This is a genomic window from Microbacterium sp. bgisy207, assembly GCF_965345035.1.
Taxonomy (GTDB): Bacteria; Actinomycetota; Actinomycetes; order Actinomycetales; family Microbacteriaceae; genus Microbacterium.
Genome location: NZ_CBDRMG010000009.1, coordinates 1 through 55,237, shown reverse-complemented (window position 1 = coordinate 55,237; position 55,237 = coordinate 1). Strand labels below are relative to the sequence as shown.

Here is a 55,237-nt window from a genome sequence, read left to right as displayed (position 1 = left end):
TCCGCCGACGCGACTTTGGGAAGCGTTCGCCCTCTTTTGGGTGCGATCAGGCGCACCGCCGGGTTGGACGCGATCAGTCCCTCATCCAGCGCCCATGCGAAGAAGGTGCGCACCGCCGCGGCACGCCGGGCAAGCGTCGAGCGCGCGTCACCGCGTCGGCTCGCTCGCCAGATCCAGTCCCGCAGGGCGTCGAGATCCACGGATGCCACGGTGACAGGCCCGACAGCATCGGCGAGGTCGGCCAGATCCGAGCGATAGGCGCGGATCGTGGCAGGCGAAAGCCGACGCACATGGGCGAGGTGGCGCAGATACTGCTCGGCCGCCTCGCTGATCTCCATGGGGACAGGATGCCGCAGCTCATGCACGGCGGCGGCCGCCCGACGCGGCGTGGCGCAAGCCCGCACCCCGCTCACCCGTCAGGTGAGCCGCCATCCGCCGGCAATGGCAACCACGAGGCCCTCCACCTGCAGAAGTCCCAGGTGGGACTGCACGTCAGTGACGCTGAGCCCGCAGCGCTGCGCGATCTCCTCCGGCGTGCGGGCCGACCGCGAGCTCAGGGCATCGCGCACGCGGGTTCGGTCCGATGTGTGCGCAGAGGAGTCCGCGGATCCCCCCTCGTCGGGAAGCTCTCCCCATCCCAGCAGTTCTCGCACATCCGCCGCATTCGTCACGCACGTGGCCTCGAGTTCGCGCAACAGCCGGTGACAGCCCGCGGAGGCCGCACTGGTCACGGGGCCCGGAACCGCGCCGATCGGACGCCCGAGGGCGCTCGCGTGGTGGGCGGTGTTGAGGGAGCCGCTGCGCCACCCTGCTTCGACAACCACCGTGACCGCCGACAACGCCGCGATGAGTCGGTTCCGCTGCAGGAACCGCCACTTGGTCGGCGCGGAGCCGGGCGCAACCTCGCTCACAACCGCCCCCGTGTCGGCGATGCGTTCGATCAGCTCGGTATGAGCCTGCGGATAGGCACGTTCGAGACCGCCTGCCATGAGCGCGACCGTCGTTCCCCGTCCCGCGAGAGTCGCCCGGTGGGCAGCGGCGTCAATCCCGAACGCGGCTCCCGAGACAATGCTGATGCCGCACGCGGCGAGTTCTGCCGCCATCTCCCCTGCAACATGCTCGCCGTAGCTCGTCGCCGCGCGAGCACCGACGATCGCGACACCGTGCTGGGCGCTCTCGAGTACACGCGGATCCCCCCGGACCCACAGGACGAGCGGCCCGTGCTCGGCGAGGTCATCCACGGAATCCGGCCACGTCTCGTCGTGGGGTGTCAGCAGACGCAGCCGTGCCGCACGCGCCGTTCGCAGCGCCGCCGAGACTGCGCCGGACCGCAGTCTCGGCCGCCATCGCTCCACCGCCGCGCGCGCGTCGTCCGGGTCCAGGATGCCGTCGCCCAGGTCATCGCGCCGGACCCGCTCGAACGCCTCGGCGGGGCCCACGGCGCCGACCAGCTGGCCGGCCGCACGATCCCCGGGTTCGGTGAGGATGTTCCAGAGGACACGCGTGTAGCGGTCGAGGATCTCGTCATCGGGGAGTGCCCCGACAACGAGAGGTCCCAGCTCGTCACGGGCACGCGAGAGATCGATCACGAGACAGTTCCTCTCTTCAAGAACAGGGCCCGGCCGATGTGGTCGGGAGTCGGCATCGGCACGCCGTCGAGATCGGCGAGGGTCCACGCGATCCGAAGGACGCGGTCGTACCCGCGGAGGGTGAGTGTTCCGCGGGCAAGAGCACGATCCAGAGGGGCGCGCGCGGCGGGAGGCAGCGCGCCCGGTCCGGAGCGCAGCCACGTTCCCGGGACGTCGACGTTCCGACGCCACGGCGTGTCGGCCAGCCGTCGCATCGCCCGCTCGCGGGCTCCGCGCACGAGCGCCGCGCCTTCCTGCGAACTCATGCGGCCCCGCTCCTCGGGCACCCGCCCGACCCGCAGGAGGGTCAGCTCGATGTCGACGCGGTCCAGCAGCGGGCCCGACAGGCGGTTGCGGTACCGCCGGACCGCCTGCGGCGGGCACTCGCACACGGCATCCCGCAGCCCGCGGTTCCCGCACGGACACGGGTTCGTGGCCAGCACCAGCTGGAATCGCGCGGGGAAGGATGCCGTGTACCCGGCGCGGTGAACCGTGATGCTTCCTGACTCGAGCGGCTGGCGCAGCGCATCGAGCACGTTGGTGGCGAACTCGGCAGCCTCATCCAGAAAGAGCACGCCCTCGCTCGCGCGCACGATGGCGCCTGGGCGGGGCACCCTGCTTCCGCCGCCGACGAGCGCTGCCGCACTCGCGCTGTGGTGCGGCGCCTCGAACGGCGGAACACGCGAGAGGTCGGTGACGGCATGTCCGGAAAGCGAGCGAACGGATGCCGCCGCCAGCGCCGCCTCATCATCCAAGGGCGGCAGGATGCCGGGGAGCCGCCGCGCGAGCATCGTCTTGCCCGCTCCGGGCGGACCCGTCATGAGCAGATGGTGACCGCCCGCCGCCGCCACCAGGAGAGCCGCGACCGCGTCGTCTTGACCCACGACGTCGGCAAGATCGAGCGCCTCCGGCGCCAGAGCCTGATCAGCACGCGCGTGGACCGGTTCCGCATCCGGCAGCCGCGCATCGATGCCGTGCCGGGACAGCACATCCCCGAGGCTCGTCGCCCCGACCACGGCGATCCCCGGCACGAGGGCCGCCTCGTCCTCGTTTGCGCGCGGCACGACGACGGTGCGAAGCCCCGCTCGGGCGGCAGCGACGACGGCGGGAAGAATGCCGGGAACCGGCCGGAGTCGGCCGTCCAGCCCCAGTTCGCCGATGTGCGCCGTGCGCAGGAGGGCGTCTGCCGAGAGCGGCAACTGCGTTGCCAGCGCTGCCACGGCGATCGCCAGGTCGAACCCGGAGCCATGTTTGGGCAGGCTCGCCGGCGAGAGGTTGACGGTGAGGCGTCGACTCGGCAGCGGCACGTCGCTGTTGGCGCACGCGTTTCGCACTCGCTGTGATGCCTCGCCCAGCGCCTTGTCCGCGAGGCCGATGATTCGAAAGTCGGGGAGCTGATCGGAAAGGTCCGCCTCGACCTCCACCGCGACTCCCTCGATCCCGACCAGGGAGATCGCCCACGTACGGGCCAGGCTCATGCGAGGTCCCGCAGATGCTCGATCCGGAGCGGCGCCGCCGGATCGCCGGTGATCGCGAGTCCATCCACCCGAAGGGTCCGTCCGCCGACGAGCTCGCGGTGCGCGGCCCGCCACTCCCGGGCGAGCTGATGCAAGCGGTGGAGCTTCTGCGAGCCGATCGCCTCGAACGGATGCCCGAAGGCGGCAGTGCGGCGGGTCTTGACCTCGACGATGGCGATGGTCTCGGCATCCGCCACGACCAGATCGATCTCACCGCTGCGGCATCGCCAGTTACGGTCGAGGATCGCGAAGCCACGGCCGCGAAAGTACGCCTCCGCGGTGCGTTCACCCGCCCTGCCGAGGTCGTCCTTGCGTGCCATTCCCCCAGCGTGACGGCGCCGGCGCGCGCGGCGTCAGCGAACCGGCCATGAGGCCGACAAGCGCGCGACGATCCCTCTTGGGGAGGAACGGAGCTCAGCTGTCGAGGGTGAGCTCGTCGGGCAGCTGGAAGTCACCCCGCTGCAGTTCTTCGACGTTGACGTCCTTGAAGGTCAGGACGCGCACCGACTTCACGAAGCGGTCGGCGCGGTAGATGTCCCACACCCACACGTCGTTCATCGTGATCTCGAAATAGAAGTCGTGCTCCGTGTCACGGCGCACGACATTGACATCGTTGGCGAGGTAGAAGCGCCGCTCCGTCTCGATCACATACTGGAACTGGTGCACGACATCGCGATACTCGCGGTACAGCGCCAGCTCGAGCTCTCGGTCGTAGTCCTCGAAGACCTCGTCATCCATGGTGCTCTCATCCTAGTTCCCGGGGCACACGACCCAGCCACAGTCGACCGACGACCAAGCGCTCAAAAGAGCGTCGGAGCACCCGCGAAAGCCCACGACAGCCGGTGGTGGTCGCTCACGCCGTGCTCGAGAATGGCGGCCCGGTGTTCGGGACTTGCGTAGCCCTTGTTGCGCACCCACTGGTAGGCAGGCAGATCGTCGTGCAGACGCACCATGAGTTCGTCTCGGGCCACCTTGGCGATCACGGATGCGGCGGCTGCGCCTGCGCAGTCGCGGTCGGCCTTCACCACCGGCTGCACCCTGAGCCCGGGACCGGGGGCACGCGAGATGTAGTCGTGATTTCCATCGAGCACCACGACCGCCGCCGTCACGTCGACACCGTGGGCTGACAGCTCGGCCAGCGCGCGACGGGCGGCGAGCCCGAGCGCCGGCAGGATGCCGATCTCATCGATCTCCGCCGAGCTCGCCCACCCCACGGCGCTGCCGGCAACCCATCCGGCGGCGCGGCGCGCGAGGTCGGCGCGCCGCGCCTCGGGAACGAGCTTCGAATCGCGAAGTCCTTCGGGAACCCGCCGCCGCGACAGGGCCGCATCCACGACGGTGGCACCCACCGCGACCGGGCCTGCCAGCGCGCCGCGTCCGACCTCGTCGCACGAGATCACGAGGTCGTACTCGCGCAGCAGCTTCCGCTCCAGCGTGAGGCGCGGGACCGCTCGCGACCCGGTGCTCATCGCGCGTCGGCTCCCTCGCCGTCCGGAACACCCGCGAACACCTCGCTGTGCGGATCCAGGAAAGCCCAGCGGGAGATCGGCCAGGTGATGACGAAGGCGCGTCCGACGACGTTCTCGATCGGCACGAAACCGCCGCCGGGTTGCTCCTGATTGAACCGCGAATCCTTCGAATGGTCCCGGTTGTCCCCGAGGACCCACAGGCTCCCCTCCGGAACGACGACGTCGAACGGCACGAGGTTCGGTGAGCTCTGCCCCGGGTCGAGCTTCACGTATGCGGACTCGTCGATCGGCATGTCGTTGATCGTGATCTGCCCCAGCGCGTTGCAGCACACGACATGGTCGCCGGGCAGACCGATGACGCGCTTGATCAAGTGGTCCTCGGAGTCCGACACCGAGAGTCCCACGAGCGTGAGCAACCAGTCGACCCCCTCGACAAAGGGCGATTGCGGCGTCGAGGGATGCACGGGAAGCCACCCGCCCGGGTCCTGAAACACGACGATGTCGCCACGCTCGTACCCATTCCAGCGCGGCGTCAGCTCGTCCACGAGGATGCGGTCGTTGATCTGTAGCGTGTCCTCCATCGACCCCGACGGGATGTAGAACGAACGGACGAGGAACGTCTTCACGAGCGCGGAGACCACGACCGCGATCAGGATGATCACCAGAACGTCACGCAGGAATACCCACGCGCCCCGCCGACCTCCTCGTTGGCGCCGCTGCGACCGCGTCACGGGTTCAGCGGGTGCCTCGGCGTCGGAAGTCATGCAGCGATCCAATCCGTCCGACCAGATGCGGACGCTCAGACAAGGGTGTCACACGATGGGGCAGCACGAGTGTCGTGCAACGCCCGGAGAGACACGTGTGCCCCGGTACGAAGGGCACCGGGGCACACGGGGAAACGCGCGGAATCAGTTCTCGCGCTTCTCCTTGATCTTGGCCTTCTTACCGCGGAGCTCCCGCAGATAGTAGAGCTTCGCGCGACGCACGTCGCCGCGGGTGACCAACTCGATCTTGTCGATGATCGGGCTGTGCACGGGGAAGGTACGCTCGACGCCCACCTGGAAGCTGATCTTGCGGACGGTGAAGGTCTCGCGCACGCCGTCGCCGGAACGGCCGAGCACGACGCCCTGGAAGACCTGGACGCGCGAGCGGCTTCCTTCGACGATGTTCACGTGCACCTTGACGGTGTCACCGGGGCCGAACTCCGGGATGTCGGTACGCAGGGAGGCGGCGTCGACGATGTCGAGGGTCTGCATGATCGCTACTCTCTGCGGCCGCCGCAGGTCGGCCGCGGGTGATAAGGAAAGGATGAGGCGTGCCGCACCGCAGTCGAAACCAGTCGGTGGATTCCCCTGAGGCAGAATCCGTCAAGGCACAAACATCCATTCTGCCATGACGGATGAGCGGAACAAAACCGTCAGGAGCGCGGCTGCTGCTCCGTGATCACGATGACCTCGGGATCTTCTCGCCGCGGGGGCGTCGTGCCTGACGGTGGAATGTAGGGGATGCCCGACGCGCTGCGAAGCGTGACCAGGCCCGGCCGCGCCTCCCGCCACAGTTGCCACAGCATGAGCCAGAACAGCGAAATGCCCACCGCAACCGTCAGCAGGAACACCGGAAGCCACCACGCCGCCACGAAGAACCCCAGCGCGAACGTCAGCGCGTGCCACACGGCGAACCCCGCGACGTCCCACCACGACACCGCTCGGGCGGCGCGGGCGGTCGGCCGGGCGCGAACGAGGAGCGTCAGCACCAGCTGACCGATCAGCACCGACGGAATCGCGACCAGGAGAACCCAGAGCAGCGCCCATGCGCCCGCGTCGAAAGCGATCCATCCGACGAACAGCCACAGCGGCAGCACAAAGGCGGCCGGAATCATCCAGCCGTAAAATGCGCGTCGGAGCCACATGCTTCGATGCTACGCCGGGGCCGGGACGCCGGCGCCCGTGGCACGCGATGCGGGGCATCCTCACAGCCGGTCGAGGGTGCATCAGACAGAATGGACCGGTCGAGAGGAACCGGATGATCGAGTTACGCACCCCCGCCGAGATAGAGGCCATGAAGCCGGCGGGGCGTTTCGTCGCCGAGGTCCTCGCGACCCTTCGCGAGGAGACGCGGGTCGGCACGAACCTCCTCGAGATCGACCGGCGAGCCCACGAGATGATCCGTGCCGCAGGGGCGGAGTCGTGCTACATCGACTACCACCCGTCGTTCGGAGCCAGCCCGTTCGGAAAGGTCATCTGCACCTCGATCAATGACGCCGTGCTTCACGGCCTCCCCCACGACTACGCGCTGCGCGACGGCGACCTGGTCACCCTCGACTTCGCCGTGGCCGTGGACGGCTGGGTCGCCGACTCGGCTGTCTCGTTCGTCGTCGGCACGCCGCGGGATGAGGATCTTGCGCTCATCGACACGACCGAGCGAGCCCTGGATGCCGCGATCGCCGCCGCCGTCGTCGGCAACCGCATCGGCGACATCTCCGCGGCGATCGCGGCCGTCGCACACGGCGAGGGGCTCTCGATCAACACGGATTTCGGCGGCCACGGCGTCGGTCGCGAGATGCACGGGGATCCGCACGTCGCCAACAACGGGAAGCCCGGCCGCGGCTATCCGCTCCGCGCCGGCCTGGTCCTTGCGCTCGAACCCTGGTTCCTGCAGTCGACCGATCAGCTGCGCACGGATGCCGACGGGTGGACCCTGCGCAGCGCAGACGGCTCGCGGGGAGCGCACTCGGAGCATACGATCGCGATCACGCAGGACGGTCCGCTCATCCTCACTGACCGGAGCTTCCTCGGCGTCGACTGAGCTCGACCTCGAGGTTCAGGAGCCGTCGGAGGCGCCGACGGTGTGCACGCGCACGTTGTTGGTCGACCCGGCGATCCCGGGGGGTGCCCCCGCCGTCATGATCACGACATCACCGGGCTGAACACGCCCCGCGTCGATGAGCACGCGGTCAAGCAGTGCGATGAGCCCGTCGGTCGAGGCCGCGCGGGCGACGAGGAACGGCTCGACCCCCCACGTCAGCGCGAGCCGTGACCGGGTACTCGGAAGATCGGTGAACGCGAGGATCGGAACGCGGTGACGCAGACGCGCCATCCGGCGCGCCGAGTCGCCGGACTGGCTGAAGACGCACACGTACTTCGCGTCGACGAAGTCCGCGATCGTTGCCGCCGCAAGGGTCAGCGCACCACCCTGGGTCCGTGGTGTGGTGCCGAGCCGCGGAACCCGTTCGAGCCCGGTGTCCTCTGTCGATGCGACGATCCGCGCCATGGTTTCCACGACCGTGACCGGGTGGGCGCCGACGCTCGTCTCACCCGAGAGCATGACGGCGTCCGCGCCGTCGAGCACGGCGTTGGCGACATCCGAGGTCTCGGCCCGCGTCGGCACCGGGTTCTCGATCATCGACTCGAGCATCTGCGTGGCCACGATGACGGGCTTTGCCCATCGGCGAGCCAGTTCGATCGCGCGCTTCTGAACGATCGGCACCGTCTCCAGCGGCAACTCCACCCCGAGATCGCCCCGGGCGATCATGACCCCGTCGAACGCGTCGATGATCTCCTGCAGGTGGTCGACAGCCTCCGGCTTCTCGATCTTCGCGATGAGGGGAATCCGCCGGTTCTCCTCGGCCATGATGACTCGGGCTCGCTGCGCATCCTTCGGAGATCGCACGAACGAGAGCGCGATCATGTCCACGCCCAGCGCAAGTGCCCAGCGCAGATCGGCCTCGTCTTTCGCGCTCAGCGCCGGTGCGCTGACGGCGACGCCGGGGAGATTGATTCCCTTGTTGTTGGAGACCGCTCCCCCGACGACGACCTCGGTCCGCACCCGGATGCCGTCGGTCTGCAGCACCTTCAGCCGAACCTTACCGTCGTCGATCAGAAGCGTGTCGCCGGCGACGACATCGGCAGCCAGCTGCGGGAACGTGGTGCCGCAGATCTCGCGGGTGCCCTCGACATCCTCCGTCGTGATCGTGAACACATCGCCGGGCGCGAGGTGGTGAGGACCGTCGACGAACCGTCCGAGACGGATCTTCGGCCCCTGCAGGTCCACGAGAATGCCCACAGGCCTGCCGGTCGAGTCGGCGGCGCGACGCACATGAGCGTACGACTGCTCGTGGACGACCCGCTCGCCATGGCTCATGTTCAGCCGAGCGACATCCATACCCGCCCGGACGAGAGCCTCAACCTGGTCATAGGTCGCCGTCGCGGGACCGAGCGTGGCAACGATCTTTGCGCGGCGCATGGCAACGCTCCCTCCGGCGGGTGACGGGATACCAGTCTCGCGTGCCGGGCGGGCCGGTGGGTTTCCCGAATGTGACGAATCGGTGTCGGGACGCACGCGGCGAGCGGACGGCCGGCTCCGGGCCCTACTCCGGAAGCAGATCCGGGCGGCGCGTGCGCGTGCGTTCGAGCTGCTGGTCCGCGCGCCAGCGCGCGATGGCCGCGTGGTTGCCGCTGAGGAGGACCTCGGGGACCGCGCGACCACGCCATACGGCCGGCTTCGTATAGGACGGGTACTCCAGCAAGCCGTCCTCGTGGGATTCCTCGACGATGCTCGCCGGGTTCCCGACCATTCCCGGCATGAGACGCCCGATCGCCTCGATCATCGCCATCGCAGCCACCTCGCCGCCGTTGAGAACGTAGTCGCCGAGGCTGAGAAGCCGTACCGAGCCCCGCGCCGAGGCGTCCTCGAAGACACGCTCGTCGATGCCCTCATAGCGCCCGCAGCCGAAAACGAGGTGCTCTTCGAGGGCAAGCTCGCGGGCGGTCGCCTGCCGAAAGAGCTCCCCCGCCGGCGACGGGAAGATGATCGTGGGACGACGTTGCGCATCCGTGGGTGCGAGTGCGTCGAGAGCCTCACCCCAGGGCTCCGGCTTCATCACCATTCCCGCGCCCCCGCCGTACGGCGTGTCATCGACCGTTCGGTGACGGTCGTGGGTCCAGCTGCGGAGGTCATGCACCCTGACATCGAGCAGGCCGCGCTCTCGCGCTTTGCCGATCAGTGAGACCTCCAGGACGTCGAAGAACGCCGGAAAGATGGTGACGACGTCGATCCGCACGTCAGCTCCCGTCGGTTGCGGTCGCTGCATCCTCGGGTGAGCCGCCGGTGTCCGCGGAGGGGTCGGGGTCGTCATCCGGCAGGTCCTCGAACAGCCCCGCGGGAGGAGTGACAACGACGTGGCCGGCCACGGGATCGACCACCGGCACGATCGCCTTGACGAAGGGGACGAGCACTTCGCGGTCGTCGCGTGTCCGTACGATCAGGAGGTCCTGCGCGGGCAGGTGTTCAACCCGCACGACGCGCCCGATCGACTCCTCGCCGCGCCGCACGTCCAGTCCGACGAGCTGGTGATCGAACCAGGCGTCCTCTTCGTCGGATGCCGCATCCGCTGCCTCATCGACCCAGAGGATCGCGCGCACGAGGCTCTCTGCGGCAGTGCGGTCATCGACGCCCTCGAAGAAGGCGACCGGGTGGGAGTTCATCCAGCGGAACTCACGAACCGTCAGCGGTTTGCCGTGCCACGGAGAGGTGTCAGGGACCTGCAGCGTGAAGGTTGCCCCCGGGAAGAACCTGCCGTCGGGGTTGTCGGTGTAGAGCTCGAGCTTGAGAGCCCCCTTGAGCCCGTGTGCCTTGACCAGCCGTCCGACCCGGAGCTGGGTTCCTGCCGAAGGGGGCGGCGCGGGGCGCCCGTCCGAATCGACCACGTCAGTCGTCCGCGACATCAACCCGCACGCGGCGCCCGTCGGCCAGCGCCGAGATCAGGGTGCGGATGGCTTTGGCCGTGCGGCCGCCGCGCCCGATGACACGTCCCCGGTCGTCGGGGTGCACGTGCACCTCGAGTACCTCACCCCGTGAGGACTCCGACGAGAGGATGCGCACGTCGTCCGGGTTGTCGACGATCCCCTTGACGACGTGTTCGAGCGCAGCGGCGAGCACGGACTCAGGCTTCTGCGGTCTCGGCCGACTCGGCGGCCTCGGGCTCAGCAGCAGCGTCCGCGTCGACGGCCGGCGCCTCCTCGGTCTTCTTCTCAGCCTTGGGCTTGACGACCGACTTCTTGGCGGTCTCGACCTCGAACGCGGGCTTGGGCTCGGCGGTCTTGAGCGTCGACACGGCGTTCTTGTCGCCCTTGAAGGTGCCCCAGTCGCCGGTGATCTTGAGGATGGCGCGCACCTGCTCGGTGGGCTGGGCGCCCACGCTGAGCCAGTACTGCGCACGGGCCGAGTCGACCTCGATGAACGAGGGCTCCTCGGTCGGGTGGTACTTGCCGATCTCTTCGATCACACGACCATCACGCTTGGTGCGCGAGTCTGCGACGACGATGCGGTAGTAGGGCGCGCGGATCTTTCCGAGACGCTTGAGACGGATCTTGACAGCCACGATTCTCCTGTGTGGTGGAACTCGAACGAACTGATCGCCTGGAGCGTGGGGTGCACACCCGGCGGAAGCTCAGGGGGTTGGCGCGCTGGATAGAGGGTCGAGCGCGGTCCGACCCTCTATTCTGCCAGATCCCACCGGATGCCGAGAACCGCGCAGTCAGGACGTCAGGAGCCACCCCCCGGCGCCCGATAGCGTGTGAGCCGTGAGGCGACGGAAGACGGCCTGCCACGGAGGCGCACCATGACGAAATGGCTGTACCTGATCGGCGCGATCGTGCTGGAGGTCGGCGGAACGCTCTCGCTGCGCCTCTCGGTGGATTCGGCGGGGTGGTTCCTCGGGGTGGGCGTGGGCTATGTCGGGGCCTTCGCGTGCCTCACCCTGCTGCTGCGCGCAGGTGCCCCGATCGGTCTCACCTACGGTGTCTGGGCGGCATCCGGGGTGGCGCTCACAGCGGTGCTCGCAGCAGTGCTGTTCGGAGACCCGCTGACGTGGCTCATGAGCCTCGGGATACTGATCGTCATCGGAGGCGTTCTCCTGGTCGAGATCGGAGCCAGCGCGAGCCGTCGGGCAGCACCGCACGCCGCCGACAACACGGAGGCCGAACGATGATGTGGCTGTACCTGGTGGGCGCGATCGTCTTCGAGGTCACCGGGACCATGTCGCTGCGCGCGTCGGAGGGCTTCCGGCGCCGCGTGTGGATCGCGCCGGTGCTCGTTTCGTATGTGCTGGCCTTCACGCTTCTGTTCCTGTGCCTTGCAGAGGGGATGCCCGTGGGGGTCGCGTACGGAATCTGGTCGGCGACCGGGGTCGCGCTCACGGCAGTGCTCGCGAAGATCCTCTTCGATGAGCCGTTCACCTGGCTCATGGGTCTGGGAGTGGTCGCTATTGCGGGCGGGGTGCTGCTGATCGAACTCGGTGCGCACTGACCCGCGGCGTGGTGTGTCGCAATCGGCGGCAGACTCCGTGGAGCGTGCGAAACTGACGCCATGACGCTCGGATTCGCGACATCCGCTCGTTCGACCGTGGGGCTCGAGTGGGAGCTGATGCTCGCCGACCGCACGACGGGGGACCTCGCGGGCAAGGCGCCCGAGATCCTCGACGAGATCACACCATCGATTGAGCTCGAACGCTTCTCGCTCACGAGCGAGCTGCTCACGAACACTGTGGAGGTCACCAGCGGCATCGGTGCGACCGTGGCTGCCGCCGCGGAGGACATGGTGGACGGAATCCGCGCCCTGCGTTCCGCGACCGAGCCCCGCGAACTGGATCTGATGTGCGCCGGCTCGCATCCGTTCGCCCAGTGGTACGACCAGCAGGTGACCGACAAGACGCGCTATCAGGCCCTCATCGAGCGGACACAGTGGTGGGGTCGGAACATGATGATCTGGGGCATCCACATCCACGTGGGCGTCGAGGATGTGAACAAAGTCATGCCGCTCATCCGTGCGCTGTCGGCCTACCTCCCCCACCTGCAAGCACTGTCGGCGTCGAGCCCGTTCTGGGCCGGTGACCGCACCGGCTATGCATCCAACCGCGCGCTCGTGTTCCAGCAGCTGCCCACGGCGGGCCTGCCGTGGCTCCTCGAGGACTGGGAAGCGTTCGAGGCGTACCTGGATGACATGGTGCGCACCGGCGTCATGGTCGATGCCAGCGAAGTGCGCTGGGACATCCGCCCGGCTCCGCGATGGGGCACGATCGAGGTGCGTGCATGTGATGGGATGTCGACGCTCCCCGAGCTTGCAGCTGTCGCCGCCCTCGTGCAGGTGCTCGTCGAGCACTTCTCGCGCCGGCTTGATGACGGTGAACAGCTCACCGGCATCCAGCCGTGGTTCCTCCGCGAGAACAAGTGGCGTGCCGCACGCTACGGCCTGGACGCGGAGATCGTCGTCGACCGCGCGGGCACGCTCACGCCCGTGCGAGAGCACCTTCGCCAGGTGCTCGACGACCTCGCCGAGATCGCCGTCGAACTCAAGTGCGCGAAAGAGTTCGCCGGGGTGGAGACGATTCTCGCCACTGGCGCGAGCTATGAACGACAATTGCGGGTCGCGGACGAGAACGGGGGCGATCTGCGGGCGGTGGTGCGTCATCTGGTGACGGAGTTCCGGGACGGACCGACCCTGCGCGATCACCTCAACGCGCTTCGCTGAAGCCCATCGCGGGATGGCACCGCCGAGGACGCGAGCGGCTCGCCCTGGCAGACTGTCGCTGTGCGGCACCGTTCCGACTGGCTGGTCATCGCGCAGTTCGTGCTGCTTGCTCTGCTGCTCCTACCGGGGACGCCGACATGGGGTGCGGCGTGGCTCACCGTGCTGGCTGCCGCCGCCGGCATCCTCGGCCTCGGGCTGGCGATCACGGGCGTGGCGACACTCGGCCGTGACATCGTCCCGTGGGTCGCGCCCAAGCCCGGTGCCCCGCTGCGCACCCGGGGAGTCTTCCGTCTGACGCGCAACCCGGTCTATCTCGGCATCCTGATCGGATCCGCGGGCTGGGTGGCGTGGCGGGGGCGTGGCGAGCTGCTCGTCGTGTGGGTGCTGCTGGCGGCGGTGCTCATCGCGAAGGCGCACGTCGAGCAGCGGTACCTGCTCGACGCGTTCGGAGATGAGTACCGTGCCTACGCGGCGCGAACCTCGCTCATCCTCTGGCGCCGAGGAATCCGCTGAAGCCGGTCACCGCGACATCCACCAGCGCTCCGGCGGTCGCGCGCGGATCATCCGGGGGCAACCGCGCGATCACCCGTCCGGGAGGAACCGGCGGGTGCGACGGTCCCGGGCGTCGCCGTTCCGTCTTCGTGCAATTCGAAGGCCGACGTGCCGTGCTCGGTCTTCTGCCAGTAGTGCGGCTTGGTGATCAGCTGCCAGAGCGCCTTGTAGGAGGCGACCGAGTGCAGCAGCCAGTATGCCGGGTTGAGGATCGCCCACCCCACCAGGGAGAAGGCTCCCCGTTTGAACGGACCCATCATGTTGAGGTAGATCATCAGAGCGTTTCCGATGAGGAAGTTCAGCAGGCTCAGCCAGAGCACGATCGGGGGAAAGACCGGCGCGATGCTCCACCCGGCCAAGACAAGGGAGGCGACGAGCAGAATCGAGAAGGGAATGACGCCGAGAAATGTGAGCGGCGTCCCAGCGATGAGCAGTGCGAACGATCCGAAGCGGCGCAGTCCGATCTGACGGATCAGCGTACCCGGGCGACGGGCGTGCACGAGCGCTGTCTGCATGTACCCCTTGATCCATCGACTGCGCTGACCGATGAAGATCCCGATCGCGCTCGTCGCCTCCTCCATCGTGGTGGAGTCCACGACCCCGACTCGATACCCGAGCGCGCTCGCGCGGATGCCGAGGTCCGCGTCTTCGGTCACGTTGTACGGGTCCCATCCACCGAGCTCGCGCAACGCTCGGGTGCGGAAGTGGTTTGACGTGCCGCCCAGCGGAATCGGGAGGTCGCGAACGTCGAGTCCGGCGAGCATGTAGTCGAACCAGTAGCTGTACTCGAGTGTGAACAGCCGGGTCAGGACGTTCTCGCGAGCATTGAAGTAGTTCAGCGCTGCCTGCATCACGACCGTCTCGGGTGAGGCATGGGAGAAGGCGACGATGGTCTTCTTCAGCTGGTCGGGCTCGGGGGCGTCCTCCGCGTCATAGATGACGAGGAACTCGCCACGCGCGACCTCGAGACCGACATTGCAGGCGCGCGGCTTCGTCTGCGGCGATCCCTTGGGTACCGTCACGACAACGAAGTTCTCCGGCGGGTGCGAGGCCTCGATCGCCTCTCGCGTCTCGACGTCTTCCTCTTCGACGAGGACGATGATCTCGAGCTTGTGCGCTGGATAGTCCAAGCGCCCCAGGTTCGCCACAAGCCGCCCGACCACACCCGCCTCCCGGAAGACCGGCACCAGCACGCTGTAGATCGGTAGGTCCTCATCCCTGACCGTGCGGATCTCGTCGTCACTGACGCGTCGTACCAGATCGAACCGCGACCCGCGCAGCGCGACGGAGAACTTGAAGAGGGTACTGGCGAGGAAGATGACGCTGGCGACGGCGACGATCGAGACCACGGTCCCGATGGGCCACAGCACGACGAGCCCGACGAGCACGATCAGTCCGAGGAAGGCCCAGGCCTTTTGCCCGCGCGAGAGAACCTCGCGAGCAGACAGCCCCGGATCCTGCTGGTACAGACCATCTGCCGCCGACTCCACGAGCTCCTCCGAGAAGGACTCGACGATTGTCTCGACGATGTCGCGCTGCGACATCGATTCGATCCGGATCGGTGCATCGACCACTGCGCTGATGCGTGCGTCCCGCCGCGGTGACGACCGTCCGGAAGACCCGATGACGACGACCCCGTCCTCCCAGCGCAGCGGCACCCACCCCTCGCGGGCGTAGCGCAGGCGGAGGTCCGCGCGGGGAACCGAGGGGTCTGCCGGACTCATGCCAACACCCCCGCGAGCGCGTGAAGCCATCCGTTCACCGCCGAGCGATCCAGTGCGTCGAGAACGCCGACGATCCATAGCAACACGGCTGCGGCACAGACCAGGACCGACGGTACGGGGCCCCGGATGGCGGGCACCGCAGCCACCGCGAAGAGAAGCATCGCGATGAAGGTCGTTCCGGCGGTGCCAGGCGGGGTGAGTTCCAGCGTGTACGCAAGGATGATGCTCAGCGTGAGCGCGACGGGCAGCACGGCCATGGCCCGCGAGCCCAGCGCCAGCGTCGCAACGGAGACGATGACCATCGGCGCGAGGAACAGCAGGCCGGGAATCGTCGCGACGTTCTGAAGCACGCTTCCGAACCGCTCGCCGTTCCACGCAAAGTCACCACCGATCATCGCCCAGGGGTCGCCGACGAAGGCTGCGCCGAGCAACGCGAGCGATGCATAGACAGCGACGGTGGGGAACACGGCAACCACGGCGTTGGCCAGTCGTGCTCCCTGTCGCGACTGACGGAACAGAACGGCAGCAAGCGCCGCCACCACGGATGCGAAGATCAGCGTCGAGTCTGACAACGATGCGCACGCCAGCAGGATGCCGGCACGAAAGCCCGCTTGAGTGTTGGCCCACCCCACGAACCGTACGAGCGCGATCATTCCGAACCCGAAGAACATCAGTCCCACGATCGCTTCGAAGTTCGTCGTCGCGGTGAAGGCGAATAGCGGTGAGGTGGCCAGGACACCGACGAACAGGCTGCGCACCGGCAGTGTGAGTCCCCGGCGGTACAGCGCCTGGGCAACCGTCTGGACGATGTAGCCGGCAACGAACGACCCGGCGATCGCCAGTCCGAACGCGCCGCCCGGAATCACGAAGGCAAGGAAGTTCGTGATCGGCGGGTCAAGGAGTACGAGTGCCTGGATCGGGTCCGAGCCCGGGGCGAATCCCGATACGCGTTCAGAGAGGGCCTGGTTGGCTGTCCCTGCCCAGTCACCCGCGACGGCGACCTGGTATCCGAGTGCGAACACGGCATAGACGGCACCGAGGGCCACACGCAGAAGCGCACGACGCGCGGTGCTCCTCGGATAGCGCGGCACGCGTCCCGTGTCGCTTTCGAGGACGAGCGGCTCATCACGGGCGAACACGTTCGCCGCAGACAGCCCTGTCGTCACGCGTCCCGCCGCTCTGTGTGTCGCGTCATCCGGCGACGGTATGCCGCCTACACATCACGGTAGTAGCCGCGCCGGTCGAACCGACGCAGCGACCGTCAGTTCTTGCCGAGGAGCTTGTGCAATTCTGCGAGATCAGCCTCGGTCGGGGCCTGCTGGCCGCTGCCGAGACCGAAGCCCGACCCGGTCGGTGCCGGATTCTGTGCCGCGATCCCGGCATTCTCGGCGGCGCGCTTGGCGGGATTGCCCGACCGGGAGCCCTGGCGGGCCTTCTGGCTCTTCGACTGCTTGCCGCGCTTGGCGGATGCGCCAGGCCGCCCGCCGCCCGGGACAGGTCCCATCCCCGGGATGTTCGGCACACCGCCGCGAGCGACGGTCTTCATCATCTTGGCCGCCTGGTCGAAGCGCTGCACGAGCTGGTTGACATCGGTGACCGTCATGCCCGAGCCCCGGGCGATCCGCAGGCGGCGTGACCCGTTGAGGATCTTCGGGTTGCGCCGCTCCCCCGGTGTCATCGAACGGATGATGGCCTCGGTGCGATCGATCTCGCGCTCGTCGAAGTCCTCGAGCTGCTGCTTCATCTGACCCATGCCCGGGAGCATCCCGAGCATCTTCTTCATCGAGCCCATCTTCTTGAGCTGCTGCATCTGCTCGAGGAAGTCCTCGAGCGTGAACTGCTCGGTCGCGAGCTTCTCGGCCATCTTGGCCGCTTCTGCCTCATCAAAGGCCTGCTGGGCCTGCTCGATGAGGGTCAGGATGTCGCCGAGGTCGAGGATGCGGCTGGCCATCCGGTCGGGGTGGAACGGCTCGACGTCCTCGAGCCCCTCCCCCGTCGAGGCGAAGATGATGGGACGGCCGGTGACGGAGGCGACCGAGAGGGCAGCACCGCCTCGGGCGTCGCCGTCGAGCTTGGACAGCACGACGCCGGTGAAGTCGACGCCCTCCTGGAACGCCTTCGCGGTGTTGACGGCGTCCTGACCGATCATCGCGTCGATGACGAACAGCACCTCGTCGGGGTCTGTCGCGCGGCGGATGTCGGCGGCCTGCCTCATGAGTTCGGCATCCACACCCAGGCGGCCGGCGGTGTCGATGATGACGATGTCGTGCTGCTTCTGCTTTGCGAACTCGACGCCGTCCTTGGCCACCTTCACGGGGTTGCCGACGCCGTTGCCCGGCTCGGGCGCATAGATGGCTGCGCCGGCGCGCTCGGCGACGACCTGGAGCTGATTCACGGCGTTCGGGCGCTGCAGGTCGCACGCGACCAGAAGCGGGGTGTGGCCGTCCTTCTCGAGCATCTTCGCGAGCTTGCCCGCGAAAGTCGTCTTGCCCGAGCCCTGGAGCCCCGCGAGCATGATGACCGTCGGCGGGTTCTTGGCGAACTGCAGGCGACGCTGCTGACCGCCGAGGATCGCGACGAGCTCCTCGTTGACGATCTGCACGACCTGCTGCGCCGGGTTGAGCGCGCGGTTGACCTCGTCGCCGAGCGCGCGCTCGCGCACCTTCGCGGTGAAGTCCTTGACCACGGGGAGCGCGACGTCGGCATCCAGCAGCGCGCGCCGGATCTCGCGGACCGTGCCGTCGACGTCCGCGGGCGTGAGCTTGCCCTTCGTGCGGAGATTCCGGAAGGTTTCGGTGAGGCGGTCCGAGAGCGTGCCGAAGGTTGCCATGATCGTCCGATTCTACGTGGGATGCCGGCCGTCGCGACCCACGGCCACCCCCATCACCCGACGACCGCGAGCGCCTCAGCCAGAAGACCGTCAAGCCGCTCTCGACCCGCGCCCGCGAGCGCCCACGCGCGCAGCGCCGCGATCACCGCGCCGGCATAGCCTGCAGCATGGACCTCAGCGGGCAGCGATGGTTCCCCGGACCGTTGCAGGTACGCACTGATCGACCTGGCGATGCGCCACTGCCGTATCGCCATCTCTTGGGCTAGTTCGGGAACGACACCCATCGCGTCGGAGTGGACCAGCGCCAGTGCCAGCGCGTCGGGCGCGAACTGAGACAGCGCCTCGCGGACGGCATCCGACACGACAGACGACGCATCCTGCGATGGGCAGGCGGCTGCCAGAAACCCGTCGAGGAACGCGATCCTGGCGTCGAGCCCCGACCAGAAGACGTCGGATTTCGACTCGAAGTAGTTGAAGAAACTCGACCGGCTCACGCCCGCGCGCCGAGCGATCTGCGCAACCGTGGTCCGCTCGTAGCCCTGCTCGAGGAACAGCTCGCACGCCGCTTCAGCGATGAACTCGCGCGATACCGCGTGCGGCCTGCCTCCGGACATGCACGCAGAGTACACGGTCGACCCGACGCACAGACGGCGTATTGTTGGACGCAGTCCATAAACCGCCGAGGAGGCGCACACGTGCTCGACATCCTGGAGGCGGGGCTCTCGCCCGCGACAGTCCCCTACCTCGACGGGTGGGCGCTGCAACGACGGATCCACGACGAGGTCGCGCGCGGGGAACGGCCCGACACGCTGATCCTGCTCGAACACGACCCGGTCTACACGGCGGGAAAGCGCACCGAGGCGCACGAACGTCCCACCGACGGGACCCCCGTCATCGATGTCGACCGCGGCGGGAAGATCACCTGGCATGGACCCGGACAGCTCGTCGGCTACCCGATCGTGCGCCTGCACGAGCCCGTGGACGTGGTAGCCCATGTGCGGCGCATCGAGCGCCTGCTCATCGCGGCCCTGGCGTCGTGCGGAGTCGACGGTTACCAGGTCGAGGGCCGCAGTGGGGTGTGGGTGCGCCGCCCTCTGTCGGAGGACAAGGTCGCCGCGATCGGCGTCAGAGTCCAGAGGGGTGTCACGATGCACGGATTCGCGGTGAACTGCAACAACACCCTGTCGGGGTTCCGCGGCATCATTCCGTGCGGCATCACGGATGCCGGCGTCACGACGATCAGTGAGGTCGTCGGAGCCGACATCGCGCCCTGCGACATCCTGCCCGAGGTGATCGCGCAGTTCGAGAACGAGTACGCCGACGAGTACACGGAGGTCACGGCATGAGCACGTGCGGCACAGGACCGGCGACGGGAGCGCAGGCGGCACCCGAGGGTCGCAGGATGCTGCGACTGGAGGTCCGCAACGCCCAGACACCGATCGAGCGCAAGCCGGAGTGGATCCGCACCAAGGCCAAGATGGGCCCCGAGTACACGCAGCTGCACAGCCTCGTGAAGGACGAGGGCCTGCACACCGTGTGCCAGGAGGCCGGCTGCCCCAACATCTACGAGTGCTGGGAAGACCGCGAGGCGACCTTCCTCATCGGCGGATCGCAGTGCACGCGGCGCTGCGACTTCTGCCAGATCGACACCGGCAAGCCCGCCGCGTACGACACCGACGAGCCCCGGCGGGTCGCCGAGAGCGTGCAGCGGATGCAGCTGCGGTACGCGACCGTCACATGCGTCGCGCGTGATGACCTCGGCGACGGCGGTGCGTGGCTCAACGCCGAGACGGTGCGGCAGATCCATACCGTCAACCCCGGGACCGGCGTCGAGCTGCTGGCCACGGACTTCAACGGGGATCCGCGGCTGCTGAACGAGGTCTTCGACGCGCGCCCCGAGGTGTTCGCCCACAACGTCGAGACGGTGCCCCGCATCTTCAAGCGCATCCGTCCCGCCTTCCGCTACGAGCGCTCCTTGGACGTGCTCACGCAGGCGCGCGCCGCCGGTCTCATCACGAAGTCCAATCTCATCCTCGGCATGGGCGAGGAGCCCGACGAGGTCGTGCAGGCGCTGCAGGACCTGCACGACGCCGGAACCGACATCGTCACGATCACGCAGTACCTGCGTCCGTCGCCCCGGCACCTCCCGGTGGCCCGGTGGGTCAAGCCCGACGAGTTCGTCGCCTTCAAGGAGGAGGCCGAGCGAATCGGGTTCCTCGGTGTGCTGGCGGGGCCGCTGGTGCGCTCCTCGTACCGAGCCGGGCGACTCTGGGCGCAGTCGATGCTGTCGAAGGGCAGGCACATCCCCGACAACCTCGCCCATCTCGCGGACGACATCGCCCGAGAGGGTCTCAGCTTCGCGCAAGCGGTGTGAGAGCGGCCCGGATCAATCGGCGCTGGTGACCGAGAGCACCGCTCCGTCGGAGGCGATGTTCACGAGGAGCACATCGTCGGTGGCATCCGGGTCGAGCGCATACTCGAGCACCGCAAACGGATCAGCGCCCCCGTGCTCGTCCGCGAGGATCGTCATGCTCATGAGCTGAAGCGCACGGATCACGTCGATGTGGGTGTCTCCCGAGACATCAACGAGGAAGTCCTCGAGTTCCTCCCCGAGTTCTTCCTGCTGCTGCAGGATGTACTCCGTCACCTCGCTCGTGCGATCGCTCAGCTGCGACACCATCGCTTCCCGGGCGGTGCGATCCACATCCTCGAGCGATGAGATCAGTGAAGCGGCGACATCCAGGGCTGCCGGCGAGACGTCGTCCTGATCGGGCGCGGTCAGATCAACGGTGACCGACTGGTCTCCGAACTCGACGTTTTCGGACCAGAAGATCGAACCGTCCGGGCCGGATTCCAGCAGGCCGAAGAAGTCGTGCTCGATCGCCATGACCCCATGAAACCAGCCCCGGGGGCCGACCGATAGTCCTCGTCCTCGGCGCGGCGTCAATCCACCAACGCAGCAGCGAAGACGTGGGGCGTGAAGCCGGTCAAGTCGCCGATCCCCTCGCCCTGTCCGAGGAGCTTGACCGGGATGCCGGTACGTTCCTGGACGGCGAGCACGAAACCGCCCTTTGCGGACCCGTCGAGCTTGGTCAGCACGAGTCCGGTGACACCGGCGTGCTGCAGAAACGCCTCCGCCTGCATGACGCCGTTCTGGCCCGTGGTGGCATCCAACACGAGCAGCACCTCGCTGATCGGCGCCTGCTTCTCGATCACGCGACGGATCTTGCCGAGTTCGTCCATCAGGCCGCCTTTGGTGTGCAGGCGCCCCGCCGTGTCCACCAGAACGATCTCCGTGCCGGTGCGCTTGGCATACTCGATCGTCTGGTACGCGACGGATGCAGGGTCCTGGCCCTCATGCTGCGGGCGGACGATGTGCGCCCCGCCGCGTTCTGCCCAGGTCGCGAGCTGATCGACGGCCGCCGCCCGGAAGGTGTCGGCGGCCCCGACGACGACGCTGCGCTGATAGCGACGGAGGAAGTTCGCGAACTTGCCGATCGTCGTGGTCTTGCCGACGCCGTTCACGCCCACCACAAGGACGACGGCGGGGCGCTCCGTGAGCTTGAGCGTCGTGTCGAACTTCGCGAAGTGCTCCTCGAGCGTCTCTTTCAGCATCCGCTGCAGATCCCGGGGATCGGTGGTGCGGTATCGATCGACCTTCTCGCGCAGCTCGTCCACGATGCGTTCGGTGATATCGGGTCCGAAATCGGCTGTCAGCAGCGCGGTTTCGAGGTCATCCCACGTCGTCTCGTCGATCGTGGGCTTGACGAACATTCCGCGCAGCGCCCGTCCGAGCGACCAGGAGGATTCGGCCATGATCCCACCCTACGGTCAGCTGGCGGCGCGGTCGGCGATGCGCTGCCCGACCACTGCGGAGACCCCGTCCTGCCGCATGGAGACGCCATAGAGCGCGTCGGCGATCTCCATCGTCCGCTTCTGGTGCGTGATGACGATGAGCTGGCTGCTGGCGCGCAACTGCTCGAACACGCCGAGGAGGCGCCCGAGGTTGGCGTCGTCGAGCGCCGCCTCCACCTCATCGAGGATGTAGAACGGACTCGGCCGCGCTTTGAAGATCGCGGTCAGGAGGGCGACGGCCGCCAGCGAACGCTCCCCTCCTGACAGGAGCGAGAGTCGCTCGATCTTCTTGCCGACCGGCCGCACAGCGACCTCGATGCCCGTGGTGAGCGGGTTGTCGGGGTCGGTCAGGCTCAGGCTCCCCGACCCACCCGGGAACAGGATGGGGAACACCTCGTCGAAGGCCGTACGCGTGTCCTCGAACGCCGCCAGGAAGATCGTCTGCATGCGCTCATCGAGGTCATCGATGATCGTGACGAGATCCTTGCGCGTGCTCGTGAGGTCGGCAAGCTGCTCGGTCAGGAACGCGTGACGCTGCTCGAGGGCGGCGAACTCCTCGAGAGCGAGCGGATTGACCCGGCCCAACTGCGCGAGTTTGCGTTCGGCATCCTGCAATCGACGACGCTGACTTGTGCGATCAAAGACCCCCGGCTCCTCACCGTCTTCGGCAGGTATCGGCTGGTCGGGGCCGTATTCCGATATGAGAATGTCCTCGTCGAGGCTCAGCTCCGAGCGAGCCCTCTCCAGAATGCTGGTCACGTGGAGTCGCTTCTCGTGCATCTGCAACTCGAGCCCGTGCACGCTTTCGGTCAAGCCCGCAAGGCGTTCCCGGACCGTCGCCTCCTCCGCGCGAACCGCCGACAACTCCGACGTCACAGCCGACCGGGCGGACTCGGCCTCGGCCAAGGCAAGCCGGGCCGCCGCGACCGACCGGTCAACCGAGTCGAGCACCGGCGGCAAGGTCGCAGCGACATCGGCTGCCACCTGGCGCTGGCGACGCCGGATCACCGCTCGCCGAGCGGCTTCCTCCGCGGCTGCGGCCTCACGCTCGCGCTGGCGCTCGAGTTGCTGTACTCGCGCCTGGCCTGCGCGCACGCGCTCGCGGAGCGTCTCGACATCCAGCCGTGCCCGCATCTCATGCTCACGCGCACTCTCGAGCGCCTCGAGCAGCCCGTCACGCGCGGACGCATCGAGGATAGGTCTGGGGGCTTCGAGCGCGTGCTGCAGCTGCGTCTGAGCCGATGCGGCGGCGGCTGCCGCCTCGTCCCGTGAGCTTTGCGCTTGCGCCACCGCCGCAGCCAGTCGTTCGCACTCGGCCGCCGCAGCCTCGACCTGAACTGTCGCCCGATTGACCTGCTCGGTGTGGGCCGCGACCGCGGCATCGTGCTCGCGTAGCCGAGTGAGCGCCGCACTCGTCCTCCGCTTCGCTTCCTCGGCCTCGACCCGCGCATCGGCGAGCGCTTCGCGCAGCGAGTCGGCAACGACGACGAGCTCGTCGCGGCGCTCCGCTGCCGCGTCCCGCTCGGCCAGCAGCTCGAGTCGCGACCGCGATGCGCCGGCGCCAGCGCGCAGGGACGAACCCGTGAACAGTTCGCCGGCGCGTGTGACGACGGTGATCGTGCGAGGATCGGCGATGATCGTGGCGGCGTGATCTCGCACCGCCGCAAGATCATCCGCGATCAAGACCCGCGACAGCAGAGCGCGAACGCCGGCCGGGCCGATCACGACGTCGCTGGCCGGCCGAAGCGAGCCGAAGCCGGACAGGTCGTCGGTGGCAACGTCGACCTCGCCGATGACGAAGTCGACGAGGCCGCGGTCGGCATCGCGCACCCGCGTCGCGAGCGCGAAGCCGTCCTCGAGGCTGTCGACGAGCACGCCCTCGGCCCGAGGGCCCAGCACGGCGGCAATCGCCGCCTCGTATCCGGGCGTGATCTGGATGGCGTCGCCGACGAGGCTGCGCACGCCGGGCGCGCCCTCGGCGATGAGATCGGCGGATGCGTTCTTGACCCCCAGCGCACGAGTGAGCGCGGTGGTCTGTGCGGTCAGAGCCTCCACCTCACGCTCGGTCGCGTGGAGCCGGTCCCGCAACTCCGAGACCCGGGTGTCCGTCTCCTGGGCTCGGCGCTCGGCTTGCTCGTACTCCGCGGCGTACTCGGCAGAACTGCCCTCGGGAACAAGGTCGGGATCGACGCCCGCCAGCTCCGCGGCGGCGGCATCCCGACGGGCCGTGGCCGCGTCGAGTGCGCGCTGCTGCCGTGCGAGCGCGTCGTCGATCGCGGCGAGCGCTGACTCCGCCGCATCCGCGGCGCCCCGAAGCGCCGTGAGCTTCATGTCGTGCTGCGAGACCAGCGCGCTCTGCTCGGCAATGTCGACATCGAGCGCGTCCAGCTCCGCGCGGGCCCGCTGCACATCGCGAGCCGCCTCGGATGCCGCATCCTCGGCGTCGGTGAGCCCAGACGAGACCTCGTCGATCTCCGCGCGCGCGTCCTCGATCATCGCGCTCGTGACCGTACGGACCGCGGCGGCATCGTCGTCCTCGGACTCCCCCAGCAGCGTCATCCGTTGGCCGGCGAGCGAATAGAGCCCCCGCAGGCGCTCTTGGATGCGCTCGAGTGAGAACAGGACGCGGCGTGCGCCGTCGACCGCCTCAGAGCGCTGGTCCGCCTCCAACTGCGCGATCCGCGCGCGGAGCTGGTCGGATCGATCCTGAAGAACGAGGCGCTCGGTATGGCGCTCGTGCTCGGCGCGCATGTGGTCTGCCAGCTCCGCGCGCAGGCCGACGAGCTCATCGGCGATCAGCCGCGCCTTCGCGTCGCGGACCACAGCCGCGATCGTGGCGGCCTCGCGAGCGATCTCGGCCTGGCGCCCGAGAGGCTTGAGCTGGCGACGAAGCTCTCCGGCCAGGTCGCTCAGGCGAGTGAGGTTCGCCTCCATCGCTTCGAGCTTTCGCAGGGTCTTCTCTTTGCGTCGCCGGTGCTTGAGGATGCCGGCAGCTTCTTCGATGAAGCCACGCCGGTCCTCCGGTGAGGCTTGCAGCACCGTGTCCAGGCGCCCCTGCCCGACGATGACGTGCATCTCCCGCCCGAGCCCAGAATCACTCAGCAGTTCCTGCACATCGAGCAGGCGACAGGCTTCCCCATTGATCGCGTACTCGCTCGCGCCGTTGCGAAAGAGCGTACGGCTGATCGTCACCTCGGAGTACTCGATCGGCAGCGCCCCGTCGCTGTTGTCGATCGTGAGCTGCACCTCGGCGCGTCCGAGAGGGCCGCGCGTGGAGGTTCCGGCGAAGATGACATCCTCCATCTTGCCGCCGCGCAAGGTCTTCGCGCCCTGCTCGCCCATGACCCATGCCAACGCATCGACGACGTTCGACTTGCCGGAACCGTTCGGACCGACGATCGCGGTGACGCCGGGCTCGAACGCGAAGGTCGTCGGCTGGGCGAACGACTTGAACCCCTTGAGCGTGACGCTCTTCAGGTGCATGCGCGTTCCTTCCCGACCAGCAACGTCGACCAATGCGGCCGGCCGTCGACCTACGGTACCCTGCCGCGCCGCACGACTGTGGGAGCCAGGCCACGCCCGGGCGACACGCCCGGGCGGAAGCCGATTCTGGGAGGTTGCTTGACACGACGCTTCGGGACCGGCTAGCATTCCAGATCGCGACACGTCACGAAAGGAGGACAGCCATGATGATTCGCACTGCAGTATTCGGAGACACTCCGATGCGCGCGCTCGTGGGACTGACCTCCCCGTACGCTCCCGCCGCTCCCAGCGCTGTCTGACACGCCCTGGTCGAGCCACCGGACCCGATCGGTTCCGGTCCACGGACGATATGTCCGATCCTCACTCCGCGCGTCACCGCCCTGCCATACATGGCCAGGCGAGCTGATGCATCTCGCGGCCCGTCGGCTATCGCCCGGCATCCGCCACTGTTCAAAGGCATCTCATGTACACCACGATCGAGCCTGTCGAGGCTCTCATCACCCACCCGCACATCCGCCGACATCTCACGCTCGCCGAACGCGCAAGCCTTCGAGTTGCCCTCTGGATCCTCACACGCCACGTGCGCCGCGCTGCTTCACGTGAGCAGCGTGACGTCGCCCGACACCGCTACGACCTCGACCGTGCGCGCCAGGAGCGCGACGCCCAGACGCTTCGCCTTGCTGCCTGGCATCTCGGCGCGAGGTGAGAGCACCCGGGTACGAGCCGATGACCCGATCACACGTTGACAAAGGACATGACGTGGAGACCGCGAACGCCCTCATCCGGCCCCTCACCATCCCGAGCACGCTCGGTGGCCCCGACGCCGCAGAGTTCCTCGAGATGGTGAGGGTCCGCAACATCGTCTACGAAGAGATCAGCGGTAACCGGGATGAGGAGCTCGATGCGGCCGTCCTGCTCCCCGCGTACCAGCCGTCCGCTTTCGACGAGCGGCTGTTGTGGAGCATACGCGACGGCGGAGAGTTCGTAGGGCGGGCCGGCCTGGACCTTCCCCGCGATGGGGACGAAACGATCGCCTACGCACAGATCGAGCTGCGCCGCCACGCGTGGGGGCGAGGCATCGGTACCGCCGCGCACGAGATCCTCGAGTCGGCGGCCGCTGCTCACGGGCGCCGCGTGATCGAGACCTGGATCGAGCATCCCTCGGCGGCCGGCGAGCAGCTCACGCCACCGACGGGGTTCGGACGGATCCCCCTCGATCACGCCGCACGGTTCGCGTTGCGCCACGGATACGAGCTGCAACAGGTCGAGCGCAAGAGCATCCTGGATCTGACAACAGACGCGGGGCCGACCCTTCTCGACGACCTCCACCGGCAGGCCGCGGCGGCCGCCACCGGGTACGACATCGTCTCCTGGCATCCCCCGACACCCCCGGAGTTCGTGGATGACTACGCGTGGATGAAGTCACGGATGAGTGTGGATGCACCGAGCGCCGGGATGGACATCGCCGAAGAACAGTGGGATGCCGCCCGCATCGCCGAGCACGACACGCACTGGATCGACGGGGGGCGCACCGTACTCATCGTCGCCGCGCGCCACCGAGAGTCGGGACGACTCGTGGCTTTCACCGAGCTGGCCTCCAGCCCCGGGCATCCGGTGACACATCAGGAGGACACCCTGGTCCTGAGGGAGCATCGCGGGCATCGACTCGGGATGCTCATCAAGACCGCGGCGCTGCGGCACTGGCGCGGCCTGGCACCACACACACAGCGGGTCCTGACCTACAACGCGGAAGAGAACCGACCGATGCTCGACGTGAACGAGGCGATCGGGTTCCGCCCCGTCGCGTACATCGGCGCGTGGAAGAAGTCACTCACTGCGGCATGCGCGGTGGCCGCTGACACCGCGGGCAGAAGTGGCTCGAGCGATTCGTGAACGCCACCTTGACGATCGGGGCACCGCACCGAGGGCACGGCTGGGCGGTCCGGCCGTAGGCATTCAGCGAGTGCGCGAAGTACCCCGCCTGGCCGTTGACGTTGACGTACTGGGCGTCGAAGCTCGTGCCCCCCTCGGCCAGCGCCTTCTCGAGCACGGTCCGCACGTCGCCGACCAGGCGATGAACCGCGCGGGTGCTCAGCTGCGCGGCGGGAGTGTCGGGATGGATGCGCGCAGCCCACAGCGACTCGTCCGCGTAGATGTTCCCGATCCCCGAAACGATGGTCTGGTCAAGAAGCACCCGCTTGATCGCGGAGGCCTTTCGGGCAAGGACCTGCCGGAAATGGCGCAGGTCGAAACCCGGATCCAGAGGATCGCGGGCGATGTGCGCGACCTGAGCGGGAACGAGGGCATCAGCCGCCCCGAGCCCCCCGGGCAGGCCATCCGCAGTGGGCACGAGCGGGTCGATGGCAAGGGAACCGAACGTGCGCTGATCGGCGAAGACGACGGCAAGATCGCCATGCTCGGGGTGGCGGAGGTCGAGGCGGACGCGTTCGTGGCGTTCGAGCGGAGAACCTGACGGGCGCAGGAGCATCTGGCCGCTCATCCCCAGGTGTGCGACGAGCGCATCCACGGCGCCCGTCTTTCCGGAGTCCGCGGTGGCGAGCGGAATCCACAGGAACTTCCCTCTTCGCGCGGGTGTCCGCAGTATGCGGCCCCGCAGTCGGCTCTCGAAGTCGATCGCGCCGGGCGGATGCCGCGTGAGGGCGCGGTCGTCGGCCACGGTGGCGGCCTCGATCACGGCATCCGTCACGGCCGGCGCCAGGCCCGCGCGGACGACCTCGACTTCCGGAAGCTCAGGCATCGTCCACCTCAGCCACCGCGGAGCTCAGGCACGGGAGGTCAGCTCGTGCCATGCCCGGAGAGCCGCGGCCATCTCGGCCTGCTTCTTGCTCGTCCCCGCTCCTTCAGCACGGTGATCGCCGACGGCGACGATCGCCGTGAACCGCCGGTCGTGGTCGGGTCCGGTCGATGACACCTCGTAGGCAGGAGGCGCGACGTTCCGGCGTGCCGCGAGCTCCTGCAGTGCCGTCTTGGGGTCGACAGCTGCCCCGTAGCGATCGGGGTCGGACAGCAGCGGATCGATGAGGCGGAGCACGAGTTGCGATGCAGCCTCCGGTCCCGCCGACAGGTACGTCGCGCCGAACACGGCTTCCATCGTGTCGGCCAGGATCGAGTCCTTCTCCCGGCCCCCGGTCTGCTCCTCGCCGCGCCCGAGCAGCACGAACGCCCCGAGGTCGATGCTGCGTGCGACCTCGGCCAGCGCGACGGTCGAGACGACAGCTGCCCGGCGCTTGGCGAGCGCTCCCTCGTCGAGGTCGGGATGCGCGCGAAAGAGCCGAACGGTCACCGCCTGACCGAGCACCGCGTCACCGAGGAACTCGAGCCGCTCATTGTGGGGAACTCCGCCGTTCTCGTAGGCCCACGACCGATGGGTCAATGCCAGCGTAAGAAGCTCGGGGTCGATGTCGATCCCGAGCTTCTTGGCGAGTTCAGCGGACTCGCGAGTTGTCACGACGATCAGACGTCGGCGACCTTGCGGCCCTTGTACTCGAGGAAAAGCTCCGTGCCCTGCGAGTCGGTGACGACCTTCGCCTGGTGCGGACGGCTGTAGACGGTCTTGCCGTTTTCGACGGTCTTCACGAGAGTGGGCGCTTCCGCCTTCCACTGCGCGCGACGCGAGCGGGTGTTCGAACGCGAGACCTTGCGCTTCGGGGGGTTACCAGCCATTGTTCAGCTCATCTCTTTCTTCTCGGCGGCCACTCACGCGCGTGAGTCCTGGTCACCGTGGTCCGTGGTGTCGTCCTGGGGGGTGTAGCCCTGGAGCGTCGCCCACCGCGGATCGATGGGTTCGCGCTCGGGCGAACCGGTGTTCTCGGTCAACCGCTCACCCGTGACCGGATCAAGGCCGGGGCAATCCGGCTGACACACCGGTTGAAACGGAAGCGACAGGACGATCGCATCCCTGACCGGAGTTTCAAGATCCACGTGGTCGCCTTGAACCTCGAAGTCAGTTTCTTCTCCCCCAGGATACGCGAAAAGCTCCTGAAACGCGACGCGGACACTCTCGGCGACCTCGCCCAGGCACCGTCCACAGGTTCCGGTGTACTCGGTGTCGACCTCGCCGGTGGCGAGAATCCCCTCGTGGACGCTCTCCAGCCGCACATCCACGACGATCGGCTCGCCCTGCGCGACGGACACGAGGCCTTCCCCCCACTTGTCCGGCGCGGGGATCTCGAGGGAGAACTCCCGCATCTCGCCAGGACGGTGCGTGATGTCACGGACGGGGATCACGAACGGTCCCGAGTGCTGCCTGCTCACGGGGGTCCATGCTACCCGCGTGAGCAGAGGCCGTCTCGATCGAGGCTAGAGGTCGTGACCGCCCGTGTGCAGAAAGCGAGCGACCGCGGGCGGCACGTACGGCGAGACGTCGCCTCCCAGGGCAGCGACCTGACGGACCAGAGAACTCGACACCATCGCGTGCGCCGGGTCGGGCAGCAAGAAGACGGTTTCCACGTCGGCGAGGTCGCGATTGACAACCGCCATGGGCACCTCGTACACGACATCCGCTTGGGAACGGATGCCTTTCACCAGCACCCCCGCGTTGACGTCACGCGCGTAATCCACGAGCAACCCGACGCTCCAGGAGGCAACGACGACATTGCCGTCGATGTCGTCCTCGGCGATCGACTGTTCCAGCAGCGAGAGCCGCTGCGCGATCGGGAGCATCGCCTCTTTGCCGGGGTTGTGCACCACGACGACGTGAAGCTGATCGTACAGTCGCGCTGCGCGACGGATGACGTCGAGGTGACCGCGGGTCGGCGGATCGAAGGAGCCCGGAACGACGGCGATCCGACTGTTCATGCTGTCAGCCTACCGGGGCCGGGATCAGTTCTTGGCGAGCGCGGCGCGCTCCTGCTGCCCCACTCGCCGCTCGATCTCGTCCGCGAGTGCACGGTGCGCCGACAGGGTCGGGTCATCGTCGAGGACCTGTTCCGCGACTGCCCGGGCGTGGGTGATGAGGTCGGCATCCTTCACGACCCGCAACAGTCGCAGTGACGAACGCGCCCCCGACTGCGCGGCTCCGAGCACATCCCCCTCCCCTCGAAGCTCCACGTCGACCTCGGCAAGGGCGAACCCGTCCACGGTGCCGGCCACCGCCTCGACCCGGGCACGGCCCAGGGTCCCCACCTCGCTCTCCGTCACCAGCAGACACAGGCCCGGCACCGAACCTCGACCGACGCGTCCGCGCAACTGGTGCAGCTGCGAGACCCCGAACCGGTCGGCCTCGAGGATCACCATGGTCGAGGCGTTCGGCACGTCCACCCCGACCTCCACGACGGTCGTGGCCACCAACACATCGATTCGCCCTGCCGCGAAGGCCTGCATCACGGCGTCCTTCTGGTCGGCCGCCATCTTGCCGTGGAGGATCTCGACCGCGAGTGTCTCGAAGGACGGATGCCGAGACAGCAGTTCAGCAACCTGCACGACCCCCCAGCGGGTTCGCTGCCCGCTCGGCGCGCTCCCCTCCGCGGGCGGTGCGTCAGCGACGGGGGCGTCGGCATCGTCGACGGCCGCTGCCCCACTGGCGGCGGCGTCGATGGCTGGGCACACGACGAAGGCTTGGCGACCGGCGGCGACCTCTTCGGCGACCCGCTCCCAGACGCGCGCGAACCACGCAGGTCGATCCGCCACCGGGGCGACGAAGGTCTCGATCCCCGCGCGGCCGGCGGGCATCGAGCGAATCGTGGAGACGTCGAGGTCGCCGAACACCGTCATGGCGACGGTACGCGGGATCGGTGTGGCAGTGAGCACAAGGACGTGCGGTGTCGTCCCCTTGGCACGCAGCGCCTCGCGCTGATCGACCCCGAAGCGGTGTTGCTCGTCGACGACGACGAGCCCCAGGTCCGCGAAGGTGGTCGACTCGCTCAGCAGGGCGTGCGTACCCACGACGATGCGGGCCTGGCCGGATGCCACGCGCAGGGACGCCCGGCGCCGCTCGGCGGCGGTGAGCTGGCCGGTCAGCAGTGTCGGCATGAGTTCGACGGCGAGGTCGGGTCCCAGCATCCGTGCGATGGAGCGCAGATGCTGGGAGGCGAGCACCTCGGTCGGTGCGATGAGCGCCGATTGCCCGCCGCTCTGCGCGACCTGCAGCATCGCCCTCAGCGCGACGAGGGTCTTACCCGAACCCACCTCGCCCTGCACGAGTCGGTTCATGGGCCACTGACCGACCAGATCGAGCGAGATACGGTCACCGACCTCCACCTGATCGGGTGTGCGCGGGAACGGAAGCGACGCGTCGAAGCGCTCCACGAGGGCTCCCGCAGGTCTCGGTGTCGCCCGCAGCGACCGCACGAGCTGGCGCTGCTGCAAGAGTGCCGCCTGCAGCACGAACGCCTCATGCCAGCGCAGCGTCGCCCGGGCAGGCTCGATGTCGTCCATGGCGGCGGGACGGTGAATCCGCTCGAAGGCATCGCCGAACGGCAACAGACCCTCGGCCCGTCGGACATCGGCGGGAAGGGGGTCAGGAACCTCGCCGAGTCCATCGAGGACGAGACCGATGATCTTTGCGATCTGCCAACTCGCGAGCGACGAGGTCGCGGGATAGATCGCAACCGGAACGTTGGCCGTGGCCTCGGCGGTCGCCCGCGCGCTCACCTCGTCATCGAAGAGCTCGTAGTCCGGATGCGTCAGCTGGAGCGTCCCGCGGTACTCCCCCACCTTGCCCGCGAAGACTCCTCGACGGCCCGGCCGCAACTCCTTGGCCCGCCAGGCCTGATTGAAGAACGTGAGCGAAAGCTGACCGTTCCCGTCACTGATCACGACCTCGAGCAGCGAACCGCGGCGGTTCTGCATCCGTCGCTCAGTGGCACTACGCACCTCCGCGACGATCGTCACCGCTTCGCCGACCGGGAGTGACGCGATGGGCGTGAGTTCGCCGCGGCGCGCGTACCGGCGCGGGTAATGCTCGAGCAGGTCGCCGACGGTTCGCATCGCGAACGCGCGTTCGAGCGCCTTCGCGGTCTTTCCGCCGACAGCGCCGTCCAACCGCGACGACAGCGTGAGGGCGACCATGTCCCGAGTCTAGGCAGGACCTCGGACGCGTACTCCTCGATGACAGCACCGACGACGCTGTGTGCGGCGTTTGTACAGTGGAGCCGTGACACGCATCATCGCCGGAGCAGCCGGTTCCCTGGCGCTCGATGTCCCGGCAAGCGGTACTCGGCCGACCAGTGACCGCGTCCGCGAGTCGATCTTCGGCGCGCTCGACGCCGCGAATGCGATCGCCGGAGCCCGCGTGCTCGATCTGTATGCGGGCTCGGGCGCGTTGGGCCTGGAGGCCCTCAGCCGAGGCGCGGCTCAGGTCGAGCTCGTCGAGAAGTCTCCGCGCGCGGCGAGTGTCATCGATCGCAACGCGAGGCGCGTCCAGCACGCCGCCGGCGGGTCGTACCGTGTGCACCGCACGTCGGTGGATGCCTACCTCGCGGTGGTCCGCGAACCGTACGACCTGGTGTTCATCGACCCGCCGTACGACCTCGGCGAAGACGGTCTGCACGAGACGCTGCGACTGCTCGCTCCCGCGCTCGCCCCCGCGTCGCTCACGATCGTCGAACGCGCGGCACGGTCGCCGCAGCCGGTCCTTCCGGACGGTCTCGCCCTCGAGCGGCACCGGCGGTATGGCGATACCGCGGTGTGGTGGCTCACGCCCCGGGAGGGGGCCGATCAGCCCCGAGAGGCATCCCAGTCGCGGTAGGGATCCCACCCGCCGACGCCCTCGAAGGGTACGCCGTCGACGAGGACAGGCGCCTCACCCCGGGCGCGAACCACGCCGATGATCGCGAAGCCGTCGGGGACGGCATCCGTGTGGGGAAACGTGGCGAGCAGCCCGTGGTCTTCGCCGCCGGTCAATGCGTCATCCGGGTGCGGACCAAGGGCCGAGCGGCGCAGGTCGAGGGTGACTCCGGATGCCGCGGCCAGCCGGCCCGCGTCGAGCACCAGCCCGTCCGACACGTCCATCATGGCCGTCGCCCCGGCCTCCGCAGCGCGTACCCCGTCGCGGATCTGCGGGGCAGGTCGCAGCTGGGCATCGATCTCACGGACTTGCTCGTCCGTGAGGCGGGACCGGTCCACCGGCACCGGCTGACCGTCGGCACCCCGGAACGCGTCGAAGAGCAGACGGAGGCCGCGTGCGGCAGAACCGAGCCGGCCCGAGGCGGCAACCACGTCTCCGACACGGGCGCCCGAACGGCGCACGGGTGAGCGGCCGTCGAGCGTGCCCAGCGCCGTCACAGCGATCGTGAGCACGTCCGAGACGGTGAGGTCGCCTCCCTCGACCACGCACCCGGGCGCGAGCGCGTCGCAGCCGGCACGCAGACCGCGGGCGAGGTCGACGACGAACGAGAGTCGCGTGTCATCGGGCATCGCGAGCGCAATGAGCAGTGATGTCGGTGTGGCCCCCATCGCGGCGACGTCCGCGAGGTTCACCGCCGCCGCTTTCCAGCCCAACTCGAATCCGCTCGACCACGCGAGCCGAAAATCGGGACCGTGAACCAGGGTGTCGACCGTCGCGACGACGCGGCCGTCGGGCGCCGACAGCACCGCGGCGTCGTCGCCGGGGCCCACCTCCGCGCCGGAGGGGCCCAACTCTCGCAGAATCGCGGACAGCACCTCTCCCTCAGAAAGCTCACCGACCGTCGAATCGCGCATCGCTCCACGCTACCGCGGCGGTAGATTGGACCAATGCCTCTCGCCCGACGCGCCCCCGCCGCGTTCGCGCTTGGTGGGGCGATCCTTCTGCTTCTCGCCGCGTGCAGCACGACCGTGTCGCTGCAGCCGGCGCCGGATGCGAACAACCCCGCCTGCGCGGATGTGACGGTCCGGTTTCCGAAGACGCTCGACGGCTTCGATCGCCGCTGGACGGATGCGCAGTCCACCGGCGCGTGGGGCAGCGGCGCCAGCGACATCATCGTCGCGTGCGGCGTCGAGGTGCCGGGGCCGACGACGCTCCCCTGCTCGACAGTCGGCGGCGTGGACTGGATCGTCGATGACTCGGATGCCCCGTACTACCGCATCACCTCGTTCGGCACTGACCCTGCCGTCGAGGTATACCTCAACAGTGAGACGGCCTCGAGCGCAGAGGTGCTCGATGTGCTCTCGAACATCATCGTGCAGACGCTTCCTGTGAACGGCCTGCAGTGCACCGAGCAGGTCGGCGGCTGAGATCAGCCCCGAAGGAGCGCCGTATCCAACAGGTCGCTGATCAGCTCCGTGTAGGTCATTCCGGAAGCGATCCAGCACTTCGGGAACATCGAAATCGGCGTGAACCCCGGCATCGTGTTCAGCTCATTGACATAGATCGCCTCGGGCGTCAGGAAGAAGTCGACGCGTGCCAGGCCCCGCCCACCGACAGCGTCGAAGGCACGCACTGCCACCTCCTGCAGCGCCGCGATCTCGTCCTCCGTCAGGGACGCCGGACACACGACCTCGGCGCCGTCTCCGCCGAGGTACTTGCCTTCGAAGTCGTAGAACTCCCGCGCGGTCAGCACGATCTCACCGGGAAGCGACGCCCTCGCCGGCGCGCCGCCCGGCGTCTCGAGGACGGCGACCTCGATCTCGCGGCCGACGATCGCGGTCTCGACCAAGGCCTTGTCGTCCTCGGCGAGCGCGAGCTCGACAGCAGCGTCGAACTCGTCCCAGTCATGGACCTTCGAGACACCGACGCTGGAACCGGCGCGCGAAGGCTTGACGAAGTTCGGGACCCCGAGCGCGCGCGCCGCTCGGCGTGCGGCATCCGGATCCGCCGCCCAGCCGTCTCGGGAGATCGTCACCCACGGCGCGACGGTGACTCCGGATGCCTGCAGCACGATCTTCATGAAGTGCTTGTCCATGCACAGCGCCGAGTCCAGCACCCCGCCGCCCGCATAGGGAATCCGCAGGGTGTCGAGAAATCCCTGCACGGTGCCGTCCTCCCCGTGCACACCATGCAGAATCGGCAGCACCACGTCGATCTCCCCGAGCGACTGGACCGTACCGTCTTCCCGCCGCACGCGAAGGACACGATCGGCACCGCCCTCGGGCCACAGCACCCGGGTGCCGTTGTCGACGACGTCGGGAAGGTGGGCAGCATCCAGAGCGAACTTGTCGGGGTTGTCCTCCTCGAGGACGAAGACGCCGTCGCGGGTGATGCCGACCGGAATCACCCGGAACCGGTCACGATCGAGGGCCCGCAGCACCCCGCCCGCCGTGACGGAGCTGATCGAGTGCTCGCTGGAGCGACCGCCAAACAGCACCGCCACCGTCGCCTGTGCCATTCTGCGTCCTCTCACCCTGGGGTTCGTCGTCATCGGTTGTCAGGTGCGGCGCGATGTCCTTGGGGTTCATCGTGCCGTCCAGAACCATCTTCACCTGCTCCACGATCGGCATGTCGACACCGGCCTCCGCCGCAAGCGACAGGATCGGGGCGACGGATGCGAGACCCTCAGCGGTCTGCTCCATCTGCTTGACGACATCCTGGAAGCTGTAGCCCTGGCCGAGAAGGCGACCGGCGGTGTTGTTGCGGCTCAGCGGCGACTGGCACGTCGCGATCAGATCGCCGAGCCCCGCCAGCCCCTGCAACGTCTCGGGGTGCGCGCCCTGGGCGACCGCGAAATCCGTCATCTCGACGAGCCCGCGCGTGATGATGGATGCTTTCGTGTTCTCGCCGTACCCCACCCCGTCGACGATCCCGATCGCCACGGCGATGAGATTCTTGAGCACCCCGCCGAACTCGGTACCGATGACATCGGTGTTCACGAAGGTCCGGAAGTACGCGTTCCGCGCGCGACGGGCGACAGCATCCGCGGTCTCCTGACTCCGGGAGGCGATCACCGCCGCGGTCGGTTGTTCCTTCGCGATCTCGAGGGCGAGGTTCGGGCCCGACGCGACCGCGATGAGATCGGGATCGCAGCGCAACTCCTGCTCGATCACCTGACTCATCCGCAGACCGCTCTTGCGTTCGACACCCTTCATGAGCGATACGACCGGCACCGAGGTGCCCTCGATGAGCGGGCGGATCGCCTTGAGGTTTTGCCGCAGAGCCTGACTGGGCACGGAAAGGTAGATCTGCTCGGCGCCCGAGAGCGCCTCCTCGAGGTGCGAGGTCGCCGTCACGTGGCGGGGGAGGTTGATCCCCGGCAGGTAGTGGCTGTTGCGCTTGGCCTCGGTGATCTCGGTGGCAAGCTCCGGGCGTCGCGCCCACATCGTGACGCGCGCGCCGCCGTCGGCGAGGACTTTGCCGAAGGTCGTCCCCCAGCTGCCGGCGCCGACCACCGCGACCCGCGGCCTGGCGGCATCCTCTCTACGACTCAAGACGCCCGGTCTCCTTCTGCCCATGAGATGCCGGATCCCACCGTTCGGCGGGCGCGGGCTCACCCCGCAGTTCGCTCTCGAGACGGGCGATCTCCGCCATCAACAGGTCGGTTGCCGCAACGAGCGCGGATGCCTCTCGGGTCCGGCCCGCGAAGGCGGACAGGTCGAGTGCGTCGCCGACGCGCACGCGCACGCGCTTTCTCAGCGGCCACAGACTGAGCTTTCCGTAGCGCGGCAGGATTTCCTGCACACCCCAGTGCGCAACCGGGATGAGCGGAATCTCACCCGCCAGCGCAAGCCGCACAGCCCCTGTCTTTCCGCGCATCGGCCACAGGTCCGGGTCGCGGGTGAGGCTGCCCTCGGGGTACACGATCACCCCGCGACCTTCGGCGACGAGGTGCTCGGCCTGGGCCATGGTCTGCTTGGCCGCGCCCGCCGACGACGCCCTCGCGACGGGGATCATGCCGGTTGCCCGCAGGACCGCGCCCAGGACGGGGACCGAGAACAGGCTCTCCTTCGCCATGAACCTCGGCGCCCGACCCATCCCCCACACGGCACGCGCGACGATGATCGGGTCGAACTCGCTCATGTGATTCGGTGCGAGCACGAAGGCTCCCTCGCGCGGAAGCTTGTGTCCGTCCTGGATCTCGACGCGAGCGACGATGCCCAGCAGCGGCACAACGATCGCCGCCAGCGGCCAGAAGACGCTGGGCCGCGTCTTCTCCGAGGAGGCTCGCGGTTTCGGGTCGCCCATGTCAGCCGACGATATCGAAATCTGCACCGAGCGCCGACAGCTTCGTGAAGAGCTTCTCGTAGCCGCGGCTGAGGATCCCGACCCCCCGGACGGTGGACTCGCCGTTGGCCGTCAGCGCGGCGATGAGGTGACTGTAGCCGCCCCGCAGATCGGGAACCACGACATCGGCGCCGTGGAGCGGCGTCGGACCTGTCACGACAGCTGCCTGCTCGAGAGCGCGGCGCGGCACGCGGCGGTAGGGCGCGACGAGGCCGTCGGCGTGGACGACGATGCTCGCACCCATCTTGTTCAGAGCATCCGTGAACCCGAACCGGTTCTCGTACACGGTCTCGTGGACGACGGACTCGCCCTCTGCCTGGGTGAGCGCGACGATCAGGGGCTGCTGCCAGTCGGTCATGAACCCGGGGTGCACGTCCGTTTCGACGATCACGGGCTTGAGTGGTCCACTGCGACGGAACTGGATGCCGTCCTCGCGCACATCGAACCATCCGCCGGCCTTGCGGTAGATGTTCAAGAACGTCAGCATCTCCTGCTGCTTGGCGCCCTCGACGAAGATGTCTCCGTCGGTCGCGAGCGCAGCCGACGCCCAGGACGCGGCCTCGTTGCGGTCGAAGATGCACCGGTGGTCGTAGCCGGAGAGCGCATCGACGCCCTCGATGAGGATGACGCGATTGGGCTCGTAGGAGATGATCGCGCCCATCTTCTGCAGCACCGCGATCAGATCCATGATCTCGGGTTCGATCGCGGCCCCGCGTAGCTCCGTGACACCCCTGGCGCGCACCGCCGTCAGGAGCACCTGCTCAGTCGCCCCAACACTCGGGTACGGCAGATCGATGTTCGCTCCGTGAAGCCCCTCCGGGGCCGAGAGACGGATGCCGGTCGGCAACTTCTCCACGATGGCACCGAACTGGCGGAGCGCATCCAGGTGGAAGTTGATCGGGCGATCGCCGATACGGCACCCACCGAGGTCGGGAATGAACGCCTCACCGAGCAGGTGCAGGAGAGGGCCGCAGAACAGGATCGGGATACGCGATGCGCCCGCGTGCGCGTCGATCTCTTCCATGTGTGCCGAGACGGCATCCGTCGGGTCGAGCACGAGCGAGCCGGGCTCGGATCCGTCGGCAACCCGCACACCGTGAACCTCCAGGAGCGAGCGGACGACACGAACATCGCTGATCTGAGGGACATCACGCAACGTGCTCGGAGAGTCGCCCAGGAGGGAGGCCACCATCGCTTTGGTTGCGAGGTTCTTGGCACCGGTCACGGTCACCCGCCCCCGCAGAGGACGCCCGCCGCGGACGAGGAGCACTTCGCCGGCCGGTTCCGTTGCTGCCGCCCGCGCGGCGTCGTCGCTCAGAAGCGTCTTCATCCGGGATGAACCTCACTTACGTCTCGACATCGGCGGGGCGATCGGCCTCGCGGTGCCTCGGTGGGTGGCTACGGAACGGGGAGGGTGCGCGGCCGCCAGGATGCGCGGCGCGACTCGAACTGCGTGATCGCTTCCTCGTTACGCAGTGTCAACCCGATATCGTCGAGTCCCTCCAGGAGCCGCCACCTAGTGTAATCGTCGATGTCGAAATCAACCTGGAGGTCACCCAGCGTCGCGCGGCGGGCGTCGAGGTCGACCGTCATCTGCGCTCCGGGGTTCGCGTCGGTCGCGGCCCAGATCGCTTCGAGATCGCTTTCGCTGATCACCCCCGTGAGCAGGCCTTGCTTGCCCGAGTTGCCACGGAAGATGTCGGCGAACTTGGGGCTCAGCACGACGCGGAACCCGTAGTCGCGCAGCGCCCAGACGGCATGCTCACGGCTGGAGCCGGTGCCGAAGTCGGGTCCGGCAACCAGAATCGATGCCCCGGCGAACGCGGGCTGATTCAGAACGAACTCGGGGTCCTGACGCCAGTTCGCGAACAACGCGTCCTCGAATCCCGTCTTGGTCACTCGCTTGAGGTACACCGCGGGGATGATCTGGTCGGTGTCGACGGCTGAGCGCTTCAGTGGCGCGACGACACCCGTATGCGTGATGAACTTCTCCATGTCAGGCCTCCGCTGCGCTGGTAGCTACCGCTTGGTTGAGCGGTTCGAGATCGCTCGGGCTGGACAGCGTGCCTCGCACGGCTGTGGCAGCCGCGACGAGCGGCGACACCAGGTGAGTACGTCCGCCCTTGCCCTGCCGTCCCTCGAAGTTGCGGTTTGAGGTCGATGCGCACCGCTCTCCGGGAGCGAGCTGATCAGGGTTCATCCCCAGACACATGGAACACCCCGCAAAGCGCCATTCCGCACCGAACTCGGTGAAGATCTTGTCCAGACCCTCGGCTTCTGCCTCCAGCCGCACGCGAGCAGAGCCCGGCACGACCATGACGCGCACGCCCTCCGCCTTGGTACGGCCCTTGATGATGGATGCGAAAGCGCGGAGGTCCTCGATGCGGCTGTTGGTGCACGATCCCATGAAGACGGCATCCACGGCGACATCCTTCAGCGGTGTGCCGGGAACCAGATCCATGTACTCGAGGGCGCGTTCGGCGGCGGCACGTTCGTTCGGGTCCGTGAACGACTCAGGCGCGGGAACGCGGTCGCTCAGCGAGACGCCCTGGCCGGGGTTGGTACCCCAGGTCACGAAGGGCTCGAGCTCGTTCGCATCGATGAAGACCTCGGCGTCGTAGACGGCGCCTTCGTCGCTGGGAAGGGTGCGCCAGTAGGCGACCGCGTCGTCCCAGTCCTGCCCCTTAGGGGCGTGCGGACGACCCTTGAGGTATGCGAACGTCGTCTCGTCGGGGGCGACCATTCCCGCGCGGGCACCGGCTTCGATCGACATGTTGCAGATCGTCATCCGTCCCTCCATCGAGAGGGCGCGGATGGCGGAGCCGCGGTACTCGAGCACGTAACCCTGGCCGCCGTTGGTGCCGATCTTCGCGATGACGGCGAGGATGATGTCCTTGGCGGTGACGCCGGGCTTCAGCTCGCCCTCGACCGTGATCGCCATCGTCTTGAAGGGCTTCAGCGGCAGTGTCTGGGTGGCCAGCACGTGCTCGACCTCGCTCGTACCGATCCCGAAGGCCATCGCTCCGAACGCACCGTGCGTGGAGGTGTGGGAGTCGCCGCAGACGACCGTGATACCGGGCATCGTGAGACCGAGCTGCGGACCCACGACGTGGACGATCCCCTGCTCTTTGTCACCGAGCGAGTGCAGGCGCACACCGAACTCCTCGGCGTTGCGGCGCAGGGTTTCGATCTGGGTGCGGCTTGTGAGATCCGCGATCGGCTTGTCGATGTCGAGCGTCGGGGTGTTGTGATCCTCGGTCGCGATCGTGAGATCGAGCCGGCGGACGGGACGTCCCTCGGCCCGCAGCCCGTCGAAGGCCTGCGGACTGGTCACCTCGTGCACGAGGTGCAGGTCGATGTAGATGAGGTCGGGCTGACCGTTCTCGCCCTTCACGACCAGGTGGTCGTCCCAGACCTTCTCGGCCAGAGTGCGGGGGTGTTCGGGAATGCCGACGTCGATGGTGGATTCGCTCATGAGTTCTTTCGTTCCAGGGAAATGTGGTTCAAGCCCGCGACGAAACTCCGCGACGGGGATGGCCTGAGAACTAGGACCCGTCGCGGCCGCTAAGAAGAACGCGAGCGATCCGCATGCGCTCAGACTACCACCGGCGTCAGGGCGTGCCGTCGGAACGCTCGACGGTCGAGGGCGTGCCCTTCTCGTCGGCGACCGAGGATGCCGCATCCACAGGGTTGTGCGGCGCGGGAGCCACTCCCGCGCGACGCTCCCGGGCAGATGCCGCCAGGCTCGCGACGGTCGCGACGATCATCGACACCACGATGACGCCGAGCGACACGAACGTCGAGATCTCGGGAGCCCATTCGATCGGCTCTCCCCCGTTGATGAACGGCAGCTCGTTGACGTGCATCGCGTGCAGGAAGAGCTTCACACCGATGAAGGCCAGGATGAAGGCGATGCCGTAGTGCAGATAGCGCAGGCGATCGAGCAGGTCGCCCAGCAGGAAGTAGAGCTGACGCAAACCCATGAGAGCGAAGATGTTCGCGGTGAACACGATGAACGCGCTCTGCGTGATGCCGAAGATCGCGGGAATCGAGTCGATCGCGAAGATCAGATCGGTCACGCCGATCGCGGCGAACACGATGATCATGGGCGTGAACATCCGCTTGCCGTCGACGGTCGTACGAATCTTCGCGCCGTCGTAGTGGTCGCTGATGTCGACCGTGCGGCGGATGAGCCGCACCACGAAGTTCTCCTTCTTGACCTCGTCATCGTGACCTGCGCCCGGGAACGCCTGCCGGTAAGCGGTCCAGACCAGGAACGCCCCGAAGACATAGAAGACCCAGCTGAAGTTCTCGATGATCGCGGCGCCGGCGAGGATGAACAGACCGCGCAGCACAAGGGCGATGATGATGCCGACCATCAGCACTTCCTGCTGATACCGCCGCGGTACCGCGAACTGACTCATGATCAGCACAAAGACGAACAAGTTGTCGATCGACAGGCTGTACTCGGTGAGCCACCCGGCAACGAACTGACCCGCATATTCGCCGCCGGCGATCAGCCACATGAGGCCCGCGAAGATCAGCGCGAGGGTCACATAGAAGACAACCCACAGGGTCGATTCCCGCGTGGACGGGATGTGGGGCCGCTTCAAGATGATGAGCAGGTCGGCCACAAGGATCAGCGTCAGCGCGACGAGCGAACCGATCTCGAACCAGAGCGGGAGGGTGAGATCCACGGGAGCCTTTCGCGGCAGGAGGGCATTGCGGTCACCGAAAGTCTCTCCCCCGCGTGTCGCGGTGCGCGCCCGGGGCAGTCGGCCCGTGATGACGAACGCGCAAGAACGGGATACTCCCTCTCGCCGCTCCAGGATACGTGAGACGAATGGCCGGATGCCGACACTGACCGAGTGAGAGACAATGAGGCGCGCCGATGGACGGTGCGAGGGGTAGCGATGACCGATGCAGTGACCACGGGTGACGCCGAGCTCGTCGCCCGCGCCGCCGGCGGCAGCGAGCAGGCCTTCCGCATGCTCTATCGGGCCTACGTCCGACCGGTGTACTGGATCGCCCACCGTCTCCTCGGCGATTCCTCGGATGCCGAGGATGTCGTTCAGGAGACCTTCGTCGTCGCATGGCGCAAGCTTCCGGAGCTCGATCTGGCGTCGGAGTCGCTGCTGCCGTGGCTGGCGACGATCTGCCGATTCCAGTCGGCGAACCGGATGCGCGCGCAACGGAAAGACCGCGATCACACCGGGCCCGTCGTGGATGAAACCATCCCGGCGATGGTGGACGTCGAGCAGCAGGTGATCGACCAGGAGTACCTCCGCCTGATCGCCGCAGAGATCGCCACCCTCTCGGACACCGACCGCGAGATCCTTCGCCTATGCGCTGCCGAGGGCTACGCGTACAGTGCGGCAGCCGAACAGCTCGGCATCCCGCACGGATCGGTCCGTAACCGTCTCTCCCGCATCCGCACGCGTCTGCGGACCGTTGCCAAGGAGAGCACATGAACACCCCGACCCTCCCCCCGTCCGGCGCCGACGACCAGCCGGATGCCGGTACGACTCCCGTCCTGCCGCCGTTGACCGATGATCGCGTCCAAGCGATGGAGGACCGGGTCTTCACGACCATCGAGCGGGAGCGCGCGGCATCCGTTCGCCGTTCGGCACGCCGCGGGCGCCTCTGGATGACCGGTGCGGCGGCCGCCGCGGTGGTCGCTGTCGCGGCGATCATCTCGCCGGCGGTGCTTGCTGGGCTCAACGGCACGAACGAGAGTGGAGCGACCGGCGGCGTCATGTCCGCCGACATGTCGACCGATGGCGCAATGCCAGGCGGAGAGGTGATGCTCACCGACGGAACGGTGGTCGATGGTGCCGATGTCTCGGGCCAGTCCGAGCTGCGCGCGGAGGGCGCCGACTCGGCGATCGACGAAACCGGTCGGGCGATCATCGCGTCCTCGTCGGCGACAGTCGTCGTCGACGACGTTCGGGCGGCTGCCGAACAGATCGCGGCCGTCGCCGATGGGCGCGGCGGTTACGTCGAGTCACTGAGCATCGGATCCGGGTATTCCGGTGTCCCCGTCGACCTCGCCGACCCGAGCGTCGCGGTCACGAACGGGTGGATCACCGTCCGGGTTCCGGCCGACGAGCTCGCCTCCGCCATGGCCGATCTGGAGCAGATCGGCGAGGTGACGGCATCTTCGATCGACCGCTTCGATGTCACCGATCAGGTCGTCGATCTGCAGGCGCGGGTGGAGGCGGCGCAGGCATCCGTTGACCGGCTGCTCGAACTGATGGCACAGGCGGGGTCGGTCTCTGACCTCCTCGCCGCCGAGTCCGCCCTCGCCGAACGCCAGGCGACCCTCGAGTCGTACCAGCAACAGCTGGAGTCGCTCGAGGACCAGGTCGCGATGTCGTCGCTGAGCGTGTCGCTCACGGTGCGGCACGAATCCGTGGACGCCAACCCCGCGGGCTTCTGGGATGGTCTCGTCGCCGGCTGGAACGGACTCGTGGCGACGCTCAACGGCGTCGTGGTCGCCCTCGGCTTCCTGCTTCCCTGGATCGCGGTGGTCGCGGTCATCGGCGGCGTCGTATGGGGCATCGTCGTCCTGGTACGCCGGTCACGCCGAGGTCCGCGCGCAGACTCCTGATCCGCCGGGATGTCGCCGCCCTGCGGCAGGCGAGCAGATCACCGGGTCGGCCATGCCCAGGACGGGGCGTCGAGGGGACCCTGACCCTGGACGCGGGTCTCGCCGTCGACCTTCTCGAGAACGTGTACTGCCGCGCCCGAGCGCTCGAGGGCGGCCACCAGCGGTGCCGAATGGGAGACGACGATGATCTGGGACCTGGTCGCCGCGTCCACGAGCATGCCCGCGAGAGGCTCCAGGATGCTCGGATGCAGGCTGGTCTCGGGTTCGTTGACCGCCATGAGCGCGGCGGGTCGCGTGCTCATGAGGGCGGCCACCCACACCAGGTAGCGGAGCGTGCCGTCCGACAGCTCCGCCGCGCTGAGCGCTCTCAGCATTCCCGGTTGGCGCAGCGAGAGCTCGAAGCGGCCACCATGGTCGGTGATCTGAAGCCGACTCCCCGGCAGGGCGCGGTCGATCGATGCCGCAAGCGCTGCGGGATCTCCCTGCTCGCGAATCGTCTGCAGCGCGGAGGCGAGATCGCTGCCGTCAGACGCGAGAATCGGGGTGCGTGTGCCGATCGCCGGACGGCGAGCGGGGGCATCCGCATCGGTGCGCACCGAATCGTAGAACCGCCAATCGCGCAGACCAGATCGCAGTTCCAGGAGGTCGGGGGTCACGTCCGGATCGCCGAACTCTGCCAGCATGCTCTCCCACGGTGCCAGCGCACGCTGGATCGTGAGCCACCCGGCGCCGGTGCGGGTGCGAACGATCGCGCCGCGCCGTTCGCTGATCAGGGAGCCACTGCGCAGTACCGGACCGCTCCAGAGGGCCTCCGCCTTGATCTCCGGGTCGGCGCCAAACATGGTCTGCGACGGGATGGGCATGCCGAGATCCATCGCGTACCCGAAGCCGTCGGCATCCGTTCCGAAGCCCAGGCGAAGCGCGACCGGCCGGCGCCGTACTGTTCCCTGCACGGGTCCGCTGGCGGGTGCACCTGACTCAGGTCCCGCCCAGAGCGTGCCGGGAAACCCGCCCTCCGCGGCCAGCGCACGGATCGCCCCGTCGCGCGCCGCCGCGCCCAGCAGCCGCAGCGACCGGTACAGACTCGACTTGCCGCTGCCGTTGGCTCCCGTCACCACCGTGAGCGGGGAGAGGGGGACGACCAGGCTGCGAAGGGAACGGTAACCGTCGATCGCGAGCGTGGTGAGCACGCCGTCAGCCTACGCGCGGCCCCCGACGACGCGCGGAGCCTCCGGCGGCGTGAGCCCGCCCGTCCACAGATTCCCCCGCAACAGCAAGCGCCGGCAACAGCAGAAAGCCCGGCACAAGGCCGGGCTTTCTGCTGTTGGTGACCCCAGCGGGATTCGAACCCGCGTTACCGCCGTGAGAGGGGAATAGGCTCCCCCGGAACTGCGTGCCCGACCCGGTTCTGCCCTGTGTTTACTGGGGTTCCGCGTGCGTCGAGTGCGTCGCGGAAAGTCCTGTCGTCAGCGTTCGTTGCCAAAATGTTGCCACGTTTGCGCCCCTCCAGAGGCGGGTAATCCTGGTGCCTCTGCGCGCCTGCCGAGTGTGCCGAGTAGCGAACTCACGTTCCCGCGCCTGACCCGCTCTACCAGCTTGCGGGGTCGTGGCGGATGCCGCAACACCACGTCGCTGCGCTCGGATGTTGCACCCTCCGTCCCGACCCGCGAACAGCAGGGAGCGGGTCCGGGGCGGGAGCGGACCGGGGAGGTAGAATGAGCAACGACGAAGCAGAGGTGATCCCATGAGCGTGACGATTCCGAGCGCGATCCCGGCCGAGTCCCTGCGCGCCTGGTACGACGACGAGCCCCGCGTGAGCGATGTGGCCCTCTACGACATGACCGCCCAGGGCGCGACCACCCTGGCCTCCGTCCTGATCGAACGGCAGCTCGCCACGACCGACGAGCGCGAGCGCGAGTATTGGGCCGCGCGGGTGCGCCTGGTGAACCAGCAGCGCACGGCGCTGGACCCCGACGACCGGCTCGGGCTGATCGCCCAGCAGCAGGCATGGCTCGATGAGATCGACGCCCTGACCGGCCAGGCGAGCCGCCGGATCGCGTGACCGAACCCGTCGCCTCCGACGAGGCGCGGCTGCGGCAGGTGTTCGACGCCACCGCGCGGCAGGCGATCTTCCCGCCGGTCCCGACCGGCGACCGGCTCCTGGTACTGCTCGGCGGCCAGCCCGCCGCGGGCAAGACGAGGGCGCAGGCGGCGATCCTCGCGGAGCACCCCGAGCTGGTGTCCATCACCGGGGATGACCTGCGCGCCTACCACCCCGGCTACCGGGATCTCGCGGTGAACGACCCGCTGGCGATGCCGGCCGCGACCGCGCCAACCTCCAGCGGGCTCATCCGCCTCGCCCTGGACCATGCGATCGAGCACGGCTACCCGGTGCTGCTGGAAGGCACCTTCCGCGATCCAGCGATGGTCATCGACACCGCGGCCCGGTTCGCGGAGGCCGGTTACCGGGTCGAGGTCGTCGCCGTCGCCATGCCCGCCCCGGTGTCGCGCCTGGCCGCGGAAGAACGGTTCCTGCGCGCCCGGCGCGGCGAGGTCGGCCGCTGGACCCCGCCCGAGGCGCACGAGACGGCGCTGGCCGGCTCACCCGAGGTCGTGGCCGCGCTGGAGGCCCTGCCCGCCGTCGCCCGCATCCAGGTCTACACCCGCGACCGCCGCCTCTACGACAACCGCCGCACCGAATCCGGCGCATGGGAGCACGAGCCCCACGCGGCCGAGGTGCTGCGCAGCGAGCAGACCCGAGAGCTCACCCCGGTCGAGGCCGTTGCCTGGCTCGCGGACTACGGCGCCGTATTCGGCGCCGCTCACGCCCGGCGCGGCTACCTCAGTCCGAGGACCGCGTCGGCCTACCGGCGGCTGCAAGACGACGCCGCCCGCATGATCGAGCTGGCCGCCTCCGACCCCAGTGCCGACGTGCGGGCGCTGGAAGAGCAGCAGACCCACCGCCGGATCGCACTGAAGGTCGCCGTGCCCGAGCCGCCGGGGATCGTCGGACGGATCGGGCAGACCCTTCGGCGCTCACTCCCGCCCTATCGTCCAGCTCCGTCGCGTGACGCGCCCGGTAACGAACCACCGAGCATCGGACGCTGAGAAGACGCCTATCGTTCCCCCACTCACGACGACGACGTGGGAGTAGAACTGTTCGACACCCCTGTCCCCGCCGGATCACGAAAGCACGTTCTGGCCCGTAAAACACGGGCGAGTCGCCGGGTGGCCGCGTGGACAACTCCCTCAGGATTCACGGACCTACGCGGTCGGTAGCACATGAGAACGAGCCTGCCGAGACGCCGCCAAACCCGATACCCGAGTCTGCGCGATCGCGCCGGATGTCACAAGCCGGTTCGGGCATTGCGGCCTCCGCCCCGACCCCGCGACTGGCAGGGAGCGGGTCCGGTGCTTGTGGAAGTCGACTGTCAGGCGCGGGAGGGGACGCCGAGTTCGGCCAGCAGGTTCAGCACGCGGCGCTCGATCTCGTCGCGCACCGGCCGCATCCCGTCCGGGGTCCAGCCCGCGGGATCGGGTAGCGTCCATTCCTCGTACCGCTTGCCGGGGAAGATCGGGCAGGCGTCGCCGCAGCCCATCGTGATCACCGCGTCCGCCGCCCGCACGATCTCGTCGGTCCAGGGCTTGGGGAACTCGCCGGCGATGTCGATGCCCCGTTCGGCCATGACCTGAACGGCGACCGGGTTGATCTGCTCGCCGGGCTCGGAGCCGCCGGACCAGCCGATCGCCCGGTCGCCGGCGTGGTGCTGGAAGAAGCCGAGGGCCATCTGCGAGCGGCCGGCGTTGTGGACGCACAGGAACAGCACGGTCGGCGTGCCCGTCAGGTGCATCCCGTCGACCTTGGCGAGCGCGCGCAGCCGCTGCCGGGCGAACTTCTCGGTCAGCAGCGGCAGATAGGTCGGCACCGTCGCACGGGCGGCGAGGTCGGTGTAGGAGGCGTGCAGGAAACGGTCGATCGTCTCCCGCCCGAAGGTGCCCTCGAACTCCCGCGTCAGGCGCTCGGCGCTGGTGGCGAGGCCCGCTTCCTGGTCGATGGTGATCGTCGCGTGGCGCTCGTGCTCGTCTGGCATCGTCGTCATCCCTTCGTCGTGGTCAGCCGGGGCGCGAGGCTCTGGATGCGGGCGGCGATGTCCTCGAACGCCGCGTCGAAGGCGGCGTCCGTCCCGTCGCGCACCGGGTCCGGCACCGACCAGTGCACGCAGCCGGCGTCGCCGAGTTCTTCGTGCGCGGTGTCGCACACGGTCACCACGAAATCGTCCGCGCCGAGCACGTCGTCCAGCGCGCGCGGGGCGCGGGCTCGCAGGGTGAGGCCGTGTCGGTCCGCGGCGGCGATCGCGCCCGGCTCGATCTGCGCGGCCGGGTGCGTGCCGGCCGAGGCCACCGGGATATCGCTGCTGCCGTGCCAGAGCGCAGCGGCGAGCTGGGATCGGGCCGAGTTGCCGGTGCAGACGAACACCACCCGCCGCACCCCGAGCATCGGGGAAGGGGTGAGGCCGTCGAGCGCGCCGGGCGCGAGGTGGAGGTAGGTGCGGCGCCGGTCGGCCTCCGACCGCGTCCGCACGATCAGCCCTGCCTGTTCGAGCTGGTTCAGGTGATGGGCGAGCAGGCTCGATGAGACACCCAGCTCGCCTTGCAGCTCGACCGGGGCGACATCGCCCAGGGTGAGCAGGTCCACGATCCGCAGCCGCACAGGATCGGCCAGCGCCGCATACCGCGCGACCCGACCCGCAAGGCAAGTTTCCTCAATGTTCATTACCTCAAGTTTGACTGAGCGAACCGGATTCGTCAAGATGGGCAGCGATGAACACCACCACGACCGAGGCCGTCCCGCTGTGGCGGCGTGCTGCCGCTGAGCTGCTGGGCGCCGGCCTGCTGGTGACGGTCGTGGTCGGTTCCGGCATCGCCGCCTCGCGTCTCTCGCCCGGCGATGTGGGCTTGCAGCTCCTGGAGAACTCGATCGCCACCGCGCTCGGCCTGACCGTCCTCATCCTGATCTTCCAGCCCGTCTCCGGCGCGCACCTGAACCCGGTCGTCACCCTCGCCGACCGCGCCCTCGGCGCACGGCACGGCGGCGGCGAGATCGCCGTCTACGCTGGCGCTCAGATCGTCGGCGGCATCGGTGGGGCGCTGCTGGCGAACCTCATGTTCGCCGTGCCGGCCGCGCTGTCGGTGACCGACCGGGCGGCACCGGGGCAGGTGCTCGGCGAGGTCGTCGCCACCGCCGGGCTGATCCTCACGATCTTCGCCCTGGCTCGCACCGGCCGCGCGGCGCTGGTCGCCCCGGCGGTCGGTGCCTACATCGGCGCCGCGTACTGGTTCACCTCGTCCACCTCGTTCGCCAACCCCGCCGTGACCATCGGCCGGATCTTCACCGACACCTTCGCCGGCATCGCCCCGACCTCCGCGCTGTGGTTCCTCGCCGCCCAGGTCGTCGGCGCGGTCGTCGGCGTCGGGCTTGTGTTCCTGCTGTTCCCGAATCGAAAGGCCCAGCCATGACCCATCTGATCGCCATCGGCGGCTCCGACGCCGGTATCTCCGCCGCGCTCCGTGCCCGCGAACTCGACCCGACCACCGACGTGACGGTGGTGGTGGCGGACGAGTACCCGAACTTCTCCATCTGCGGCATCCCCTACTACTTCACTGGCGAGGTCGCCCCGTGGCAGTCGCTCGCGCACCGCACGAGCGCTGACTTGGAGGCCACCGGGATGCGGCTGCGGCTCAACACTTTCGCCACGGGCATCGACGTCGCCGGGCAGCGGCTCACTGTCCGCACCCCGGACGGCATCTTCGAGGATCTGGCCTACGACGAGCTGATCGTCGGCACCGGCGCGCTCCCGTCCCACGCCGGCATCGCCGGCCTCGATGCGCTGACCCCGGAGGACGGGGTGCATGTCATTCATTCGATGGGTGACACTTTCGCCCTCGACCACGACCTCACTACCCGGCAGCCGCAGTCTGCGATCATCGTCGGCGCCGGCTACGTCGGCCTGGAGATGGCCGAAGCCTTCATCACCCGCGGGATGCAGGTCACCCAGCTCCAGCGCGGACCCGAAGTGCTCTCCACCCTCGACCCCGAGCTCGGCGCCCTCGTCCGCGACGAACTCACGACGCATGGCGTCGAGGTCGTCACCGGCTCGACCGTGACCGGGATCGAGAAGACCCCGGTCGGGCTCACCGTCACCGGCACCCGCGACGGGCAGCCCTTCGCACAGACCGCGGACCTCGTGCTCGTGGTCGTCGGGGTGCGGCCGAACACCGAGCTGCTCGAGCAGGCCGGAGCGAGCCTCGGCGCGGGCCGCGCCGTCGTGGTCGATGAGCACATGCGCACCGGGCTCCCGCACGTCTGGGCCGCCGGCGACGGCATCATCACGCATCACCGCCTCCTCGGCGCGACCTATCTGCCGCTGGGGACGACCTCGCACAAGCAGGGCCGCATCGCAGGAGAGAATGCTCTCGGCGGCGACCGAGCCTTCGCGGGGTCGGTCGGCACCCAGGTCGTCAAGGTCTTCGACCTCGTCGCCGCCCGAACCGGCCTGCGCGACCACGAGGCGATCGCCGCCGGCTACGCGGCAGCAACGATCACCGCGGCCGCGGACGACCACAAGCGGTACTACCCCGGTGCCCACCCGATCCACTTCCGCATCACCGGGGACACCGGCGACGGGCGTCTGCTCGGCGCGCAGCTCGTCGGGCGGCGCGGCACCGAGGTCGCCAAGCGGGTCGACACCTTCGCCACCGCCCTCTATGCCGGGTTGACCATCGGGCAGTTCGATGACCTCGACCTCTCCTACACCCCGCCGCTCGGCTCTCCGTGGGATGCCGTGCAGCTCGCGGCGCAGGCGTGGTCGGCCGCGAATGCCAGGGTGCTGGTCTAGTGAGCGTCAAGTGACTGGGGCAGACTGAGCGCGATGAGCCTTTCCCCCTCGACCGGCGGGCGCCGCCACCCCGGCACGGTCGGAGAGGTGTTCCTCGTGTTCCTGCGCCTGGGACTGACCTCCTTCGGCGGCCCGGTCGCGCACCTGGGGTACTTCCGCGAGGCGTTCGTGGAGCGGCGCAAGTGGCTGGGCGACCGCGCCTACGCGGACCTGGTGGCGCTGTGCCAGTTCCTGCCCGGCCCCGCATCCAGTCAGGTCGGCATGGCGATCGGGCTGCAGCGCGCAGGGTTCGGCGGGCTGCTGGCGGCGTGGGCGGCGTTCACCCTGCCGTCGGCGATCCTGCTGGTCGCGTTCGCCTACGGGGTCACGGCGCTCGGTGACCTGTCCGGCGCCGGATGGATTCACGGGGTGAAGGCCGCCGCGGTCGCGGTCGTCGCCCACGCCGTGCTGGGCATGGCGAGAACCCTCACCCCGGACGCGAAGCGGGCCACGATCGCCGTGGCGGGCATGATCGTCGTCCTGCTCGTCCCGAGCGCGTTCGCACAGGTCGCCGTGATCGCCGCCGCGGGAGTCGTCGGGCTGGTGTGGCTGCGCCCGCAGGCCGCCACGGCATCGGAGTCGGAGCCATTCGTCGTGCGGGTGCCTCGCTGGGCCGCGATCGGGAGCCTGGCCTTTTTCGTGATCCTGCTCGCGGGCCTCCCCCTGCTCGTGTCCGCCACTGAGAACGGGGCGGTACGCTTATTCGACGTGTTCTACCGGGCTGGGGCACTCGTGTTCGGCGGCGGTCACGTCGTGCTGCCGCTGCTGGAGGCCGGGACCGTGCAGACCGGCCTCGTCGACCACGACGTGTTCCTCGCCGGCTACGGTGCCGCGCAGGCGGTCCCCGGTCCCTTGTTCACCTTCGCCGCCTACCTCGGCGCCGCGACTACCAGCCCGCCGTCCGGGCTGCTCGGCGCCGCGATCGCGCTGGTCGCGATCTTCCTCCCCGCGACACTGCTCGTGGTCGGGGTGCTGCCGTTCTGGGACCGGCTGCGTCGCGCTCCACTCGCGCAGCGGGCGCTCATGGGCGTGAACGCCGGCGTGGTGGGGATCCTCGCCGCAGCGCTCTACACGCCGGTGTTCACCGAAGGGGTCACATCGGTCGCGGCCCTCGGGATCGCCGCCGCCGGGTTCGTCGCCCTGACCTCGTGGAAGGCGCCGGCGTGGGCGGTCGTCATCGCCGCGGGCCTCATCGGCTGGGCCGTACTGTGAGCAAGGGGTGAGTCCGCGCCGCCTCAGCCGACGACCGTGCCGAACAGGGAGCCGACCAGGAAGGTCGCTCCCAGGGCGAGCGCACCGCCGATCACCAGGCGCACCACGGCCCGCCACCGATGAGAGCCGCCGATCCAGGCCGCGACGTATCCGGTGACCGCCAGGGCGAGGAGCACGGCAACGAAGGTCCACACGATGCGCGCCGGGTGCGGCAGCAGCAGGATCGTCAGCAGCGGCAGCACGGCGCCGATCGTGAACGCGATCAGCGAGGCGAAGGCGGCGTGCCAGGGGCTGACGACGTCCTCCTGGTCGATGTTCAGCTCGAGCGCCAGGTGGGCCTTGAGCGCGTCGCGCTCGGTCAGCTCCGTCGCCACCAGGCGGGCGGTTCCGGGGGTGAGGCCCTGCTCCTCGTAGAGCCCGACCAGCTCCTCGAGCTCGACCTCGGGATCCTCCTCCAGCTCGCGCCGCTCCTTCTGGATGAGAGCCCGCTCGCTGTCCCGCTGGCTGGACACCGAGACGTACTCGCCGAGCGCCATTGAGATAGCCCCGCCGACCAGGGCCGCGGCCCCCGCCAGCAACACTGGCGTGACCTCCGCTGTCGCTCCGGCGACACCGACGACGACCGCCGCCGTGGACACGATCCCGTCGTTCGCTCCCAGCACTCCTGCGCGCAGCCAGTTGAGTCGCTGCGCGAGCCCCGTTGCGTGAGGCTCGCCGGAATGCCGGTATGGAGGGGATTGCGTCGTCACGGCTCCTCACGGTAGTTCGGTAGTTCTCCTGCCGCCAGGAAGGAGAGGCAACCCTGCACCTCGGCTCTTCGCCCGCAGATTCCAGTCGTGGTGCTCGGGTTTCAGAGCGTCACACGCGGTGCGAGTCGGACTCCGTGTCGGATCGGCGTGACGGCGGCGGTGCGGCAGCGGGGAGTCCGCTCGGCGGGCCGCCCAGCGCGCGGAGCGCGTAGAGGATCGTGGCGAGGTCCACGAGCTCCTGCGTGAGAGCGCCGGCGACGGCGGGGATGGCGCCCGTCATGGCGATGACCATGAGGACCACGCTGAGACCGATGCCGAGCCATATCGCCGTCAGCGCGACGCGAAGCGTGTGCCGCCCGATCGACACGGCGTCGACCACCTTGCTGAGCGAGTCGACAAGGATCACCACGTCAGCGGCATCGCCGGCCGCGGTCGCGCCTTTCGCGCCCATCGCAACGCCGATGTCGGAGGCGGCCAGCACCGGGGCGTCGTTCACCCCGTCGCCGACCATCATCACGGGTCGTGGATGCAGGTCGGCCGCGAGATGAACCTTCTCTGGCGGAAGGAGCTCGGCATGCACCTCGTCGATCCCGGTCTGCCGCGCGATCGATTCGGCTGTCGCACGAGTGTCTCCCGTGAGCATGACGATCCGTTCGACACCGTTCGCGCGCAGCCACGACACCACCGCGACGGACTCCGGGCGGGGATCGTCGGCGAGCACGAGGACGCCGGCGAACCGGCCGTCGATGGCGACGTAGGCCGCGGCCTCGCCCGTCGTCAGGTCTGCGCGCACCGTGTCGGCCGCCACTGACGCGACGTAGGAGGGCTTCCCCACGACGACCGTTCGCCCCCCGATCACCGCGGTCACACCATTCGTGGCGACCTCACTGGCCTCCTCGGCCGCGAGAAGGTCGATGCCGCGCTCGACCGCGGCCCGGCGGATGCTGTCTGCGAGCACATGCGACGAGTACTGTTCAGCAGACGCGGCGAGCTGCAGCAGTTCGCCCGCCTCGAAGCCGCCGACAGGGCGAACGTCAACGAGGGTCGGCTGGCCCTGCGTCAGCGTTCCGGTCTTGTCGAAGGCCGCGGACTGCACTCGGGCGAGCTGTTCTACGACACCTCCGCCCTTCATGATCACGCCGGCCTTCGCGGCCCGCGAGAGCCCGCCGAGGAACGCGACCGGTGCAGCGATCAGCAGCGGGCACGGCGTCGCTAGCACCAGCACCTCAGCGAAGCGCGTCGGATCGCCCGATACCGCCCACGCTATGCCGGCCAGGGCGAGCGAGACGGCCGTGAAGGGGATCGCAAACCGATCCGCGAGCCGCACGACGGGCGCACGCGAGTCCTCCGCGGCACGCACGAGCGCGACGATCTGCTGGTACTGACTGTCCGCGCTGCGCCGCACCGCCCGGATCCGCACCGCCCGGTTCCCGTTGATAGCGCCGGAGAGCACGTCGCTGCCCGCCTCACGAGTCACCGGCAGACTCTCCCCAGTGAGCGACGATTCGTCGAACGTGCCGCTCTCGGTGAGCAGGATGCCGTCGACCGGCACGATCTCGCCCGGCCGCACCAGCAGCACATCATCGATCCCTACGTGCTCGACCGCGACATCCTGCACCTCGTCCGAGTCCGACGCATGCTCGTGAGTGAGAACATGCGCGGTGCGCGGCGATCGGTCCAGCAGCGCGGTGAGGTCGCGCCTGGCCCGCCGGGCGGCGAAGTCCTCCAACGCTTCACCGCCGGAGAGCATCAAAACGATGATGAGCGACGCGATGTACTCGCCCACGGCGAGGGTTGCGACCATCGCCACCACCGCGAGGATGTCGAGCCCGACATGCCCGCGAAGCACATCACGCACCATCCGAACCAGCGTCCACACGACGAACGCTCCGACGTAGGCCGTCGCCGTCCACCGTCCCACCGCATCCGCTCCGACGGCGTGGAGGACCACGACCGCGGCGAGCACCACGACGGTGACCGAGATGATCGGGTATCGCCACAGCGGCCGCAGCAAGCGCATACGTCTCAGCCTTGTCGACTGCTGCACTCGCCG

General features: G+C 68.5%; 58 protein-coding genes (1 of these 58 cut by a window edge). 18 read left to right on the top strand and 40 right to left on the bottom strand.

Translation table 11 applies throughout. From position 1 onward, the window contains the following. From ACSGC5_RS10365 to ACSGC5_RS10325, 9 genes are all read right to left on the bottom strand, one after another. Window positions 1-338, bottom strand: partial view of a tyrosine-type recombinase/integrase gene (locus ACSGC5_RS10365; RefSeq protein ID WP_434970544.1) — the 5' portion only. The gene continues 562 nt to the left of window position 1, outside the view; only the first 338 of its 900 coding nucleotides appear in the window; its start codon is at window positions 336-338; the stop codon falls past the left edge of the window. A 78-nt stretch (window positions 339-416) separates the two neighbouring features. Next, a complete protein-coding gene (dprA, locus tag ACSGC5_RS10360) occupies window positions 417-1,589 on the bottom strand; it encodes a DNA-processing protein DprA (RefSeq protein ID WP_434970543.1) in 1,173 nt (390 codons plus the stop codon). Further along, window positions 1,586-3,106 (bottom strand): YifB family Mg chelatase-like AAA ATPase, encoded by a 1,521-nt coding sequence (locus ACSGC5_RS10355; protein WP_434970542.1) that lies wholly within the window; start codon window positions 3,104-3,106, stop codon window positions 1,586-1,588. Before ACSGC5_RS10355 ends, dprA begins: the two co-directional genes overlap by 4 nt. Then, window positions 3,103-3,465, bottom strand: coding sequence for a YraN family protein (locus tag ACSGC5_RS10350; protein WP_434970541.1), 363 nt, complete (start codon window positions 3,463-3,465; stop codon window positions 3,103-3,105). Before ACSGC5_RS10350 ends, ACSGC5_RS10355 begins: the two co-directional genes overlap by 4 nt. Before the next feature lie 94 nt (window positions 3,466-3,559). Then, window positions 3,560-3,883, bottom strand: a complete 324-nt coding sequence (locus tag ACSGC5_RS10345) for a DUF2469 family protein (protein ID WP_195691615.1) — start codon at window positions 3,881-3,883, stop codon at window positions 3,560-3,562. A 62-nt stretch (window positions 3,884-3,945) separates the two neighbouring features. After that, complete coding sequence (locus ACSGC5_RS10340; protein WP_434970540.1) at window positions 3,946-4,614, bottom strand: ribonuclease HII; 669 nt, start codon at window positions 4,612-4,614, stop codon at window positions 3,946-3,948. Then, complete coding sequence (gene lepB / locus ACSGC5_RS10335) at window positions 4,611-5,378, bottom strand: signal peptidase I (RefSeq protein WP_434970539.1); 768 nt, start codon at window positions 5,376-5,378, stop codon at window positions 4,611-4,613. The genes ACSGC5_RS10340 and lepB overlap by 4 nt, the downstream gene beginning before the upstream one ends. A 144-nt stretch (window positions 5,379-5,522) precedes the next feature. Next, window positions 5,523-5,870 carry a 50S ribosomal protein L19 gene (rplS, locus tag ACSGC5_RS10330; RefSeq protein WP_434970538.1) on the bottom strand — a complete coding sequence of 116 codons (348 nt, stop codon included), beginning with the start codon at window positions 5,868-5,870 and terminating at the stop codon, window positions 5,523-5,525. 161 nt (window positions 5,871-6,031) lie between these two features. Beyond that, the gene (locus ACSGC5_RS10325; protein ID WP_434970537.1) at window positions 6,032-6,523 is read right to left on the bottom strand and encodes an MFS transporter permease; all 492 of its coding nucleotides are present in this window, start codon (window positions 6,521-6,523) and stop codon (window positions 6,032-6,034) included. Between the two features lie 113 nt (window positions 6,524-6,636). Here ACSGC5_RS10325 and map point away from each other — a divergent pair, with 113 nt between their 5' ends. After that, window positions 6,637-7,419 (top strand): type I methionyl aminopeptidase, encoded by a 783-nt coding sequence (map, locus tag ACSGC5_RS10320; protein WP_434970536.1) that lies wholly within the window; start codon window positions 6,637-6,639, stop codon window positions 7,417-7,419. Between the two features lie 15 nt (window positions 7,420-7,434). On the opposite strand, the gene pyk is transcribed toward map, so the two are convergent. The 5 genes from pyk to rpsP form a co-directional block, all read right to left on the bottom strand. Further along, entirely contained in the window at window positions 7,435-8,856 is a 1,422-nt protein-coding gene (pyk, locus tag ACSGC5_RS10315; RefSeq protein ID WP_434970535.1) for a pyruvate kinase, read from the bottom strand. A 124-nt stretch (window positions 8,857-8,980) separates the two neighbouring features. After that, window positions 8,981-9,673, bottom strand: a complete 693-nt coding sequence (trmD, locus tag ACSGC5_RS10310; RefSeq protein ID WP_434970534.1) for a tRNA (guanosine(37)-N1)-methyltransferase TrmD — start codon at window positions 9,671-9,673, stop codon at window positions 8,981-8,983. 1 nt (window position 9,674) lies between these two features. After that, a complete protein-coding gene (rimM, locus tag ACSGC5_RS10305) occupies window positions 9,675-10,337 on the bottom strand; it encodes a ribosome maturation factor RimM (RefSeq protein ID WP_434970533.1) in 663 nt (220 codons plus the stop codon). Then, window positions 10,321-10,551 (bottom strand): RNA-binding protein, encoded by a 231-nt coding sequence (locus tag ACSGC5_RS10300; RefSeq protein WP_228178146.1) that lies wholly within the window; start codon window positions 10,549-10,551, stop codon window positions 10,321-10,323. The genes rimM and ACSGC5_RS10300 overlap by 17 nt, the downstream gene beginning before the upstream one ends. Before the next feature lie 4 nt (window positions 10,552-10,555). After that, window positions 10,556-10,993 (bottom strand): 30S ribosomal protein S16, encoded by a 438-nt coding sequence (gene rpsP, locus ACSGC5_RS10295; protein WP_434970532.1) that lies wholly within the window; start codon window positions 10,991-10,993, stop codon window positions 10,556-10,558. 240 nt (window positions 10,994-11,233) lie between these two features. Between rpsP and ACSGC5_RS10290 the strand changes: the two genes are divergently transcribed. From ACSGC5_RS10290 to ACSGC5_RS10275, 4 genes are read left to right on the top strand one after another with little or no spacing between them, the layout of a single operon-like run. After that, on the top strand, window positions 11,234-11,602 hold the full coding sequence (locus ACSGC5_RS10290) for a DMT family transporter (RefSeq protein ID WP_434970531.1): 369 nt from the start codon (window positions 11,234-11,236) through the stop codon (window positions 11,600-11,602). Then, window positions 11,599-11,919 (top strand): DMT family transporter, encoded by a 321-nt coding sequence (locus ACSGC5_RS10285; protein WP_434970530.1) that lies wholly within the window; start codon window positions 11,599-11,601, stop codon window positions 11,917-11,919. Before ACSGC5_RS10290 ends, ACSGC5_RS10285 begins: the two co-directional genes overlap by 4 nt. 60 nt (window positions 11,920-11,979) lie before the next feature. Continuing rightward, window positions 11,980-13,140 (top strand): glutamate--cysteine ligase, encoded by a 1,161-nt coding sequence (locus ACSGC5_RS10280; protein ID WP_434970529.1) that lies wholly within the window; start codon window positions 11,980-11,982, stop codon window positions 13,138-13,140. 60 nt (window positions 13,141-13,200) lie between these two features. Then, complete coding sequence (locus ACSGC5_RS10275; protein WP_434970528.1) at window positions 13,201-13,653, top strand: methyltransferase family protein; 453 nt, start codon at window positions 13,201-13,203, stop codon at window positions 13,651-13,653. A gap of 47 nt (window positions 13,654-13,700) precedes the next feature. Here ACSGC5_RS10275 and ACSGC5_RS10270 read toward each other — a convergent pair whose 3' ends face one another. The 4 genes from ACSGC5_RS10270 to ACSGC5_RS10255 form a co-directional block, all read right to left on the bottom strand. After that, window positions 13,701-15,416, bottom strand: coding sequence for a glycosyltransferase (locus tag ACSGC5_RS10270; protein WP_434970527.1), 1,716 nt, complete (start codon window positions 15,414-15,416; stop codon window positions 13,701-13,703). Next, window positions 15,413-16,582, bottom strand: a complete 1,170-nt coding sequence (locus ACSGC5_RS10265) for a hypothetical protein (RefSeq protein ID WP_434970526.1) — start codon at window positions 16,580-16,582, stop codon at window positions 15,413-15,415. Before ACSGC5_RS10265 ends, ACSGC5_RS10270 begins: the two co-directional genes overlap by 4 nt. A gap of 95 nt (window positions 16,583-16,677) precedes the next feature. Beyond that, the gene (ffh, locus tag ACSGC5_RS10260) at window positions 16,678-18,246 is read right to left on the bottom strand and encodes a signal recognition particle protein (RefSeq protein ID WP_434970525.1); all 1,569 of its coding nucleotides are present in this window, start codon (window positions 18,244-18,246) and stop codon (window positions 16,678-16,680) included. Between the two features lie 53 nt (window positions 18,247-18,299). After that, entirely contained in the window at window positions 18,300-18,860 is a 561-nt protein-coding gene (locus tag ACSGC5_RS10255; RefSeq protein ID WP_434970524.1) for a TetR/AcrR family transcriptional regulator, read from the bottom strand. 81 nt (window positions 18,861-18,941) lie between these two features. On the opposite strand from ACSGC5_RS10255, the gene lipB reads away from it, so the two are divergent. Both lipB and lipA read left to right on the top strand, forming a co-directional pair. After that, window positions 18,942-19,592, top strand: a complete 651-nt coding sequence (lipB, locus tag ACSGC5_RS10250) for a lipoyl(octanoyl) transferase LipB (protein WP_434970523.1) — start codon at window positions 18,942-18,944, stop codon at window positions 19,590-19,592. Continuing rightward, on the top strand, window positions 19,589-20,620 hold the full coding sequence (gene lipA, locus ACSGC5_RS10245; protein WP_434970522.1) for a lipoyl synthase: 1,032 nt from the start codon (window positions 19,589-19,591) through the stop codon (window positions 20,618-20,620). The genes lipB and lipA overlap by 4 nt, the downstream gene beginning before the upstream one ends. Before the next feature lie 12 nt (window positions 20,621-20,632). Here lipA and ACSGC5_RS10240 read toward each other — a convergent pair whose 3' ends face one another. The 3 genes from ACSGC5_RS10240 to smc are packed head-to-tail and all read right to left on the bottom strand — an operon-like array spanning window position 20,633 to window position 25,584. After that, window positions 20,633-21,133, bottom strand: a complete 501-nt coding sequence (locus tag ACSGC5_RS10240) for a DUF2004 domain-containing protein (protein WP_434970521.1) — start codon at window positions 21,131-21,133, stop codon at window positions 20,633-20,635. 56 nt (window positions 21,134-21,189) lie between these two features. Further along, window positions 21,190-22,062 carry a signal recognition particle-docking protein FtsY gene (gene ftsY / locus ACSGC5_RS10235; RefSeq protein WP_434970520.1) on the bottom strand — a complete coding sequence of 291 codons (873 nt, stop codon included), beginning with the start codon at window positions 22,060-22,062 and terminating at the stop codon, window positions 21,190-21,192. A 15-nt stretch (window positions 22,063-22,077) separates the two neighbouring features. Further along, a complete protein-coding gene (smc, locus tag ACSGC5_RS10230) occupies window positions 22,078-25,584 on the bottom strand; it encodes a chromosome segregation protein SMC (RefSeq protein WP_434970519.1) in 3,507 nt (1,168 codons plus the stop codon). Window positions 25,585-26,047: 463 nt separating this feature from the next. Between smc and ACSGC5_RS10225 the strand changes: the two genes are divergently transcribed. Beyond that, the gene (locus ACSGC5_RS10225; RefSeq protein WP_434970518.1) at window positions 26,048-26,290 is read left to right on the top strand and encodes a hypothetical protein; all 243 of its coding nucleotides are present in this window, start codon (window positions 26,048-26,050) and stop codon (window positions 26,288-26,290) included. Between the two features lie 53 nt (window positions 26,291-26,343). After that, window positions 26,344-27,477, top strand: a complete 1,134-nt coding sequence (locus ACSGC5_RS10220) for a GNAT family N-acetyltransferase (protein ID WP_434970517.1) — start codon at window positions 26,344-26,346, stop codon at window positions 27,475-27,477. On the opposite strand, the gene mutM is transcribed toward ACSGC5_RS10220, so the two are convergent. The 6 genes from mutM to ACSGC5_RS10190 form a co-directional block, all read right to left on the bottom strand. Then, window positions 27,416-28,342 (bottom strand): bifunctional DNA-formamidopyrimidine glycosylase/DNA-(apurinic or apyrimidinic site) lyase, encoded by a 927-nt coding sequence (gene mutM / locus ACSGC5_RS10215; RefSeq protein ID WP_434970516.1) that lies wholly within the window; start codon window positions 28,340-28,342, stop codon window positions 27,416-27,418. The genes ACSGC5_RS10220 and mutM overlap by 62 nt on opposite strands. Before the next feature lie 24 nt (window positions 28,343-28,366). Next, entirely contained in the window at window positions 28,367-29,062 is a 696-nt protein-coding gene (rnc, locus tag ACSGC5_RS10210) for a ribonuclease III (RefSeq protein WP_434970609.1), read from the bottom strand. Continuing rightward, window positions 29,059-29,268 carry a 50S ribosomal protein L32 gene (gene rpmF / locus ACSGC5_RS10205; protein ID WP_045297913.1) on the bottom strand — a complete coding sequence of 70 codons (210 nt, stop codon included), beginning with the start codon at window positions 29,266-29,268 and terminating at the stop codon, window positions 29,059-29,061. Before rpmF ends, rnc begins: the two co-directional genes overlap by 4 nt. A 33-nt stretch (window positions 29,269-29,301) precedes the next feature. Continuing rightward, window positions 29,302-29,793: a YceD family protein gene (locus tag ACSGC5_RS10200; protein ID WP_434970608.1), complete on the bottom strand. Its 492-nt coding sequence runs from the start codon at window positions 29,791-29,793 to the stop codon at window positions 29,302-29,304. Window positions 29,794-29,904: 111 nt separating this feature from the next. Then, the gene (gene coaD / locus ACSGC5_RS10195) at window positions 29,905-30,402 is read right to left on the bottom strand and encodes a pantetheine-phosphate adenylyltransferase (RefSeq protein ID WP_434970515.1); all 498 of its coding nucleotides are present in this window, start codon (window positions 30,400-30,402) and stop codon (window positions 29,905-29,907) included. A 24-nt stretch (window positions 30,403-30,426) separates the two neighbouring features. Continuing rightward, window positions 30,427-32,613, bottom strand: a complete 2,187-nt coding sequence (locus ACSGC5_RS10190; RefSeq protein WP_434970514.1) for an ATP-dependent DNA helicase RecG — start codon at window positions 32,611-32,613, stop codon at window positions 30,427-30,429. Window positions 32,614-32,698: 85 nt separating this feature from the next. Between ACSGC5_RS10190 and rsmD the strand changes: the two genes are divergently transcribed. Further along, a complete protein-coding gene (gene rsmD / locus ACSGC5_RS10185) occupies window positions 32,699-33,292 on the top strand; it encodes a 16S rRNA (guanine(966)-N(2))-methyltransferase RsmD (protein ID WP_434970513.1) in 594 nt (197 codons plus the stop codon). On the opposite strand, the gene thiL is transcribed toward rsmD, so the two are convergent. Continuing rightward, window positions 33,262-34,245, bottom strand: a complete 984-nt coding sequence (thiL, locus tag ACSGC5_RS10180) for a thiamine-phosphate kinase (protein ID WP_434970512.1) — start codon at window positions 34,243-34,245, stop codon at window positions 33,262-33,264. The genes rsmD and thiL overlap by 31 nt on opposite strands. A gap of 33 nt (window positions 34,246-34,278) precedes the next feature. Here thiL and ACSGC5_RS10175 point away from each other — a divergent pair, with 33 nt between their 5' ends. Continuing rightward, window positions 34,279-34,758, top strand: coding sequence for a DUF3515 family protein (locus tag ACSGC5_RS10175; RefSeq protein WP_434970511.1), 480 nt, complete (start codon window positions 34,279-34,281; stop codon window positions 34,756-34,758). Window positions 34,759-34,760: 2 nt separating this feature from the next. Here the strand turns inward: ACSGC5_RS10175 and ACSGC5_RS10170 are convergent, their stop codons facing one another. The 7 genes from ACSGC5_RS10170 to ACSGC5_RS10140 all read right to left on the bottom strand — a co-directional run bounded on the left by ACSGC5_RS10170 (window position 34,761) and on the right by ACSGC5_RS10140 (window position 42,375). Then, complete coding sequence (locus tag ACSGC5_RS10170) at window positions 34,761-35,849, bottom strand: D-alanine--D-alanine ligase family protein (RefSeq protein ID WP_434970510.1); 1,089 nt, start codon at window positions 35,847-35,849, stop codon at window positions 34,761-34,763. Next, window positions 35,749-36,885 carry an NAD(P)H-dependent glycerol-3-phosphate dehydrogenase gene (locus tag ACSGC5_RS10165; protein ID WP_434970509.1) on the bottom strand — a complete coding sequence of 379 codons (1,137 nt, stop codon included), beginning with the start codon at window positions 36,883-36,885 and terminating at the stop codon, window positions 35,749-35,751. The genes ACSGC5_RS10170 and ACSGC5_RS10165 overlap by 101 nt, the downstream gene beginning before the upstream one ends. Continuing rightward, window positions 36,875-37,639, bottom strand: a complete 765-nt coding sequence (locus ACSGC5_RS10160) for a lysophospholipid acyltransferase family protein (protein WP_434970508.1) — start codon at window positions 37,637-37,639, stop codon at window positions 36,875-36,877. Before ACSGC5_RS10160 ends, ACSGC5_RS10165 begins: the two co-directional genes overlap by 11 nt. A gap of 1 nt (window position 37,640) precedes the next feature. Continuing rightward, complete coding sequence (murA, locus tag ACSGC5_RS10155) at window positions 37,641-39,008, bottom strand: UDP-N-acetylglucosamine 1-carboxyvinyltransferase (protein WP_434970506.1); 1,368 nt, start codon at window positions 39,006-39,008, stop codon at window positions 37,641-37,643. Between the two features lie 68 nt (window positions 39,009-39,076). Then, complete coding sequence (gene leuD, locus ACSGC5_RS10150) at window positions 39,077-39,673, bottom strand: 3-isopropylmalate dehydratase small subunit (protein ID WP_434970505.1); 597 nt, start codon at window positions 39,671-39,673, stop codon at window positions 39,077-39,079. Window position 39,674: 1 nt separating this feature from the next. Continuing rightward, entirely contained in the window at window positions 39,675-41,153 is a 1,479-nt protein-coding gene (gene leuC / locus ACSGC5_RS10145; protein ID WP_434970504.1) for a 3-isopropylmalate dehydratase large subunit, read from the bottom strand. Between the two features lie 136 nt (window positions 41,154-41,289). Continuing rightward, window positions 41,290-42,375, bottom strand: coding sequence for a TerC family protein (locus tag ACSGC5_RS10140; RefSeq protein ID WP_434970503.1), 1,086 nt, complete (start codon window positions 42,373-42,375; stop codon window positions 41,290-41,292). 216 nt (window positions 42,376-42,591) lie between these two features. Here ACSGC5_RS10140 and ACSGC5_RS10135 point away from each other — a divergent pair, with 216 nt between their 5' ends. Both ACSGC5_RS10135 and ACSGC5_RS10130 read left to right on the top strand, forming a co-directional pair. Then, on the top strand, window positions 42,592-43,149 hold the full coding sequence (locus ACSGC5_RS10135; RefSeq protein ID WP_434970502.1) for an RNA polymerase sigma factor: 558 nt from the start codon (window positions 42,592-42,594) through the stop codon (window positions 43,147-43,149). Next, window positions 43,146-44,288, top strand: a complete 1,143-nt coding sequence (locus ACSGC5_RS10130; RefSeq protein ID WP_434970501.1) for a DUF4349 domain-containing protein — start codon at window positions 43,146-43,148, stop codon at window positions 44,286-44,288. The genes ACSGC5_RS10135 and ACSGC5_RS10130 overlap by 4 nt, the downstream gene beginning before the upstream one ends. Window positions 44,289-44,326: 38 nt before the next feature. On the opposite strand, the gene ACSGC5_RS10125 is transcribed toward ACSGC5_RS10130, so the two are convergent. Continuing rightward, the gene (locus ACSGC5_RS10125) at window positions 44,327-45,478 is read right to left on the bottom strand and encodes an AAA family ATPase (protein WP_434970500.1); all 1,152 of its coding nucleotides are present in this window, start codon (window positions 45,476-45,478) and stop codon (window positions 44,327-44,329) included. Window positions 45,479-46,032: 554 nt separating this feature from the next. On the opposite strand from ACSGC5_RS10125, the gene ACSGC5_RS10120 reads away from it, so the two are divergent. Together ACSGC5_RS10120 and ACSGC5_RS10115 are read left to right on the top strand one after the other, a co-directional pair. Then, entirely contained in the window at window positions 46,033-46,350 is a 318-nt protein-coding gene (locus ACSGC5_RS10120) for a hypothetical protein (protein WP_195691657.1), read from the top strand. Further along, window positions 46,347-47,396, top strand: a complete 1,050-nt coding sequence (locus tag ACSGC5_RS10115) for a zeta toxin family protein (protein WP_195691658.1) — start codon at window positions 46,347-46,349, stop codon at window positions 47,394-47,396. The genes ACSGC5_RS10120 and ACSGC5_RS10115 overlap by 4 nt, the downstream gene beginning before the upstream one ends. Window positions 47,397-47,719: 323 nt before the next feature. On the opposite strand, the gene ACSGC5_RS10110 is transcribed toward ACSGC5_RS10115, so the two are convergent. Together ACSGC5_RS10110 and ACSGC5_RS10105 are read right to left on the bottom strand one after the other, a co-directional pair. Then, window positions 47,720-48,379 carry an arsenate reductase ArsC gene (locus ACSGC5_RS10110; protein ID WP_228178110.1) on the bottom strand — a complete coding sequence of 220 codons (660 nt, stop codon included), beginning with the start codon at window positions 48,377-48,379 and terminating at the stop codon, window positions 47,720-47,722. Between the two features lie 5 nt (window positions 48,380-48,384). Next, window positions 48,385-49,062 carry a helix-turn-helix domain-containing protein gene (locus tag ACSGC5_RS10105; protein WP_195694251.1) on the bottom strand — a complete coding sequence of 226 codons (678 nt, stop codon included), beginning with the start codon at window positions 49,060-49,062 and terminating at the stop codon, window positions 48,385-48,387. A gap of 47 nt (window positions 49,063-49,109) precedes the next feature. Between ACSGC5_RS10105 and ACSGC5_RS10100 the strand changes: the two genes are divergently transcribed. Genes ACSGC5_RS10100 through chrA form a run of 3 tightly spaced genes read left to right on the top strand, consistent with a single transcriptional unit; the run spans window position 49,110 to window position 52,435 of the window. Continuing rightward, complete coding sequence (locus ACSGC5_RS10100) at window positions 49,110-49,805, top strand: aquaporin (protein ID WP_195691660.1); 696 nt, start codon at window positions 49,110-49,112, stop codon at window positions 49,803-49,805. Beyond that, on the top strand, window positions 49,802-51,184 hold the full coding sequence (locus ACSGC5_RS10095; RefSeq protein WP_195691661.1) for an FAD-dependent oxidoreductase: 1,383 nt from the start codon (window positions 49,802-49,804) through the stop codon (window positions 51,182-51,184). Before ACSGC5_RS10100 ends, ACSGC5_RS10095 begins: the two co-directional genes overlap by 4 nt. 33 nt (window positions 51,185-51,217) lie before the next feature. Then, the gene (chrA, locus tag ACSGC5_RS10090; RefSeq protein WP_195691662.1) at window positions 51,218-52,435 is read left to right on the top strand and encodes a chromate efflux transporter; all 1,218 of its coding nucleotides are present in this window, start codon (window positions 51,218-51,220) and stop codon (window positions 52,433-52,435) included. A 23-nt stretch (window positions 52,436-52,458) separates the two neighbouring features. Here chrA and ACSGC5_RS10085 read toward each other — a convergent pair whose 3' ends face one another. After that, window positions 52,459-53,184, bottom strand: a complete 726-nt coding sequence (locus ACSGC5_RS10085) for a VIT1/CCC1 transporter family protein (RefSeq protein WP_195691663.1) — start codon at window positions 53,182-53,184, stop codon at window positions 52,459-52,461. Between the two features lie 109 nt (window positions 53,185-53,293). Beyond that, on the bottom strand, window positions 53,294-55,204 hold the full coding sequence (locus ACSGC5_RS10080) for a heavy metal translocating P-type ATPase (protein ID WP_195691664.1): 1,911 nt from the start codon (window positions 55,202-55,204) through the stop codon (window positions 53,294-53,296). Window positions 55,205-55,237 lie beyond the last annotated feature (33 nt).

Excerpts from the sequence above, each read along its gene's own strand:
- mutM (WP_434970516.1), bottom strand. The coding sequence starts at position 28,342 with ATGCCTGAGCTTCCGGAAGTCGAGGTCGTCCGCGCGGGCCTGGCGCCG.
- ACSGC5_RS10225 (WP_434970518.1), top strand. The coding sequence starts at position 26,048 with ATGTACACCACGATCGAGCCTGTCGAGGCTCTCATCACCCACCCGCAC.
- ACSGC5_RS10095 (WP_195691661.1), top strand. The coding sequence starts at position 49,802 with ATGACCCATCTGATCGCCATCGGCGGCTCCGACGCCGGTATCTCCGCC.
- ACSGC5_RS10340 (WP_434970540.1), bottom strand. The coding sequence starts at position 4,614 with ATGAGCACCGGGTCGCGAGCGGTCCCGCGCCTCACGCTGGAGCGGAAG.
- ACSGC5_RS10110 (WP_228178110.1), bottom strand. The coding sequence starts at position 48,379 with ATGCCAGACGAGCACGAGCGCCACGCGACGATCACCATCGACCAGGAA.
- ACSGC5_RS10285 (WP_434970530.1), top strand. The coding sequence starts at position 11,599 with ATGATGTGGCTGTACCTGGTGGGCGCGATCGTCTTCGAGGTCACCGGG.
- ACSGC5_RS10290 (WP_434970531.1), top strand. The coding sequence starts at position 11,234 with ATGACGAAATGGCTGTACCTGATCGGCGCGATCGTGCTGGAGGTCGGC.
- leuC (WP_434970504.1), bottom strand. The coding sequence starts at position 41,153 with ATGAGCGAATCCACCATCGACGTCGGCATTCCCGAACACCCCCGCACT.
- ACSGC5_RS10355 (WP_434970542.1), bottom strand. The coding sequence starts at position 3,106 with ATGAGCCTGGCCCGTACGTGGGCGATCTCCCTGGTCGGGATCGAGGGA.
- ACSGC5_RS10170 (WP_434970510.1), bottom strand. The coding sequence starts at position 35,849 with ATGGCACAGGCGACGGTGGCGGTGCTGTTTGGCGGTCGCTCCAGCGAG.
- ACSGC5_RS10270 (WP_434970527.1), bottom strand. The coding sequence starts at position 15,416 with ATGAGTCCGGCAGACCCCTCGGTTCCCCGCGCGGACCTCCGCCTGCGC.
- ACSGC5_RS10200 (WP_434970608.1), bottom strand. The coding sequence starts at position 29,793 with ATGCGGGAGTTCTCCCTCGAGATCCCCGCGCCGGACAAGTGGGGGGAA.
- ACSGC5_RS10105 (WP_195694251.1), bottom strand. The coding sequence starts at position 49,062 with ATGAACATTGAGGAAACTTGCCTTGCGGGTCGGGTCGCGCGGTATGCG.
- ACSGC5_RS10130 (WP_434970501.1), top strand. The coding sequence starts at position 43,146 with ATGAACACCCCGACCCTCCCCCCGTCCGGCGCCGACGACCAGCCGGAT.
- ACSGC5_RS10280 (WP_434970529.1), top strand. The coding sequence starts at position 11,980 with ATGACGCTCGGATTCGCGACATCCGCTCGTTCGACCGTGGGGCTCGAG.
- leuD (WP_434970505.1), bottom strand. The coding sequence starts at position 39,673 with ATGGAGAAGTTCATCACGCATACGGGTGTCGTCGCGCCACTGAAGCGC.
- coaD (WP_434970515.1), bottom strand. The coding sequence starts at position 30,402 with ATGAACAGTCGGATCGCCGTCGTTCCGGGCTCCTTCGATCCGCCGACC.
- smc (WP_434970519.1), bottom strand. The coding sequence starts at position 25,584 with ATGCACCTGAAGAGCGTCACGCTCAAGGGGTTCAAGTCGTTCGCCCAG.
- ACSGC5_RS10325 (WP_434970537.1), bottom strand. The coding sequence starts at position 6,523 with ATGTGGCTCCGACGCGCATTTTACGGCTGGATGATTCCGGCCGCCTTT.
- ACSGC5_RS10240 (WP_434970521.1), bottom strand. The coding sequence starts at position 21,133 with ATGGCGATCGAGCACGACTTCTTCGGCCTGCTGGAATCCGGCCCGGAC.
- ffh (WP_434970525.1), bottom strand. The coding sequence starts at position 18,246 with ATGGCAACCTTCGGCACGCTCTCGGACCGCCTCACCGAAACCTTCCGG.
- ACSGC5_RS10080 (WP_195691664.1), bottom strand. The coding sequence starts at position 55,204 with ATGCGCTTGCTGCGGCCGCTGTGGCGATACCCGATCATCTCGGTCACC.
- chrA (WP_195691662.1), top strand. The coding sequence starts at position 51,218 with ATGAGCCTTTCCCCCTCGACCGGCGGGCGCCGCCACCCCGGCACGGTC.
- ACSGC5_RS10255 (WP_434970524.1), bottom strand. The coding sequence starts at position 18,860 with ATGTCCGGAGGCAGGCCGCACGCGGTATCGCGCGAGTTCATCGCTGAA.
- ACSGC5_RS10175 (WP_434970511.1), top strand. The coding sequence starts at position 34,279 with ATGCCTCTCGCCCGACGCGCCCCCGCCGCGTTCGCGCTTGGTGGGGCG.
- ACSGC5_RS10350 (WP_434970541.1), bottom strand. The coding sequence starts at position 3,465 with ATGGCACGCAAGGACGACCTCGGCAGGGCGGGTGAACGCACCGCGGAG.
- map (WP_434970536.1), top strand. The coding sequence starts at position 6,637 with ATGATCGAGTTACGCACCCCCGCCGAGATAGAGGCCATGAAGCCGGCG.
- lepB (WP_434970539.1), bottom strand. The coding sequence starts at position 5,378 with ATGACTTCCGACGCCGAGGCACCCGCTGAACCCGTGACGCGGTCGCAG.
- murA (WP_434970506.1), bottom strand. The coding sequence starts at position 39,008 with ATGAAGACGCTTCTGAGCGACGACGCCGCGCGGGCGGCAGCAACGGAA.
- ACSGC5_RS10135 (WP_434970502.1), top strand. The coding sequence starts at position 42,592 with ATGACCGATGCAGTGACCACGGGTGACGCCGAGCTCGTCGCCCGCGCC.
- ACSGC5_RS10345 (WP_195691615.1), bottom strand. The coding sequence starts at position 3,883 with ATGGATGACGAGGTCTTCGAGGACTACGACCGAGAGCTCGAGCTGGCG.
- rplS (WP_434970538.1), bottom strand. The coding sequence starts at position 5,870 with ATGCAGACCCTCGACATCGTCGACGCCGCCTCCCTGCGTACCGACATC.
- ACSGC5_RS10160 (WP_434970508.1), bottom strand. The coding sequence starts at position 37,639 with ATGGGCGACCCGAAACCGCGAGCCTCCTCGGAGAAGACGCGGCCCAGC.
- rimM (WP_434970533.1), bottom strand. The coding sequence starts at position 10,337 with ATGTCGCGGACGACTGACGTGGTCGATTCGGACGGGCGCCCCGCGCCG.
- thiL (WP_434970512.1), bottom strand. The coding sequence starts at position 34,245 with ATGCGCGATTCGACGGTCGGTGAGCTTTCTGAGGGAGAGGTGCTGTCC.
- pyk (WP_434970535.1), bottom strand. The coding sequence starts at position 8,856 with ATGCGCCGCGCAAAGATCGTTGCCACGCTCGGTCCCGCGACGGCGACC.
- ACSGC5_RS10100 (WP_195691660.1), top strand. The coding sequence starts at position 49,110 with ATGAACACCACCACGACCGAGGCCGTCCCGCTGTGGCGGCGTGCTGCC.
- ACSGC5_RS10190 (WP_434970514.1), bottom strand. The coding sequence starts at position 32,613 with ATGGTCGCCCTCACGCTGTCGTCGCGGTTGGACGGCGCTGTCGGCGGA.
- rpmF (WP_045297913.1), bottom strand. The coding sequence starts at position 29,268 with ATGGCTGGTAACCCCCCGAAGCGCAAGGTCTCGCGTTCGAACACCCGC.
- ACSGC5_RS10120 (WP_195691657.1), top strand. The coding sequence starts at position 46,033 with ATGAGCGTGACGATTCCGAGCGCGATCCCGGCCGAGTCCCTGCGCGCC.
- lipA (WP_434970522.1), top strand. The coding sequence starts at position 19,589 with ATGAGCACGTGCGGCACAGGACCGGCGACGGGAGCGCAGGCGGCACCC.
- ftsY (WP_434970520.1), bottom strand. The coding sequence starts at position 22,062 with ATGGCCGAATCCTCCTGGTCGCTCGGACGGGCGCTGCGCGGAATGTTC.